The sequence below is a fragment of the Streptomyces sp. NPDC026246 genome (assembly GCF_055567995.1).
Window position 1 is genome coordinate 1 of sequence record NZ_JBVHPJ010000011.1, and the last position, 57,671, is coordinate 57,671.

At 69.3% G+C, this 57,671-nt stretch carries 50 protein-coding genes and 2 tRNA genes (1 of these 52 running past the window's edge); 18 read left to right on the forward strand and 34 right to left on the reverse strand.

The annotated features are described in order from the left end of the window. Positions 1–1,443: Stk1 family PASTA domain-containing Ser/Thr kinase (locus tag ACZ4M5_RS25435; RefSeq protein WP_467740137.1), on the forward strand; the 1,443-nt coding region annotated here is incomplete at its 5' end. A gap of 81 nt (positions 1,444–1,524) precedes the next feature. On the opposite strand, the gene ACZ4M5_RS25440 is transcribed toward ACZ4M5_RS25435, so the two are convergent. From ACZ4M5_RS25440 to ACZ4M5_RS25460, 5 genes are all read right to left on the reverse strand, one after another. Further along, entirely contained in the window at positions 1,525–2,274 is a 750-nt protein-coding gene (locus ACZ4M5_RS25440; protein WP_467740138.1) for a class E sortase, read from the reverse strand. Positions 2,275–2,287: 13 nt separating this feature from the next. Then, on the reverse strand, positions 2,288–3,484 hold the full coding sequence (locus tag ACZ4M5_RS25445) for a class E sortase (protein WP_467740139.1): 1,197 nt from the start codon (positions 3,482–3,484) through the stop codon (positions 2,288–2,290). Beyond that, positions 3,481–4,119 carry an aminodeoxychorismate/anthranilate synthase component II gene (locus ACZ4M5_RS25450; RefSeq protein WP_467740140.1) on the reverse strand — a complete coding sequence of 213 codons (639 nt, stop codon included), beginning with the start codon at positions 4,117–4,119 and terminating at the stop codon, positions 3,481–3,483. Before ACZ4M5_RS25450 ends, ACZ4M5_RS25445 begins: the two co-directional genes overlap by 4 nt. Beyond that, positions 4,116–4,313 carry a hypothetical protein gene (locus tag ACZ4M5_RS25455; protein WP_333931867.1) on the reverse strand — a complete coding sequence of 66 codons (198 nt, stop codon included), beginning with the start codon at positions 4,311–4,313 and terminating at the stop codon, positions 4,116–4,118. Before ACZ4M5_RS25455 ends, ACZ4M5_RS25450 begins: the two co-directional genes overlap by 4 nt. A gap of 190 nt (positions 4,314–4,503) precedes the next feature. Further along, complete coding sequence (locus ACZ4M5_RS25460; protein WP_467740141.1) at positions 4,504–5,286, reverse strand: DUF881 domain-containing protein; 783 nt, start codon at positions 5,284–5,286, stop codon at positions 4,504–4,506. 140 nt (positions 5,287–5,426) lie between these two features. On the opposite strand from ACZ4M5_RS25460, the gene crgA reads away from it, so the two are divergent. Continuing rightward, positions 5,427–5,681: a cell division protein CrgA gene (gene crgA / locus ACZ4M5_RS25465; protein ID WP_369196914.1), complete on the forward strand. Its 255-nt coding sequence runs from the start codon at positions 5,427–5,429 to the stop codon at positions 5,679–5,681. 255 nt (positions 5,682–5,936) lie between these two features. On the opposite strand, the gene ACZ4M5_RS25470 is transcribed toward crgA, so the two are convergent. After that, on the reverse strand, positions 5,937–6,827 hold the full coding sequence (locus ACZ4M5_RS25470; protein WP_467740142.1) for a rhomboid family intramembrane serine protease: 891 nt from the start codon (positions 6,825–6,827) through the stop codon (positions 5,937–5,939). 93 nt (positions 6,828–6,920) lie between these two features. Then, on the reverse strand, positions 6,921–7,448 hold the full coding sequence (locus ACZ4M5_RS25475) for a peptidylprolyl isomerase (RefSeq protein ID WP_369196912.1): 528 nt from the start codon (positions 7,446–7,448) through the stop codon (positions 6,921–6,923). Between the two features lie 339 nt (positions 7,449–7,787). Here ACZ4M5_RS25475 and ACZ4M5_RS25480 point away from each other — a divergent pair, with 339 nt between their 5' ends. Then, positions 7,788–8,489: a DUF5324 family protein gene (locus ACZ4M5_RS25480; RefSeq protein WP_467740143.1), complete on the forward strand. Its 702-nt coding sequence runs from the start codon at positions 7,788–7,790 to the stop codon at positions 8,487–8,489. 155 nt (positions 8,490–8,644) lie between these two features. On the opposite strand, the gene ACZ4M5_RS25485 is transcribed toward ACZ4M5_RS25480, so the two are convergent. Beyond that, positions 8,645–8,717 (reverse strand) — tRNA-Ala (locus ACZ4M5_RS25485). A 180-nt stretch (positions 8,718–8,897) separates the two neighbouring features. On the opposite strand from ACZ4M5_RS25485, the gene ACZ4M5_RS25490 reads away from it, so the two are divergent. Both ACZ4M5_RS25490 and ACZ4M5_RS25495 read left to right on the forward strand, forming a co-directional pair. Further along, a complete protein-coding gene (locus tag ACZ4M5_RS25490; protein ID WP_467740144.1) occupies positions 8,898–9,446 on the forward strand; it encodes a helix-turn-helix domain-containing protein in 549 nt (182 codons plus the stop codon). Positions 9,447–9,592: 146 nt separating this feature from the next. After that, entirely contained in the window at positions 9,593–11,212 is a 1,620-nt protein-coding gene (locus ACZ4M5_RS25495) for a serine/threonine-protein kinase (protein WP_467740145.1), read from the forward strand. A 22-nt stretch (positions 11,213–11,234) separates the two neighbouring features. Here ACZ4M5_RS25495 and ACZ4M5_RS25500 read toward each other — a convergent pair whose 3' ends face one another. Both ACZ4M5_RS25500 and ACZ4M5_RS25505 read right to left on the reverse strand, forming a co-directional pair. Further along, positions 11,235–12,479: a hypothetical protein gene (locus tag ACZ4M5_RS25500; protein WP_467740146.1), complete on the reverse strand. Its 1,245-nt coding sequence runs from the start codon at positions 12,477–12,479 to the stop codon at positions 11,235–11,237. 260 nt (positions 12,480–12,739) lie between these two features. Beyond that, positions 12,740–12,868, reverse strand: coding sequence for a DLW-39 family protein (locus ACZ4M5_RS25505; protein WP_003999697.1), 129 nt, complete (start codon positions 12,866–12,868; stop codon positions 12,740–12,742). A gap of 338 nt (positions 12,869–13,206) precedes the next feature. Here ACZ4M5_RS25505 and ACZ4M5_RS25510 point away from each other — a divergent pair, with 338 nt between their 5' ends. After that, entirely contained in the window at positions 13,207–13,572 is a 366-nt protein-coding gene (locus tag ACZ4M5_RS25510; protein ID WP_467740147.1) for a DUF6344 domain-containing protein, read from the forward strand. 137 nt (positions 13,573–13,709) lie between these two features. Here the strand turns inward: ACZ4M5_RS25510 and ACZ4M5_RS25515 are convergent, their stop codons facing one another. The 10 genes from ACZ4M5_RS25515 to dnaA form a co-directional block, all read right to left on the reverse strand. Next, positions 13,710–14,102: a hypothetical protein gene (locus ACZ4M5_RS25515; protein WP_467740148.1), complete on the reverse strand. Its 393-nt coding sequence runs from the start codon at positions 14,100–14,102 to the stop codon at positions 13,710–13,712. 86 nt (positions 14,103–14,188) lie between these two features. Continuing rightward, a tRNA-Ile gene (locus ACZ4M5_RS25520) sits at positions 14,189–14,265 on the reverse strand. A gap of 89 nt (positions 14,266–14,354) precedes the next feature. Continuing rightward, positions 14,355–15,113: a DUF3566 domain-containing protein gene (locus ACZ4M5_RS25525; protein WP_467740149.1), complete on the reverse strand. Its 759-nt coding sequence runs from the start codon at positions 15,111–15,113 to the stop codon at positions 14,355–14,357. A gap of 19 nt (positions 15,114–15,132) precedes the next feature. Beyond that, positions 15,133–17,727 carry a DNA gyrase subunit A gene (gene gyrA / locus ACZ4M5_RS25530; protein WP_467740150.1) on the reverse strand — a complete coding sequence of 865 codons (2,595 nt, stop codon included), beginning with the start codon at positions 17,725–17,727 and terminating at the stop codon, positions 15,133–15,135. 42 nt (positions 17,728–17,769) lie between these two features. After that, positions 17,770–19,830, reverse strand: coding sequence for a DNA topoisomerase (ATP-hydrolyzing) subunit B (gene gyrB, locus ACZ4M5_RS25535; protein ID WP_467740151.1), 2,061 nt, complete (start codon positions 19,828–19,830; stop codon positions 17,770–17,772). A 408-nt stretch (positions 19,831–20,238) separates the two neighbouring features. Beyond that, complete coding sequence (locus tag ACZ4M5_RS25540; protein WP_369196892.1) at positions 20,239–20,784, reverse strand: DciA family protein; 546 nt, start codon at positions 20,782–20,784, stop codon at positions 20,239–20,241. Continuing rightward, positions 20,781–21,902, reverse strand: a complete 1,122-nt coding sequence (recF, locus tag ACZ4M5_RS25545; RefSeq protein ID WP_467740152.1) for a DNA replication/repair protein RecF — start codon at positions 21,900–21,902, stop codon at positions 20,781–20,783. The genes ACZ4M5_RS25540 and recF overlap by 4 nt, the downstream gene beginning before the upstream one ends. Positions 21,903–21,933: 31 nt before the next feature. After that, complete coding sequence (gene gnd, locus ACZ4M5_RS25550) at positions 21,934–22,809, reverse strand: phosphogluconate dehydrogenase (NAD(+)-dependent, decarboxylating) (RefSeq protein WP_467740153.1); 876 nt, start codon at positions 22,807–22,809, stop codon at positions 21,934–21,936. Between the two features lie 183 nt (positions 22,810–22,992). Beyond that, positions 22,993–24,123: a DNA polymerase III subunit beta gene (gene dnaN / locus ACZ4M5_RS25555; protein ID WP_467740154.1), complete on the reverse strand. Its 1,131-nt coding sequence runs from the start codon at positions 24,121–24,123 to the stop codon at positions 22,993–22,995. A 1,099-nt stretch (positions 24,124–25,222) separates the two neighbouring features. Next, the gene (dnaA, locus tag ACZ4M5_RS25560) at positions 25,223–27,418 is read right to left on the reverse strand and encodes a chromosomal replication initiator protein DnaA (RefSeq protein WP_467740155.1); all 2,196 of its coding nucleotides are present in this window, start codon (positions 27,416–27,418) and stop codon (positions 25,223–25,225) included. Positions 27,419–27,816: 398 nt separating this feature from the next. On the opposite strand from dnaA, the gene rpmH reads away from it, so the two are divergent. From rpmH to ACZ4M5_RS25605, 9 genes are all read left to right on the forward strand, one after another. Next, entirely contained in the window at positions 27,817–27,954 is a 138-nt protein-coding gene (rpmH, locus tag ACZ4M5_RS25565; RefSeq protein WP_003949374.1) for a 50S ribosomal protein L34, read from the forward strand. Positions 27,955–27,975: 21 nt separating this feature from the next. Then, a complete protein-coding gene (gene rnpA, locus ACZ4M5_RS25570) occupies positions 27,976–28,347 on the forward strand; it encodes a ribonuclease P protein component (RefSeq protein ID WP_388166508.1) in 372 nt (123 codons plus the stop codon). Further along, positions 28,344–28,718 carry a membrane protein insertion efficiency factor YidD gene (gene yidD / locus ACZ4M5_RS25575; RefSeq protein WP_467740156.1) on the forward strand — a complete coding sequence of 125 codons (375 nt, stop codon included), beginning with the start codon at positions 28,344–28,346 and terminating at the stop codon, positions 28,716–28,718. The genes rnpA and yidD overlap by 4 nt, the downstream gene beginning before the upstream one ends. A gap of 3 nt (positions 28,719–28,721) precedes the next feature. Continuing rightward, positions 28,722–30,008: a membrane protein insertase YidC gene (yidC, locus tag ACZ4M5_RS25580; RefSeq protein ID WP_467740157.1), complete on the forward strand. Its 1,287-nt coding sequence runs from the start codon at positions 28,722–28,724 to the stop codon at positions 30,006–30,008. Positions 30,009–30,023: 15 nt separating this feature from the next. Continuing rightward, positions 30,024–30,536, forward strand: a complete 513-nt coding sequence (locus ACZ4M5_RS25585; RefSeq protein WP_398109170.1) for a Jag family protein — start codon at positions 30,024–30,026, stop codon at positions 30,534–30,536. 126 nt (positions 30,537–30,662) lie between these two features. Further along, positions 30,663–31,379 carry a 16S rRNA (guanine(527)-N(7))-methyltransferase RsmG gene (rsmG, locus tag ACZ4M5_RS25590; RefSeq protein WP_467740158.1) on the forward strand — a complete coding sequence of 239 codons (717 nt, stop codon included), beginning with the start codon at positions 30,663–30,665 and terminating at the stop codon, positions 31,377–31,379. Between the two features lie 327 nt (positions 31,380–31,706). Beyond that, on the forward strand, positions 31,707–32,783 hold the full coding sequence (locus tag ACZ4M5_RS25595; protein WP_467740319.1) for a ParA family protein: 1,077 nt from the start codon (positions 31,707–31,709) through the stop codon (positions 32,781–32,783). Beyond that, complete coding sequence (locus ACZ4M5_RS25600) at positions 32,780–33,877, forward strand: ParB/RepB/Spo0J family partition protein (RefSeq protein WP_467740159.1); 1,098 nt, start codon at positions 32,780–32,782, stop codon at positions 33,875–33,877. Before ACZ4M5_RS25595 ends, ACZ4M5_RS25600 begins: the two co-directional genes overlap by 4 nt. A 318-nt stretch (positions 33,878–34,195) precedes the next feature. Next, positions 34,196–34,813 carry a GNAT family N-acetyltransferase gene (locus tag ACZ4M5_RS25605; protein WP_369196882.1) on the forward strand — a complete coding sequence of 206 codons (618 nt, stop codon included), beginning with the start codon at positions 34,196–34,198 and terminating at the stop codon, positions 34,811–34,813. A 94-nt stretch (positions 34,814–34,907) separates the two neighbouring features. Here the strand turns inward: ACZ4M5_RS25605 and trxA are convergent, their stop codons facing one another. The 7 genes from trxA to ACZ4M5_RS25640 form a co-directional block, all read right to left on the reverse strand. Next, the gene (trxA, locus tag ACZ4M5_RS25610; RefSeq protein ID WP_103545205.1) at positions 34,908–35,240 is read right to left on the reverse strand and encodes a thioredoxin; all 333 of its coding nucleotides are present in this window, start codon (positions 35,238–35,240) and stop codon (positions 34,908–34,910) included. Between the two features lie 44 nt (positions 35,241–35,284). Continuing rightward, positions 35,285–36,253, reverse strand: coding sequence for a thioredoxin-disulfide reductase (gene trxB / locus ACZ4M5_RS25615; protein WP_467740160.1), 969 nt, complete (start codon positions 36,251–36,253; stop codon positions 35,285–35,287). A gap of 168 nt (positions 36,254–36,421) precedes the next feature. Continuing rightward, positions 36,422–37,363 carry an anti-sigma factor family protein gene (locus tag ACZ4M5_RS25620; protein ID WP_467740161.1) on the reverse strand — a complete coding sequence of 314 codons (942 nt, stop codon included), beginning with the start codon at positions 37,361–37,363 and terminating at the stop codon, positions 36,422–36,424. Then, positions 37,360–38,085, reverse strand: coding sequence for an RNA polymerase sigma factor SigM (sigM, locus tag ACZ4M5_RS25625; RefSeq protein ID WP_467740162.1), 726 nt, complete (start codon positions 38,083–38,085; stop codon positions 37,360–37,362). The genes ACZ4M5_RS25620 and sigM overlap by 4 nt, the downstream gene beginning before the upstream one ends. 27 nt (positions 38,086–38,112) lie before the next feature. Further along, positions 38,113–39,804: a protein kinase family protein gene (locus tag ACZ4M5_RS25630; RefSeq protein ID WP_467740163.1), complete on the reverse strand. Its 1,692-nt coding sequence runs from the start codon at positions 39,802–39,804 to the stop codon at positions 38,113–38,115. 140 nt (positions 39,805–39,944) lie between these two features. Continuing rightward, complete coding sequence (murJ, locus tag ACZ4M5_RS25635; RefSeq protein WP_467740164.1) at positions 39,945–42,230, reverse strand: murein biosynthesis integral membrane protein MurJ; 2,286 nt, start codon at positions 42,228–42,230, stop codon at positions 39,945–39,947. A gap of 43 nt (positions 42,231–42,273) precedes the next feature. Continuing rightward, entirely contained in the window at positions 42,274–44,664 is a 2,391-nt protein-coding gene (locus ACZ4M5_RS25640) for a DUF6049 family protein (RefSeq protein WP_467740165.1), read from the reverse strand. 253 nt (positions 44,665–44,917) lie between these two features. On the opposite strand from ACZ4M5_RS25640, the gene ACZ4M5_RS25645 reads away from it, so the two are divergent. Continuing rightward, entirely contained in the window at positions 44,918–46,363 is a 1,446-nt protein-coding gene (locus tag ACZ4M5_RS25645) for a CCA tRNA nucleotidyltransferase (protein WP_467740166.1), read from the forward strand. Between the two features lie 111 nt (positions 46,364–46,474). Here the strand turns inward: ACZ4M5_RS25645 and ACZ4M5_RS25650 are convergent, their stop codons facing one another. The 4 genes from ACZ4M5_RS25650 to ACZ4M5_RS25665 form a co-directional block, all read right to left on the reverse strand. Continuing rightward, positions 46,475–46,978, reverse strand: coding sequence for an LppU/SCO3897 family protein (locus ACZ4M5_RS25650; RefSeq protein WP_467740167.1), 504 nt, complete (start codon positions 46,976–46,978; stop codon positions 46,475–46,477). A gap of 124 nt (positions 46,979–47,102) precedes the next feature. Beyond that, entirely contained in the window at positions 47,103–48,368 is a 1,266-nt protein-coding gene (locus ACZ4M5_RS25655; protein WP_467740168.1) for an MFS transporter, read from the reverse strand. An 89-nt stretch (positions 48,369–48,457) separates the two neighbouring features. Then, a complete protein-coding gene (locus tag ACZ4M5_RS25660; RefSeq protein WP_467740169.1) occupies positions 48,458–49,540 on the reverse strand; it encodes an inositol-3-phosphate synthase in 1,083 nt (360 codons plus the stop codon). Between the two features lie 44 nt (positions 49,541–49,584). Then, a complete protein-coding gene (locus tag ACZ4M5_RS25665; protein WP_467740170.1) occupies positions 49,585–50,268 on the reverse strand; it encodes a PadR family transcriptional regulator in 684 nt (227 codons plus the stop codon). A 763-nt stretch (positions 50,269–51,031) separates the two neighbouring features. Between ACZ4M5_RS25665 and ACZ4M5_RS25670 the strand changes: the two genes are divergently transcribed. Together ACZ4M5_RS25670 and ACZ4M5_RS25675 are read left to right on the forward strand one after the other, a co-directional pair. Further along, positions 51,032–53,308 carry a transglycosylase domain-containing protein gene (locus ACZ4M5_RS25670; RefSeq protein ID WP_467740171.1) on the forward strand — a complete coding sequence of 759 codons (2,277 nt, stop codon included), beginning with the start codon at positions 51,032–51,034 and terminating at the stop codon, positions 53,306–53,308. Between the two features lie 122 nt (positions 53,309–53,430). Continuing rightward, complete coding sequence (locus tag ACZ4M5_RS25675; RefSeq protein WP_467740172.1) at positions 53,431–54,942, forward strand: glycosyltransferase family 87 protein; 1,512 nt, start codon at positions 53,431–53,433, stop codon at positions 54,940–54,942. Between the two features lie 81 nt (positions 54,943–55,023). Here the strand turns inward: ACZ4M5_RS25675 and ACZ4M5_RS25680 are convergent, their stop codons facing one another. The 3 genes from ACZ4M5_RS25680 to ACZ4M5_RS25690 form a co-directional block, all read right to left on the reverse strand. After that, a complete protein-coding gene (locus tag ACZ4M5_RS25680) occupies positions 55,024–56,055 on the reverse strand; it encodes an alanine racemase (protein WP_467740173.1) in 1,032 nt (343 codons plus the stop codon). Between the two features lie 155 nt (positions 56,056–56,210). Then, complete coding sequence (femX, locus tag ACZ4M5_RS25685) at positions 56,211–57,332, reverse strand: peptidoglycan bridge formation glycyltransferase FemX (RefSeq protein WP_398109188.1); 1,122 nt, start codon at positions 57,330–57,332, stop codon at positions 56,211–56,213. A 163-nt stretch (positions 57,333–57,495) separates the two neighbouring features. Then, on the reverse strand, positions 57,496–57,671 hold the 3' portion of the coding sequence (locus ACZ4M5_RS25690; protein WP_398109189.1) for a hypothetical protein. The gene runs 130 nt beyond the window's last position; 176 of the gene's 306 nt are visible here — the last part of the coding sequence; the start codon falls outside the window, past its right edge; its stop codon occupies positions 57,496–57,498.

The following is a 57,671-nucleotide window of genomic DNA, read 5'->3' on the forward strand; positions in this document are numbered from 1 at the left end:
GACGCCCGCTCGGACCTGTACTCCACGGGCTGCCTGCTGTACGAGCTGCTCACCGTCCGCCCGCCGTTCGTGGGCGACTCCCCGGTGGCCGTCGCCTACCAGCACGTGCGGGAGGAGGCCCAGGCCCCCTCGGTCTTCGACCCCGAGATCACGCCCGAGATGGACGCGATCGTCCTGAAGGCCCTGACGAAGGACCCCGACTACCGCTACCAGTCGGCCGACGAGATGCGCGCCGACATCGAGGCCTGCCTGGACGGCCAGCCCGTCGCCGCCGCGGCGGCCATGGGCTCGGTCGGCTACGGCGGTTACCCGGACGACCAGCCGACGACGGCCCTGCGCGCGGACTCCGGCGCGGGCGCCACCTCGATGCTGCCCCCGATGAACCCGGACGACGGCGGCTACGGCTACGACGACCGCCCCGACCGGCGCCGCGGCCAGCAGCGCAAGTCCAGCACCTCGACGATCCTGCTGGTCGTGGCCGGCATCCTCGTCCTGGTCGGCGCGATCCTCATCGGCCGCTGGGCGTTCGGCGGTGACGGCGTGTCCAACGACACGGTCCGCGTCCCCAGTCTGGTCGGGCAGAAGCTGGAGGACGCCAGGAGACTGGCGACCAACAGCGAGCTCGAACTCAGCACGACCAACAAGCCCTGCGAGGACCAGAGCAAGGGCAAGGTCTGCTCGCAGAACCCGACGGCTACCACCAAGGTCAAGAAGAACTCCACCATCGAGGTCGTCGTCTCCACCGGCGCCCCGAAGGTGACCGTCCCCAGTGTCACCGGCCTGAGCATCGACGAGGCCAAGGACAAGCTGGAGGGCGACAAGTACCAGTTCGACGTCAAGACGGAGACCCGGACGTCCCCCGAGGACCCGGGCAAGGTGCTGGAGCAGAACCCGACCACGGGCGAAGAGGTGGAGAAGGGTTCGACGATCACCCTGACCATCGCCAAGGCGGAGAAGAAGTCCACCGTCCCGGACGTGGTCGGCCAGAGCTGTGACGCGGCGAAGGCCCAGATGCAGGCCAACGACCTGGTCGGCAACTGCACCGAGCAGGAGACCGACGACCCCAACCAGGTCGGCAAGGTCATCTCCACCACCCCGCAGGCCAACCAGCAGGTCGACAAGAACTCGTCCGTGCAGATGGTGGTCGGCAAGGCCAAGGAGCAGAAGAAGGTCAAGGTGCCCGAGGTCCGGGTGCGGCCCCTGGGCCAGGCGAAGCAGATCCTGCAGCAGCAGGGCTTCACCAACATCCAGGTCTCCGGCCCGCAGGACGACAACGCCATCGTCACCCAGCAGGACCCGCAGCCCGGCACCGAGGTCGACAACCCGGGCGGCCAGACGATCACGCTGACGACGGCCGGCGGCGGGGGCAACAACAACGGCGGCGGTGACAACGGCGGAGGCGGCATCTTCGGCGGCATCACCGGCCGCAGCGAGGACGACTGACCGCCTCACGCAGGACGTACGGCAAGCGCCCCGGCACTCGACGAGTGCCGGGGCGCTTCGCTGTCGGGACCCGCCGTCACCTCACCGCAGTTCCTTCGGCAGGGTCCGCTGCTCGTCGACCTTCTCAACCCGCTCCAACTCGCCCCACACGACGTACCGGTAGGTGCTCGTGTACACCGGGGTGCAGGTCGTCAGCGTGATGTAGTGGCCCGGCTTCTTCCGGCCGGACTCCTTGGGGACGGGCGACAGGACCTGGACGTTGTACTTCGAGGTCTCGGGCAGGACGCCGTAGACCTTGTAGACGTACCACTTGTCCTTCGTCTCGAAGACGATCGGGTCACCCTTGGCGATCTTGTCGATGTTGTGGAACTTCGCGCCGTGGCCGTCCCGGTGGGCGGCGAGGGAGAAGTTGCCCTTCTTGCCGGACATCGGCAGGGCCGCCTTGACGGGGTCCGTGTAGTAGCCGGCGACACCGTCGTTGAGGATCTTGTTCGAGGTGCCCTTCTCGACCAGCACCTCGCCCTTGCTCATCGAGGGCACGTGCAGGAAGCCGATGCCGTTCTTCGTGTCGAGCGCACCGGGACCACCCCTGCCGTGGGCCCAGTCGTCACGGACCTTGTCGGCCTGCTTGCCGGCCGCGCGGTCGGCGACCACATTGGTCCACCACAGCGAGTAGACGACGAACAGGCCGAGGACCAGGCCCGCGGTGATGAGGAGTTCGCCGAAGAAGCTGACCGCCATCCCCATCGGACCGGGACGGCGCCGTGCCGCGGGCGGCCGGGACCCCCTGCCGGTGTGCTCTTCTGAACTCGTGTCGGTGGTCGCTGCCACTGGTCATCTGCCCTTAACTGACGAGCGCATCCGGCTTGCCCTTGCTGCGCGGCCGTTCCTCGACCATCTTGCCCCAGACGATCATCCGGTACTTGCTGGTGAACTCCGGGGTGCACGTGGTCAGCGTGATGTAGCGGCCGGGTTCGGTGAACCCCGACCCCTTGGGGATCGGGTTCAGGACGCTCGTGTTGCTGGGCGAGGTCACCGGCAGGATCGAGGCCATCTTGTAGACGTAGTAGTCGTCCTGCGTCTCGACGACGATCGGGTCGCCCGGAGAGAGCTTGTTGATGTAGCGGAACGGCTCCCCGTGCGTGTTGCGGTGGCCCGCGAGCCCGAAGTTCCCGGTCCTGTCGCCCGGCATCGCGGTCTTGAGCGCGCCCTGCGCGTAGTGGCCGACCATGCCCCGGTCCAGGACACCCTTGCTGCTGGTGCCCTCGGCGATCGGTACGACCACGTCCAGCTTCGGGATGTGCAGCAGGGCGAACCCCTGCCCCGGCTCGAAGGTGCCCGGGTTGCGCTTGCCGCTCGCCCAGTCGTTCTGGAGGCTGCTGGCCTCCTTGCCGGCCTGTGCGTGAGCCCGGACGTTGGTCCACCACAGCTGGTAGGTGACGAACAGCAGCATCAGCACACCGGCGGTGATGAACACCTCGCCGATCGCCCGGCTGGCCACGACCGCGGCACCGGGCTTGCGCGCCCGCGCCTGCCGCCGCGCCTCGACGCGGGACAGCGGCGCCCGCGCGCCCTCCCGGGCCGGCTGCCCGGCCCCTCGGGCGGCCCTCCGGCCCGACGGCGGGGCCTCGGCGGCGTCTCCATGGCGCCCGTGGCGGCCCTTGGCGGCCTTTCTGCGGGCCGCACGGCCGCCGGTGGCGGATCCGGGTCCTTGCGCCCCGCCGGCGCTCGCAGAGCCCGCTGTGAAGTCCTCGCTGGGCGGCGGATCCGGTATCCGCAGCGCGACGGTCTCCTCGTCGGTCACGGGCGGCGGCTGGTACTCCTGCGGCACCGGTTCGTACGACGCCGGATACGGCTGCCGCGCCCCGGGCGGGAACGGCCCGCGCCCCGGGCCTGGCCCCTGCGGGTACGGCTGCGGCCCCGCCTGCGGGCCACCCCCGTAGGCCGCCGGTCCCGACCACTCCTCGAACGCGCCCGGCGCCCCGTACGACTGCTGCCCGTACGAGGTGTCGGACTCGCGCTCGGGGCGCAGCGCGGTCACGCCGTGGCCCTGCCCACCACCGGGGCGAGCCCGGCCGACCTCGCCACCGCGCCCTCGTCGCCGCACTCCGCCAGCCAGTTGGCCAGCATCCGGTGCCCGTGCTCGGTCAGCACCGACTCGGGATGGAACTGCACTCCCTCGACCGGCAGTTCACGGTGCCTGAGGCCCATGACGATGCCGTCCTCCGTCCGCGCGGTGACCTCCAGCTCGGGCGGCACCGTGGCCGGCTCGGCGGCCAACGAGTGGTAGCGCGTCGCCGTGAAGGGCGACGGCAGACCCGCGAAGACGCCGCCACCGGCGTGCTCGACCAGGGACGTCTTGCCGTGCAGCAGTTCCGGCGCCCGGTCCACCACACCCCCGTACGCCACCTGCATCGACTGCATGCCGAGGCAGACGCCGAAGACCGGGACGCCCGTCTCGGCGCAGTGGCGGACCATGTCCACGCAGACGCCGGCCTGCTCCGGGGTGCCGGGCCCGGGGGAGAGCAGCACACCGTCGAAGCCGTCCTGGGCGTGTGCCGTGGAGACCTCGTCGTTGCGCAGGACCTCGCACTCGGCACCCAGCTGGTACAGGTACTGGACCAGGTTGAAGACGAAGCTGTCGTAGTTGTCCACGACCAGAATGCGCGCGCTCACTGGTTGTCCACCGTCACATCGTTGAAGGGAAGCAGCGGCTCCGCCCACGGGAAGACGTACTGGAAGAGGACGTAGACCACGGCCACGACCAGGACGAGTGAGATCAACGCCTTCACCCACGCGTTCCCCGGCAGATGCCGCCAGATCCAGCCGTACATGCCGTCCCTTCCGTCGTACCACGGCACCAGACCCACGCCGTACAGCCACCAGACTAACGGCGCGGCGCCTCTGGTTTCCCGGCCTCCGCTCCGGTTCGCAGGTGGTCGGCGTGAGCTGCCGGCCCGGACCCGTCCACCCGGAAGTACGTGGGACAGCGTCGATCGCCTCGAAGTCGGAGGGCACTGTTTTGTACGGGCCCATGGGATGTACGTGATCGCGAAAGGCCTACTGCTCCACGGGCTTCGCGTAGTGCAGGTCCACGGTGCCCGAGTAGCCGGGCAGCGTCACCGGGCCGTTCTCCTCGACCTTCCAGCCGAGCCCGTAGACGTTGACGTAGACCATGTAGTTCTGAATGGCGGGCGCCTCGGCCAGCGCCTTCTTCAGCCGCCCCGGATCCCCGACCGCCGTGATCGTGTACGGGGGCGAGTAGACGCGGCCCTGGAGGATCAGGGTGTTGCCGACGCAGCGCACGGCGCTGGTGGAGATCAGCCGCTGGTCCATGACCTTGATGCCCTTGGCGCCGCCCTGCCACAGCGCGTTCACCACGGCCTGGAGGTCCTGCTGGTGGATGACCAGGTAGTCGGGCTGCGGCTCGGGGTAGCCGGGGAGCTTGGCGGTGGCGTCCGGCGGGGCGTCGTCGAGGGTGACGGTGAGGCCTTCGCCCTTGAGCTTCTGCGTCCCCGCCCGCTTCTCCAGGGCCGCGAGCTTGGCATCCTCCGCGCGCGTGCTGCCGTCGTCCCGTTCGGCCAGGGCCTCTATGTCCTGGCGCAGGGCTCCGTTGCTCTCGTCCAGCTCGCCGTTCTCCCGGCTGCGCTCGTGGATGAGGTCGGACAGCTTCAGCAGCGAGGTGTCCGTGCGGATGTTGGTGCCCTTGGCGGTGTTGAAGCTGGTGAAGAAGATGAGTCCGGCGAGAGCGAAGACAGCCGCCGTGAGGATCCGCACCGGCCGGAAACGACGTTCGCGCTCGGGGGTGGATCCCGTCCCGGGGGAGTCGGCAGAATTGCTCAACGTACCCTTATCTCCTTCGGCGCGGCGGAAGCACTACGCTAACGGACGCCCCGGGGGAGCCATCGGAGTCCCCTCCCGCTGCCCCGAGACCGACTCAGTTACCTGCGCGGCCACGCAGCGCATCGACAGGAGAGACCCTCGTGCCGAAGTCACGTATCCGCAAGAAGGCCGACTACACGCCGCCGCCTGCGAAGCAGACGACCGCGATCAAGCTGACCAACCGTGCCTGGGTCGCGCCCGTCATGCTGGCCATGTTCCTCATCGGTCTGGCCTGGATCGTCATCTTCTACGTCACCGACGGCTCACTGCCCATCGACTCCCTGGGCAACTGGAACATCGTGGTGGGCTTCGGTTTCATCGCCGCCGGATTCGGCGTCTCGACCCAGTGGAAGTAGCGGTCACCAGCCGGTGAACGCAGCTCTGCCCAAGGTTGTTCACTGAGTTATCCACAGCAGTTTTCCACAGGTGGAAAAGAAACGACGATCTGTGGATAACTCGGTGAGTGTTGACGCCGGTATGACGGAAGTACCACGAGTCGAAAATACGTTCGCCCCCTGTCTGACCTGCGGTGACGCAGGTAGGTGACAGGGGGCACGTATGTTCCCGCACCGTATGCACAGGATCGGCCACCCGCTGTGGACAACGCCTGCTCAGGTGAGCTGTACGGTCCTCAGCACGGTCAGCAGGACGACCACGGCCAGCACCAGGGCGCACGTGCCGTACTGCACCAGGGCGCGGTGCTCACGCGGGGCGTGGACCATGCCGTATCCCACGATGACACCGGCGACGAGGCCTCCGATGTGGGCCTGCCAGGAGATGTTGAAGCCCGGGCTGAAGGTGAAGATCAGGTTGATCGCCAGCAGCGCGATGATGGGCCGCATGTCGTAGTTCAGCCGGCGCAGCAGCACGGCCGTGGCACCGAACAGCCCGAAGATCGCTCCGGAGGCGCCGAGCGTCGCGGTGTTGGGTGAAGCCAGGAGATAAGCCAGGGCGCTGCCCGCGAGTCCCGAGACGAAGTACAGGGCGAGATAGCGCACCCGCCCGAGGGCCGCTTCCAGCGGACCGCCGAGCCACCACAGGCTGAGCATGTTGAACGCGATGTGCCAGATCTCCTGGTGGGTGAACATCGAGGTCACCATGCGGTACCACTCGCCTCCCGCGACGCCCTGCGTGGGCGTGAAGGGAGCCGGGGGCCAGGCGCCGAGCAGGACGAGGTCGCTCAGCAGGGATTCGTGCACCGAGACGGCGATGAAGACGGCCAGGTTGATCCCGATGAGGAGCTTGGTGATCAGCCGGGGGTCGGCCATGACGGCACCGCCGGCGATCGTGCGGGGCACGGCGGCCGAGGGCGGGTGACCGGTGCCGGAGCCGGTCCGGACGCACTCGGGGCACTGGAAACCGACCGAGGCGTCGACCATGCACTCGGGGCAGATCGGACGCTCGCAGCGGGTGCAGCGGATGCCGGTCTCGCGGTCCGGGTGGCGGTAGCACAGGGGGACGCTGTGGGCGTCCTGCGGGCTGCCCGCAGCCTGGTCGTCCATGGAATCCCCTCGGTCGTGGTGAAAAGGCCCGCCCTGCCCATCCTTACGGACGAGCAGGGCGATTGGTTCCCCGTGGCGACCTCGGTACCCGGCTCAGCGGGTCTCGATGACGACCGACTCGATGATCACGTCGTTCAGCGGGCGGTCGGTGCGCGGGTTCGTCTGGGTCGTGGCGATGGTGTCCACGACCTTCTGGCTGGCCGCGTCCGTGACCTCACCGAAGATGGTGTGCTTGCGGTTCAGCCACGCCGTCGGGGAGACGGTGATGAAGAACTGCGAGCCGTTGGTGCCCGGGCCGGCGTTGGCCATCGCCAGCAGGTAGGGCTTGTCGAAGCGCAGGTCCGGGTGGAACTCGTCCTCGAACTGGTAGCCGGGACCGCCGGTGCCGTTGCCCAGCGGGTCACCGCCCTGGATCATGAAGCCGCTGATCACCCGGTGGAAGACCGTGCCGTCGTAGAGCTTGTCCGTGGTCTTCTGACCCGTCTCCGGGTTCGTCCACTCCCGCTCGCCCTGGGCGAGCTCGACGAAGTTCTTGACCGTCTTGGGGGCGTGGTTCGGCAGCAGCCGGACCTCGATGTCGCCGTGGTTGGTCTTCAGGGTGGCGTAGAGCTGCTCAGCCACGATCTGCCTTCCGTTGTCTTTCTGTGACTCTCTGATCCTCGCATGGACGGGCCTTCGCGTCGTCCGGCCTCGGTGCAACGGGGGGAAACCCTCGGCGGGCGGTCGCAGAAATCCGGTCGAGTCCCTCAGGGTCGGGGGCGGACGACGGCGATCCGTGGCATTGTCGACGACAAGCTCCTGTTGCCCCTTATTCATCCGCTATCGCACGTGATCGGCGCTCGGGCGCTCGTTCGCGTGACCCGGATGCCCGTCCGCGCATGCCCAGTCGTGCACCGAGAGGCATGATCCGTAAAAGGGTGGAAAGTCGAATTACCGTACGCCACCGAGGAGGAGGAACCCGTGACCCGCATCGACAGCGTGCGCGCCGCGACCGGTTCGGCGAAGGAGAGCGTGCTGCACGCCGCGGAAGTGGTGGCGCCCTACGCCGACACGGCCAAGGACAGGGCCGCGCACTACGCACACGAGGCACGCGTACGGCTAGCGCCCAAGGTGACGCAGGCCGCCGGGCAGGCTCGCGTTCAGTACGGCACGCACGTCCAGCCGTATCTGGAGCAGGCCCGCACGCACGTGCCACCGAAGGTCGACCAGGCCGCCCATGAGGCTGCCGTCCGCACCCGCAAGGCCGCCCGCCAGGCGGCGGAGTACTCCCGGCCGAGGATCGAGCAGGCCGTGGCCGCGGCCGGACCCGTCACCACCGAGGCCGCGGCACGGAGTGCGGCTGTCATGGCCGCCCTGCGTGGACAGGTCTCGTCGAAGGAGATCCAGAAGCTCGTCCGCAAGCAGCAGCGGCGGGCCAAGGCCGGCAAGGCCATGAAGACGCTGGTGATTCTGAGTGCCGTCGCGGGCGGTGCCTTCGCCGCGTGGAAGTGGTGGGACAAGCAGGCCAACCCGGACTGGCTGGTCGAGCCGCCCGCGGCGACGGAGGTCCCCGAGTCGGGGCGTCTGTCCTCCGTGGACGGCACGGGCGAGTCGGTCCTGGACCCGGAGGTCGAGGCCAAGCAGGCCGAGGATGAGGCCGCCCAGCGCGACGACCGTTCCTGACGAGCCGGATCCAACAGCGCGGCGGGGCAGAAGACTTGAAGTCTTCTGCCCCGCCGCGCTGTTTCACGTGAAACACCCGCCCGGGGAAGATCGCAGCACACACGAAAAAGACCCTCCGCATCTGCGTTTCCGCAGCTCGGAGGGTCTTTTCGCAGTGGAGCCTAGGGGAGTCGAACCCCTGACATCTGCCATGCAAAGACAGCGCTCTACCAACTGAGCTAAGGCCCCGGAAGGAGACGTCCGACCCGGAAACCGCGTCCCGGCGGGCGTCGGAGACCAGAGTACCGGGTCACCCCCGGGATTCCGCAAAAAGATTGGGGGTCCCCGTCGACGACCACTCTCCGTAAGATGCTCGGCGTGGTTCGCTACCGCGAACCGCCGTACTTGGGGAAGCGATGGGGAGACGCAATGGACGCCGCACAGCAGGAAGCCACCGCAAGAGCGCGGGAACTGCAGCGGAACTGGTACGGGGAGCCGCTGGGGGCGCTCTTCCGTAGGCTCATCGACGATCTTGGGCTCAACCAGGCTCGTCTCGCGGGGGTGCTGGGACTGTCCGCGCCGATGCTGTCCCAGCTGATGAGCGGTCAGCGGGCGAAGATCGGCAATCCCGCCGTGGTACAGCGGGTGCAGTTGCTGCAGGACCTGGCGGGACAGGTCGCCGACGGCAGCGTCAGCGCCGCCGAGGCCACCGAGCGCATGGAGGAGATCAAGAAGTCACAAGGAGGCTCGGTGCTCGGCAACACCACGCAGACGACGAGCAGTTCGGGAGCGCCCACGGTCAAGCGCGTCGTCCGCGAGATCCAGTCCCTGCTCCGCTCCGTCGCGGCCGCCGGCGACATCATCGACGCCGCCGAGACCCTCGCCCCCACGCATCCGGAGCTGGCAGAGTTCCTCCGGGTCTACGGCGCCGGCCGCACCTCGGACGCCGTCGCGCACTACCAGTCCCACCAGAACTGACCTCGGCCCGCTGCCGAAGGGGGTCGGCAGCAGGCAGTGAGCGAAGTGACGGGGGATGCGCGCGGTACGGGGGATGCGCACAGGCGGATGATGCGCCACGGCACGGGCAACGGGGGTAGCCACTGGGGGAGGAGCGACGTACAGCCATGGGTGAGGTCTTCGCCGGCCGGTACGAACTGGTCGACCCGATCGGACGCGGAGGAGTCGGCGCCGTCTGGCGCGCCTGGGACCACCGCCGTCGCCGCTACGTGGCCGCCAAGGTCCTGCTGCAGAGCGACGCGCACTCGCTCCTCCGGTTCGTCCGCGAACAGGCCCTGCGGATCGACCATCCCCATGTACTCGCCCCCACCAGCTGGGCGGCCGACGACGACAAGGTCCTGTTCACCATGGACCTGGTGGCGGGCGGCTCGCTGGTGCACCTGGTCGGCGACTACGGCCCGCTTCCGCCGGTGTTCGTCTGCACCCTGCTCGACCAGCTGCTGGCCGGACTGGCCGCCGTGCACGCGGAGGGCGTCGTGCACCGCGACGTCAAGCCCGCCAACGTACTCCTGGAAGCCACCGGAACGGCCCGGCCGCGCCTGCGCCTGTCCGACTTCGGCATCGCGATGCGGCTGGGCGAACCCCGTCTGACCGAGACCAACCTCGTGGTGGGCACGCCGGGTTACCTGGCGCCGGAGCAGTTGATGGGATCCGAGCCGGACTTCCCGGCCGACCTGTTCGCCGTGGGACTGGTCGCCCTGTACCTGCTGGAGGGCGCCAAGCCGGACAGCAAGGCACTGATCCACTACTTCGCCGAGCACGGGACGCCCGGCGCGCCCAAGGGCATCCCCGAACCGCTCTGGCAGGTGGTGGCCACCCTGCTCCAGCCGGACCCCGAGGCGCGGTTCCGGACGGCCACGGGTGCGCGCAAGGCCCTCGCGGCCGCGGCGGAGCTGCTCCCCGAGCCGGGCCCGGACGACGAACTGATCGAGATCTTCGACCAACTCGGCCCGCTTCCACAGGGGTTCGCCCCCGAGGGCCCCCTGCGGCGGGCGAAGGGGCTGGGGCCCGCCCAGGTACCGTCCGGACGGCAGCAGACCGGCGACGGCCCGGAACACGGCCCAGGCACCGGTACGGGCGGCGAAACCGGTCCGGGCACCGGGACGCCGGGTTCCGTGACCGGCTCGGGCATGACGGACAGTGAGCGTGCGGGACCGGCGACCGACGAGTCGGCAGGGCAGGAGAACCCCCGGTCACCCGGGGCGAACGAGCCTTCGCAGCCCGGCTCTCGCCCCACCGGCCCCACCCACCCCCCAGGCACCTCCCGGCCCGCACCGGCCGGGCACCAACCCTCGACCTCCGACCCCCGGGATGCGGCGGCCGCCCATGCCCGGCCCCCCTCCATGTCGGACACCGGCAGCTTCCACCTGCCGCCCCCACACGCCACCGGCACCTCTTCCCCCGCTCCGGTGCCGCCCGCCGAGGCACTCCCCCCGCAGCGCCCCGTCTCCCCCCACGACCCCACGCACCCGCTGCCCCCCGCGCAGCCGGCCCCGTCGACGTACACGGCCCAGCCGCTGCCGCCCGCGCAGCACTACCGTGTCGACACCGTCACGGCCTCGTACACCGCCCACAGTCCACAGAGCGCACCCGCCGGTCAGCAGCCCGCACGGCATCGCGCCCGGCGCCCGGTCCGTCCCGGGCCCCCGGCCAAGGCGGTCGTCCCGCTCCTGGTCCTGGCGCTCGCCTGCTACGTCGTGGGCTTCTGGGCCCTCGCCCAGATCTGACGCGGTCCAGCCCTTCCGGGCGTCAACCGGGCGCGGCGCTCCGCCGGCGAGCCAGCAGCGTCCAGACCCCGAGACCCACCAGCAGCGCGCTCCCGGTGCCGATGCCGCTCACGGCGACCACGCGCAACGCGGTGTCGTCACCCCCCGCAACCCCGTCCGCCGCGGCCTGCCGGTCCTCCTCGGAGACGTCGAAGACACCCTCGGGATCGGACGTCCCCGCGTAGTCGGGTCCGGCCTGTGCCGTTCCGCTCACCTCGACCCGCAAGGTCATCGGGAAGGGCCCGTCCCCGAAGCTGTCGGCGACTCCCTCCGACAGATGGGCGACCAGGTAGTAGGAGCCCGCGAAGCGCAGCGCGCCGGTCTGTGCCAGGGGGGAGTTGCGGTTGGCGTGGTCGACGGGCGGCAGGGGCGGCAGACTGCCTGACTGCTGGTCGCCGTCGAAGCCGACGCCGATGCGGGCGACATGGCCGCGCGCGGGGTTGTAGAGGGTCACTTCCAGGGCGTCCGAGGCGTATCCCGTGCCACCGGAGCCCGAACCGCCGAGGTCGGCGGTGACGGAGAGCTGCTGTCCCCAGTCGACCGGCACCGCGTAGAAGACCGTCTGCCCGGGACGCAGCTCGTCCCGCCAGACCCCCTGGTCCAGAGGGGTCGCCCCGGCGAACCCGGCACCGCCGTCGCGCTGCTCGGCGTCTCCTCGAAGCGGTTTCGGCGTGGCCGAGTCCCCTGCTTGGGGCGCCCCGGTGGCACCGGCCTTCACCGTCCGCGGCTCCGTCACGGCCAGCAGTTCCAGCTGCCAGGTGTCCGGTGAGGAGCCCTCGCCCTCCGGGTCGGCCCGCTCGACGGACACGTAGTACGCGCCGGCTGCGCGGCACAGGGGCTTGCCGGGCGAGATCTCGCGCATGCCCCAGGCCGCGATCGGGTGCGGGCTGCGGGCGGAGCCGAACGGCGTGGTGTCGACGGAGCAGGAGTTGCCCTCGGCGTCCTGCACGGACACCTTGAGGCCGTCGACGACGGAGACGGAACTGCCCGGGGGTGGCACGGCGGTGACCGAGACGTAGGCGTTCGTGGTGGCGTCGAGGTCGAGGCGGTAGCTGACCTTGGCGCTGCTCGGGAGCGAGCTCCGGTAGGACCGGCCGGGTACCAGCGGGTCGGCGTCGGCGGTGCTGCGGGCTCCCTCGATGCCGGTCGCGTCCCCGGCGAAGCCGTAGGGGCTCGGTGCCGCGACCGTCCCGGGCAGCGCCGGCAGGGCCATCGCCTGCCCCGGCACGCCGGCGATCGAGAGGCCGAGCGCCAGTGTCGCGGCCCCCCGGCGCACCGCCCGCGCGGGACGGCCGCGCCACGCCCTCGTACGCCGTCCCCGGGCCGTACGACACCGTCCCCTCACGTCCCACCCCTCACCGTCGCCGGACCACGAACCGTGAAACCGTGGCCCATCCTGCCCCGCCCCCGGGCTCCGCGGCCGCCCCTCGGCACACAGAACCCCGACCGCGACGCGGCCGGGGTGTGTTCGCTATGGGTGCTCGTGGCTCACGAACCCGTGGGCACGGAGTCGGTCGCCTCCGTCCACAGATCCTGCTCGGCGCGATCCGCCTGGATCTGGCGGTACACGAGGAGCCCGCCGATGGCGGCCAGTGCGACCAGGAGAAGCTTCTTCACCGCGCGACCTCGTCTTTCCTTGACGTAGGGGACCTCTGGCGCCCGACTATACACACCGACCGATACCGATCGGTGACCTGAGTCGGCCCTCAACTCGCCTCCCCCACAGCGGGATAGGAGCGAAGGCGGCCGATCCGATCGGAGGGTGATCACACCCCGACGGACGGTTACTTCTGTCCCTTCTTCAGCGCTCTGCGCACCATTTCGCCCCTCATGCGGCCATCCGGGTGGTGTTCATCTGAACATCGCGGCGCCACGGTCGGAGATCCACCACTTCCCGGCCCACATACACATCATGAGGAAAGTACGCAAATCGCCCGACCCGAAAGTGAGGGGCCATGGCCCGGAACAAGGTCATGAAGCTGTGGACCACCATCGTCACCGCCTTCCTCGCGCTGTGCACGGCGCTCGGACTCGTCACCACCACCGCCGCCGCGGCGGTACCGCAGACCGAGCAGGAGCGCAACAGCACGAGCACCGGCGGCGGCATCCCGCAGCAGCGGACGGCATCGGTCGCGCCCCCCTGGACCCAGGCCAGGGCCCTGCCCCCCACGATGAAGCAGCGCATCCGCGCCGAGGCCCACGGGAAGTCGCCCCGCTGCCGCCACCGCGCGGTCGCGGACACGGCGGCCCCGGCCACCACCGACTGCGCCGACGAGGACAGCGACTCCGAGAGCGAGCACCTCACACCGCTCCAGCGCTGATTCCCTGATCCCACCCCGGCGATCCTGCGTACAGAGCCCGGCAGCTCGACAGAGCCGCCGGGCTCACGCATGTCCGGCAGCTCGACAGAGCCGCCGGGCTCACGCATGTCCGGCGCCGGCCGGGCGCGGACGGCATGTCACCTCGCCGACGCGGCCGCACAGGTCTCCGAGACCCGCACCACCTCGAAGACCACCGGGTACTCGGTGATCTGCTGGTTCGGGCCGGGCCGGGAGCCGCAGATCCTCCACCCGGCCGGATCCTCCACGGAACGGCCCTTTCCGCTCGCGTCCTCGAAGGTCACGTCCCCTGCGGAACCCCACTGCTCGATCGCGCGCCCGGCGTTGCCGCCGACGACGTCGGGCATGACGGCGGCGACGGGCTCGGCATGTGCCGAAGGCGTCCGGGCGGTCCCCGAACCGGTCGCGGCACCCGCCGGGGCATCCGGCCCGGAGGACGACGCCCCGCAGGCGGTGACCGAGACCATGAGAAGGGCGGCGAGAGAGGGTCCCAGAAGCTTCGCGACGGTCATGTGTCCCCCATGTGCCGGTGGTTCCGCGCCCGCTGTTCCATGAACGCCGAAGACCCCCAGCCGGTGTCGACTGGGGGTCTTCGTGCTGGTGGGGCTAACAGGATTTGAACCTGTGGCCTCATCCTTATCAGGGATGCGCTCTAACCAACTGAGCTATAGCCCCGCCGCGCTCTGCGGTGTGTGTCCCGCGCGCTGACTCCTGAAGATTAGCGCACGACATGGGCAGTCCCAAAATCGGTTGTGGAGCGTTCCTCACTCGTCCTCGGCGAGGGTCAGCTCCACACCACCGACGAAGCCGGCGGAGAGGTTGTAGATGAACGCGCCGAGCGTCGCGAGGGCCGTCGCGAGGACGACGTCGATGACCGCGATGACCGAGGTGAACATCAGCACGTTGGGCAGCGACAGGAAGGCCTGCAGGTCGAAGCCGTTGGACTCGTTCGAGCCGGTGGCCTCGGAGATCGTGCCGCCGACCGTCGAGAAGACGCCCATCGCGTCCATGACCATCCACAGCACGGCGGCCGCGACGATCGTGCAGATGCCCAGGGCGATGGAGAGCAGGAAGCTCACCTTCATCACCGACCACGGGTCGGCCTTCGCCACCCGCAGCCGCGCCTTGCGCACCCGCGGCACGGTCCGCGCCCCCGTGCGGGGCCGCCGTACGGCCGCGTCGGCGGCGGCGCCCTGCTGCGCCGGGTAGGCCTGCGGCGGGTGGTACGGCCCGGCCTGCTGCTGCGTCTGGCGTTCGCCCGGCAGCGGGGAGGCGGTGCCCTGGTCCTGGGCGGCCGTGCCCGCGCCACCCTTCCCCCGGGCCTGCTTGCCCCGGGCGTCCGTCCCCGCCGCTCCCTTGGCGTCCCGCGCGCCGCGCGAGGGCGTCTCCGCGTCCGTGGACGTGATCGGCTTGAGGTTGGTCGTCTGCGGGTCCGCCGCACGCGCGGCGGAGCCACGGCCGCCGTCGCCCGTGTCCGTACCCGTCGAGGTACCGCTCGGTCCGGCGCCCGTGGCTCCGCTCACGCTGACTCACTCCTCGTGCCTACTCGGCCGAGGGCACCTCACCCTCGTCCGTGCCGGTGACAGCGGCGCCCTCGGCGGTTTCGTCGACGACCACGTCGCCGTCGACCTCTTCCGCCTCGCGCCCCGCCTCGGCGTTGCGAGCGATGCCCACGACGGCATCGCGCTTGCCCAGATTGATCAGTTGGACGCCCATGGTGTCACGGCCGGTTTCCCTGATCTCGTTGACTCGCGTACGAATCACACCGCCCGACAGCGTGATGGCGAGGATCTCGTCGGTCTCCTCGACCACCAGCGCGCCGACGAGGGAGCCGCGGTCCTCCACGATCTTGGCAGCCTTGATGCCGAGGCCGCCGCGACCCTGGACGCGGTACTCGTCGACGGCGGTCCGCTTCGCGTACCCGCCGTCTGTGGCAGTGAACACGAACGTACCGGGTCGAACAACATTCATCGAGAGGAGCTCGTCCCCTTCGCGGAAGCTCATGCCCTTGACACCCGAGGTGGCACGGCCCATGGGACGCAGGGTTTCGTCCGACGCGGTGAACCTGATCGACTGCGCCTTCTTGCTGATCAGCAGCAGATCGTCGTCGGACGAGACCAGCTCGGCACCGATCAGTTCGTCGTCGGAACCGTCCGCCATCGAGCGGAGGTTGATCGCGATGACACCGCCGGAACGCGGCGAATCGTAATCCTTCAGCGGCGTCTTCTTCACCAGGCCGGCCTTGGTGGCCAGGACGAGGTAGGGGACCGCCTCGTAGTCGCGGATCGCGAGGATCTCGGCGATCGCCTCGTCCGGCTGGAAGGCGAGCAGGTTCGCCACGTGCTGACCGCGCGCGTCCCGGCCCGCGTCGGGCAGCTCGTAGCCCTTGACGCGGTAGACCCGGCCCTTGTTCGTGAAGAACAGCAGCCAGTGGTGCGTGGTGGACACGAAGAAGTGGTCGACGATGTCGTCTTCCTTGAGCTTCGTGCCCCGCACGCCCTTGCCGCCGCGCTTCTGGGCGCGGTAGTCGTCGGTCTTGGTGCGCTTGATGTAGCCGCCCCGGGTGACCGTGACGACGATGTCCTCCTCGGCGATCAGGTCCTCGATGGACATGTCGCCCTCGTACGGGATCAGCTTCGTCTTGCGGTCGTCGCCGAACTTCTCGACGATCGCGGCCAGCTCGGCGCTGACGATGCCGCGCTGGCGGACCGGGGAAGCCAGGATCTCGTTGTACTCGTTGATCTTCGCCTGGAGCTCGTCGTGCTCCTGGACGATCTTCTGGCGCTCCAGGGCGGCCAGCCGGCGCAGCTGCATCTCGAGGATGGCGTTGGCCTGGATCTCGTCGATCTCCAGCAGGCTCATCAGGCCGCCGCGGGCGATCTCAACGGTGTCGCTGCGCCGGATCAGCGCGATGACCTCGTCGATGGCGTCCAGGGCCTTCAGCAGGCCGCGCAGGATGTGTGCCCGCTCCTCGGCCTTGCGCAGCCGGAAGCGCGTACGGCGGACGATGACCTCGATCTGGTGCGTCACCCAGTGGCGGATGAACGCGTCGAGGGAGAGCGTGCGCGGCACGCCGTCGACCAGCGCCAGCATGTTGGCGCCGAAGTTGGTCTGCAGGTCGGTGTGCTTGTAGAGGTTGTTCAGCACGACCTTCGCGACCGCGTCCCGCTTCAGCACGATGACCAGACGCTGGCCGGTGCGCGAGGAGGTCTCGTCGCGGACGTCCGCGATGCCGCCGATCTTGCCGTCCTTCACCAGGTCGGCGATCTTCTGCGCGAGGTTGTCCGGGTTGACCTGATAGGGCAGCTCGGTGACCACCAGGCACTGGCGGTTCTGGATCTCCTCGACCTCGACGACCGCGCGCATGGTGATGGAGCCGCGACCGGTGCGGTACGCCTCCTCGATGCCCCGGCGGCCGACGACGAGCGCGCCGGTCGGGAAGTCCGGGCCCTTGATGCGCTCGATCAGCGCGTCCAGCAGCTCCTCGTGGGAGGCCTCGGGGTTCTCCAGGTACCACTGGGCGCCGGCGGCGACCTCGCGCAGGTTGTGCGGCGGGATGTTGGTCGCCATGCCGACCGCGATACCGGCCGAGCCGTTGATCAGCAGGTTCGGGAAGCGGGCCGGCAGGACGGTCGGCTCCTGGGAGCGGCCGTCGTAGTTGTCCGTGAAGTCGACGGTCTCCTCGTCGATGTCACGGACCATCTCCATCGACAGCGGCGCCATCTTGCACTCGGTGTACCGCATGGCCGCGGCCGGGTCGTTGCCCGGGGAGCCGAAGTTGCCGTTGGAGTCGACGAGCGGCATGCGCATCGACCAGGGCTGGGCCAGGCGCACGAGCGCGTCGTAGATGGAGGAGTCGCCGTGCGGGTGGTAGTTGCCCATGACGTCGCCGACGACGCGGGCGCACTTGTAGAAGCCGCGCTCGGGGCGGTAGCCGCCGTCGTACATGGCGTACAGCACGCGGCGGTGGACGGGCTTGAGGCCGTCGCGGACGTCGGGCAGCGCACGCGAGACGATGACGGACATCGCGTAGTCGAGGTACGAGCGCTGCATCTCCGTCTCGAGCCCGACGGGCTCGACGCGCATGGCGAGGGCGTCGCCCTCGGGCGTCGTCACGGGAGTGTTCTCGTCGGTCATTGCTGGTGAAGGTCCTTCCTGGTGCGGTCAGCTGAGACCGACTCAGATGTCGAGGAAGCGGACGTCCTTGGCGTTGCGCTGGATGAACGCGCGGCGGGCCTCGACGTCCTCGCCCATGAGGACCGAGAAGAGGTCGTCGGCCTGGGCGGCGTCGTCGAGGGTGACCTGGCCGAGGACGCGGTGCTCCTGGTCCATGGTCGTGATGCGCAGCTCCTCGGCGTTCATCTCACCGAGACCCTTGAAGCGCTGGACGGAGTCGTCCTTGATGCGCTTGCCGGCGTTGCGGCCCATCTCGATCAGGGCGTCGCGCTCGCGGTCGGAGTACGCGTACTCGAAGTCGTCCTTGCCCCACTTGATCTTGTAGAGCGGGGGACGGGAGAGGTACACGTGACCGGCCTCGACCAGGGGCCGCATGAAGCGGAACAGGAAGGTCAGCAGCAGGGTGTTGATGTGCTGGCCGTCGACGTCGGCGTCCGCCATCAGGATGATCTTGTGGTAGCGGAGCTTCTCGATGTCGAAGTCCTCGTGGACTCCGGTGCCGAAGGCCGAGATCAGCGCCTGGATCTCCTGGTTCTGCAGGATCTTGTCGATCCGCGCCTTCTCGACGTTCAGGATCTTGCCGCGGATCGGCAGGATCGCCTGGTACTCCGGGTTGCGGCCGGACTTGGCCGAGCCGCCGGCGGAGTCGCCCTCGACGATGAAGATCTCGCACTTGGTGGGATCGTTCGACTGGCAGTCGGAGAGCTTGCCGGGCAGGGACGCGGTCTCCAGCAGGCCCTTGCGGCGGGTGAGGTCACGGGCCTTGCGGGCCGCCACGCGCGCGGTGGCCGCCTGGATGCCCTTGCGGATGATGTCCGCGGCCTCGTTCGGGTTCCGGTCCAGCCAGTCGGTGAGGTGCTCGTAGACGACCTTCTGCACGAAGGTCTTGACCTCGGTGTTGCCCAGCTTGGTCTTCGTCTGGCCCTCGAACTGGGGCTCGCTCAGCTTGACCGAGATGATCGCCGTCAGACCCTCGCGGATGTCGTCACCCGTGAGGTTGTCGTCCTTCTCCCGCAGCAGCCGCTTGTCGCGCGCGTACTTGTTGATCAGGGACGTCAGCGCCGCGCGGAAGCCCTCCTCGTGCGTGCCGCCCTCGTGCGTGTGGATGATGTTGGCGAACGAGTACACGCCCTCGGTGTAGCCGCCGTTCCACTGCATCGCGACCTCGAGGGACAGGTTCTTGTCCTTGTCCTCGGCCTCGAGGTCGATCACGGTGGGGTGCACCAGGTCTCCCTTGCGGGAGTTCAGGTACGTCACGAAGTCGACGATGCCGCCCTCGTAGTGGTACGAGACGCTCTTGACCTCGTGCTTCTCGTCCTCGCCCGCCTCGTCCGCACCGGCGGTGGCCTTCGCCGACTCGCGCTCGTCGGTGAGGTTGATCCGCAGGCCCTTGTTGAGGAAGGCCATCTCCTGGAAGCGCCGGGAGAGCGTCTCGAACGAGTAGTCCGTGGTCTCGAAGATGTCGCCGTCGGCCCAGAAGGTGACCGACGTGCCGGTCTCCTCGGTGGCCTCGTGCCGCGCGAGCGGTGCCGTGGGGACACCCAGCTTGTAGTCCTGCGTCCAGCGGTGGCCGTCCGTCTTGACCTCGACGGCGACCTTCGTGGAGAGGGCGTTGACGACGGAGACGCCCACGCCGTGCAGACCACCGGAGACCGCGTAACCGCCGCCGCCGAACTTGCCGCCCGCGTGCAGCACCGTCAGCACGACCTCGACGGCGGGCTTGCCCTCGGACGGGACGATGCCCACCGGGATGCCTCGGCCGTTGTCGACGACCCGGACGCCGCCGTCGGCGAGGATCGTCACGTCGATCGTGTCCGCGTAGCCGGCCAGGGCCTCGTCGACGGAGTTGTCGACGACCTCCTGCACCAGGTGGTGCAGACCGCGCTCACCGGTCGAGCCGATGTACATGCCGGGTCGCTTGCGGACCGCGTCCAGACCCTCGAGGACGGTGATGGCGCTGGCGTCGTACGAGGCGGTGACCTCGCCGCTGGAGGTGATCGCCTCGCCGGTCACGCCTGCGTCGGTGGACGGGTTGTTCTCGTTGGGGTTGCCGGAATCGGCCACGAAGCGCCCTTTCTGGCACAGCACGAGCCGGGCTCCTGGGGGTGCCCCCTCCGCGGGGAGGGATGCCGGAGCGGCTGCGGCATGTTGCGTTGGTAAGCCTTGAAATCAGCGTTGCTCAGCTTTTCCCGGACGGTCCCCACGCTGGGGGCGGGATTGCTCTCCATTCTACCGGTAGCACTGACACTGATGGGGGTTTGCGGGTACCTGAGTCCGCATGTGCCGCCCTCGACGGGTCTCGTCCGACTCCCGATATACGGATGGGGGCTCCAAGAGGCTCACAGCGGCACTCAGCGCTTTCAGCCGTCAACCCGTTGCTACTTAGGAGTCAGCTCCCGGTCCGCCACGTTGTGCGGCGCCATGCCGAGGGGACCGAACCCGTCGTTCCGGGCCGGTGAGGCGTGACGTAAGTCACCTGTAGGTATCGCCGGGACCGCTGCTGCCGGGGGCGCGGAGAGGGCCGTATCGGCGCGTGGGGGCGCTGGGGGCGAGCACCTTGATGTGCCGCACCCGGCCGTGCCCCAGATCCTCGTTGAGACGGGCGACCAGGGTCGGGGCCAGCAGCCTGAGGTTCGTCGCCCAGGCCGTGGAGTCGCAGCGCACGACCAGGACGCGCTCGTCCTCGTCGTACTTCTCGGGCACGCAGTGCTTGGCGACGTCCTCGCCGACGATCTGCGGCCAGCGGCCCATCACGCCGCCCACCGCGGCCGGAGCCTCCCAGCCCCGCTCGGTGATCAACCGGTTGATCGCGGCGCCGAGCGCCAGGGGGTCGCGGCCGTCGGCGTGCGCCCCGGAACGCAGGCCGCCGCCCCGGCGCGCCTGCTTCTTCTGCTGCGCCGCGTCCCCCCGCGCGCGGGCGGCGTCCTTGGCCGCGCGCAGCGCCACGCGCGCGAGGTCGACGCCGGAGGGCTCGGGCTGCCCGGACGGCTTCGGCGGCTGGGGTGTGTTCTCCGTCATACGCGCTCCACCGTTCCCTCGGACACGGCGAACCGGGTCCCGGACAGCACGTGGGGCACGTCGTCGTCGACCGCGGCGGTCACCAGGACCTGCTCGCCCGGCGCGACCAGTTCGGCGAGGCGCTCGCGCCGACGGGTGTCGAGCTCGGCGAAGACGTCGTCCAGCACCAGCACCGGCTCGTTGCCCTCGGCCCGGAGCAGGTCGTAGGAGGCCAGACGCAGGGCGAGCGCGTAGGACCAGGACTCGCCGTGGGAGGCGTAGCCCTTGGCGGGCAGCTGGCCCAGCTTGAGCTGGAGGTCGTCACGGTGCGGGCCGACCAGGGTGACGCCCCGTTCGATCTCCTGCTTGCGGGCCTCGCCGAGCGCGGCGATCAACTGCTCGAACAGGTCCTCGCGCGTGTGCGCCTCGCCCGGGGCCGACGGCTTGTACTCCAGCGCGATCGGCCCGCCGCCGGGAGCCAGCTGCTCGTACGCCTTGTCGGCCAGCGGCTGGAGCGTGGCGATCAGGTCCAGGCGCTGCGCGAGCAACTCGGCGCCGGCGCGCGCCAGGTGCTGGTCCCACACGTCCAGGGTGGACATGTCCATGGAGCGGCCACCGTGCCGGCGGGCCAGGGCGGCCGACTTCAGCAGGGTGTTGCGCTGCTTGAGCACCCGGTCGTAGTCGGAGCGGACCCCGGCCATGCGCGGGGACCGGGCCGTGATCAGCTCGTCGAGGAAGCGCCGCCGCTCCCCGGGGTCGCCCTTCACCAGGGCGAGATCCTCCGGCGCGAACAGCACGGTCCGTACGATCCCCAGCACGTCACGCGGCCTGACCTGCGAGGACCTGTTGATGCGGGCACGGTTGGCGCGCCCGGGGTTCAGCTCCAGCTCGACCAGCTGCTGCCGCTCGCCCTGCCGGACCTGCGCCCGGACGATCGCCCGCTCGGCGCCCATGCGGACCAGGGGGGCGTCGGAGGAGACCCGGTGGCTGCCGAGGGTGGCGAGATAGCCGACGGCCTCGACGAGGTTGGTCTTGCCCTGCCCGTTCGGCCCGACGAAGGCCGTGACCCCCGGGTCGAGCGGGACCTCGACCCGGGGATAGGAGCGGAAGTCGGCCAGCGACAGATGCGTGACGTGCATGGTCGTTCCGCCGACCTCCCTCGGTGCTCGGTTACTTCTTCTCGACCGCGTGGCCGCCGAACTGGTTGCGCAGCGCCGCGATCATCTTCATCTGGGGCGAGTCCTCCTGGCGCGAGGCGAACCGCGCGAACAGCGACGCGGTGATCGCCGGGAGCGGAACCGCGTTGTCGATCGCGGCCTCCACAGTCCAGCGTCCCTCGCCGGAGTCCTGTGCATAACCCCGGAGCCCGTCCAGGTGCTCGTCCTCGTCGAGCGCGTTCACCGCGAGGTCCAGCAGCCAGGAGCGGATGACCGTGCCCTCCTGCCAGGAGCGGAAGACCTCCCGGACGTCGGTCACGGACTCGATCTTCTCCAGCAGCTCCCAGCCCTCGGCGTAGGCCTGCATCATCGCGTACTCGATGCCGTTGTGGACCATCTTCGCGAAGTGGCCCGCACCGACCTTGCCGGCGTGCACGGAGCCGAAGTCGCCCTCCGGCTTGAGGGCGTCGAAGACGGGCTGCACCTTTGCGACGTGCTCGGCGTCGCCGCCGTACATCAGCGCGTAGCCGTTCTCCAGGCCCCAGACGCCGCCGGAGACGCCGCAGTCGACGAAGCCTATGCCCTTGGCCGCCAGCTGCTCGGCGTGCTTCTCGTCGTCCGTCCAGCGGGAGTTGCCGCCGTCCACGACGACGTCGCCGGGCTCCAGCAGCTCGCCAAGCTCGTCGATGGTCGACTGCGTGGCCTCGCCGGCCGGGACCATCACCCAGACCACGCGCGGGCCGCTGAGCTTGCCCACAAGCTCGCGCAGGCTGTGGACATCGGCAAGGTCCGCATTGCGGTCGTATCCGTAGACGGTGTGGCCGGCGCGGCGGATCCGCTCGCGCATGTTGCCGCCCATCTTGCCGAGGCCGACGAGACCGAGCTCCATCAGTTGTTTTCCTTTGGTTCGCAGGTGTCCGACTGGCGTTGCGGGACGTGAGTGCCCGCGTCCGAGCCTAGACCCGGACGCTCACGCACATCTGTGGGCATACGCGCTCAGTCGTACGTCCTCACCTGCGGGTTTATCCTCAGCCTGTGGACAGCGACCGCCGGATCCGGCCGCCTCAGCCGCTCAGCCGCTCAGCCGCACCGGCATGATCAGGTACTTGTAGGCGTCGTCCGCCTCGGCGTCCAGCGCGGGCCTGCCACTCAGCAGGGCGGGCTTGGTGGACGTCGTGAACGACAGCTGGGCCACCGGGGAGTCGATCGCGCTCAGGCCGTCCAGCAGGAACGTCGGGTTGAAGGCGATCGAGATGTCGTCACCCTCCAGCTGGGCGTCGACCCTTTCCACAGCCTGTGCGTCGTCGCTGGAGCCGGCCTCCAGGATGAGCACGCCCTGCTCGAAGCTCAGCCGCACCGGGGTGTTCCGCTCGGCGACCAGGGCGACGCGCTTGACGGCCTCCACGAAGGGGGCGGTCTCGATCACGGCGATGCTGTTGAACTCCGTCGGGAACAGCGTGCGGTACTTCGGGAGGTCGCCCTCCAGCAGGCGGGTCGTCGTGCGGCGGCCGGCGCCCTCGAAGCCGATCAGGCCCTCGCCGGAGCCCGAGCCGGACAGCGCCAGCGTCACCTGGTCGCCGCTGGTGAGGGCCTTGGCGGTGTCCAGGAGCGTCTTGGCGGGCACCAGGGCGACCGCGGAGGCGTCCGGGTTCTCCGGCTTCCACAGGAACTCGCGGACCGCGAAGCGGTAGCGGTCGGTGGACGCCAGCGTGACCGTGTCGCCCTCGATCTCGATGCGGACGCCGGTGAGGACGGGCAGCGTGTCGTCACGGCCGGCCGCGATGGCGACCTGGGCGGCCGCGGAGGCGAAGACCTCACCGGGGACGGTGCCCGTGGCGTTCGGCATCTGGGGCAGGGCCGGGTACTCCTCCACAGGCAGGGTGTGGAGTGTGAACCGCGAGGAGCCGCAGACCACCGTCGCCCGTACACCGTCTGTGGAGATCTCCACCGGACGGTTGGGCAGCGCGCGGCAGATGTCCGCGAGCAGGCGGCCGGAGACCAGGACCGTGCCCTCCTCCTCGACCTCGGCCTCGACGCCCACCCGGGCGGAGACCTCGTAGTCGAAGCCGGACAGGCTCAGCTGGCCCTCCTCGGCCTTCAGCAGCAGGCCGGCGAGGACAGGCGCCGGCGGACGGGCCGGGAGGCTGCGTGCCGCCCAGGCAACTGCCTCCGCGAGTACGTCGCGTTCCACCCGGATCTTCACTGTTGCCGCCTCCTGCTGTTGCCGGCGCTTCTCGCTCTGCCTGGCCCTCGTCGTCTGTCTCGGTGTCGACGGTCCCGGTGAGGGGGAGGACACCGGGGACCAGTCTGACGCACCCCACTGACAGTAGGTGCCTCTCGGGGTCAAGTCGTGACGAGGGGCAGCCGGGCACCGGAGAGCGAGTTGTGCACAGGACCCGCTTCGAAACGAATTCCCAGCTACCTCTAGTTGGGAGTAGTAGTAGGGCCTGTGGATACCGTGGATAACCGCGTTTGCCCTGCTCAGAGCCGGAATTTTGTCCACGGACCCTGTGGGTGACGGCGGTGGACAACCCGGGGTATCTGTGGAGAACGGAAAGTTCTGCACACCCCGTGCACAGGGAAGGGCGAGTTCTCCCCAGCGCCGTCCCCAGGTTTACCCGCCTTTCCCACAGCCCAACCCGGCACCTTCGTGTGACGCCTTTCACTCGACCCGGTGAGGAGGCGCGCCGGGTTGCCGAACAGTGGACAGCCGTGTGGAGAAGCGGCCTCACACTGGGGACAACCGCCCCCAGCCTGTGGGCGAGCAGTGGACAACTCGATGCACAGCCTGTGGATCAATCCGTCGTCCACAGTCTGTGGAGATCTTTCGTCCACGAATCCACAGGCTGCTGAGCTGGTCTGATGGTCCGTCCGCAGGGCGCGCTGTGGACACGATCTGGACAACTCCCCGGTCCCCAGGATGTGGACGGCAGAAAGTCACCGAATCTGTGGAGGGAAGCCGTAACCCGGCAGCTATTCGAACAGAGGGTTGCGATCGGGTAGCCGGGGACCGGGTCGGTGATCGGTGCCGGGACGCTGCGCCGCTCGCTCGGAACGCCTTTCGCCCGCTCCGGCCGGTGCCTTCGCTCGCCCCGGCCGGTGCCTTTCGCTCGCCCGGCCGGCGCGTTTCGCTCGATGTGCCGCACCGGCCGCCCGCTCCGGAGGCGCTGCCCCCGCCCGCTCCGGAGGCGCTGCCCCCGCCCGCTCGGGAGGCGCTGGCCCCCGCCCGCTCCGTCGCACATGAAGAAGGGCGTCCCCGGGGAAAGCCCCGAAGACGCCCTCAGCGGTTGCCGGCCGCCGCCTCAGCCGTTCTTGATGCGGTTGGTCAGCTCGGTGACCTGGTTGTAGATGGAGCGGCGCTCGGCCATCAGGTTGCGGATCTTCCGATCGGCGTGCATGACCGTCGTGTGGTCGCGGCCGCCGAACAGCGCGCCGATCTTCGGCAGGGACAGGTCCGTCAGCTCACGGCACAGGTACATGGCGATCTGCCGGGCCGTGACGAGCGCGCGCCCGCGGGAGGTGCCGCACAGGTCCTCGACCGTCAGCCCGAAGTAGTCCGCGGTCGCGCCCATGATCGCGGTCGAGGTGATCTCGGGGGCCGAGTCCTCACCGCCGGGGATCAGGTCCTTGAGGACGATCTCCGTCAGACCCAGGTCCACCGGCTGCCGGTTCAGCGAGGCGAACGCCGTGACGCGGATCAGCGCGCCCTCCAGCTCGCGGATGTTCCGGGAGATCCGGGACGCGATGAACTCCAGCACCTCGGGCGGCGCGTTCAGCTGCTCCTGCACCGCCTTCTTGCGCAGGATCGCGATCCGCGTCTCCAGCTCGGGCGGCTGGACGTCGGTGATCAGTCCCCACTCGAAGCGGTTCCGCAGCCGGTCCTCCAGCGTGACCAGCTGCTTCGGCGGCCGGTCGGAGGACAGCACGATCTGCTTGTTCGCGTTGTGCAGCGTGTTGAAGGTGTGGAAGAACTCCTCCTGCGTCGACTCCTTGTCCGCGAGGAACTGGATGTCGTCGACGAGCAGGATGTCCATCTCCCGGTACCGCTTGCGGAAGCTGTCGCCCTTGCCGTCGCGGATGGAGTTGATGAACTCGTTGGTGAACTCCTCGGAGCTCACGTACCGCACGCGCGTGCCCGGGTAGAGGCTGCGGGCGTAGTGCCCGATCGCGTGCAGCAGGTGGGTCTTGCCGAGCCCGGACTCGCCGTAGATGAACAGCGGGTTGTACGCCTTCGCCGGCGCCTCGGCGACGGCCACCGCGGCCGCGTGCGCGAAGCGGTTCGAGGCACCGATGACGAACGTGTCGAAGAGGTACTTCGGGTTCAGGCGCGCGGTGGGCTCGCCCGGACCGGTCGCCGGCGCCGGCTGCGCGGCCAGCGGGCCGGGCGCACCGGTCGTGGGCAGGTTCGGGCCGACGGGGCCGCCCCGGTGCACGTGCCCGGAGCCGGCCGGCGGCTCGGGCAGCTCCCGCCGGACCGCGTCGCGCTGGTCGTACTCGGGGCGCGGGGCGTGCGAGGTGTGGGGGTCGTCGTAGTCGGAGCGCGGCTGCTCGTAGGGCGGGCGGTCCACCGGCTGCGGCCGGTAGTCCTGCGAGGGGGAGCCGTAGGAACCCTTCGGGCCGTACGAGTCCTGCGCGCCGTAGGTCTCCTGAGCACCGGCTCCGGAACCGTAGGGGTCCTGCGAGCCGTAGCCGTCCTGGCCGGGTGACGCGTACGGGTCACGCTCGGGGAAGCCGAGGCGCTGCTGCTGCCAGCCGTAGTCGTCCTGCGAGGGCCGCGGCCAGGCACCCGGTTCGGGGCGCTGGTACTCGGAGGGGTAGGCGGGGCGGGCCTTGGGGATCTGGTCTCCGCGCGTAGGCGGGAGCTGGTCGGCGGCCGTTCCGGGCAACGGCTCGGCGCGGTGGCGGCCGTACCCGTCGTACCCGTCGCGCTCCTGCCGGTCCTGGCGCTCCTGCCGGTCCTGCCGGTCCTGCCGGTCCTGCCGGTCCTGCCGGTCTTGGCGGTCCTGGCGGGGGTCGTACCGGTCGCCGTCCGGCCGGGGGTCGTACCCGTCCCGGTCCCGGTCCCGGTCCTGGCGGTCGTACCCGTCCCGGTCCTGGCGGTCGTACCGATCGGCGTCCTGGCGGTCGTAGCGGTCGCTGTCCTGGCGCGCGGCCGGGAGCTCGGGCTCCTCGTAGCGCGGCTGGGGGCGCGCCGGGGGTGCCGCCGGGGCGGAGGGCTCGCCCGCGGAGTCGTCCACGGTGATCGCGATGCGGATCGGCCGGCCGCACTCACGGCTCAGCGTCTCGCTGACGACGGGCGCCAGCCGGCCCTCGAGCACGCCCTTCGCGAACTCGTTCGGTACGGCGAGCAGGGCCGTGTCCGCGACCAGCGCGAGCGGCTGGCAACGGCGGATCCAGTGCTCGTCCTTGGTCTCGACGCCCTGGCCCCGGCCCTCCCCGAGGAGCTGCTCCAGTACGCGTGGCCACACTGCGGCAAGATCGGCAGGTACGTCAGCCACAGGGCACGCTCTCTCGCAGGTCCCACGAACGTGTGGTTCTGGGACGGGTCGGGATTGTCATCCGGGTGGGTGCCACGGGGGCAAACCCACCGGGGCAGGGACAAGGGAACGAATCGGAGTCCGCCACGGTAGTCAGGGCGACCGGTACGGTTCAAGTTGTTGTCCCCAGGCTGTGGACAAGTGTCTCCCGGCGGCTCCCGGTTTGACCGGATGGCGTAGCCGCGCGTACCGTAACCAGGTCGAGTTGTCGATGGCTGCTGCCGCCTGCCTCCGATGGGCACAGGTCACTTGGGTGATCGGTCAGCGGTGCAATCGGGCGTAACTGCGAGCTACTCGTGGGCGCACGGTGACAGCCAGGACGGCACCCCGCAACTACCGAATCTTTCTGGAGCCCCCGAGTGAGCAAGCGCACCTTCCAGCCGAACAACCGTCGTCGCGCGAAGACCCACGGCTTCCGGCTGCGTATGCGCACCCGTGCCGGCCGCGCGATTCTCGCGTCCCGCCGTGGCAAGGGTCGCGCCCGTCTGTCCGCCTGATTCCGATCAGGTCATGACGTCGTGCTGCCCACCGAAAACCGGCTGAGGCGGCGCGAGGACTTCGCGACCGCGGTACGACGAGGCCGTCGGGCAGGACGCCCGCACCTCGTCGTCCACCTACGAAGCGGTGCTACGGACCCGCATGCGCCTGGGGAGAGCGCTCCCCCGACGCGTGCGGGTTTCGTCGTGAGCAAGGCGGTGGGCGGCGCGGTCGTCCGCAACAAAGTGAAGCGCAGACTTCGCCACCTGATGCGCGAGCGAGTCGCCCTGCTGCCCCCCGGTAGCCTGGTAGTCGTACGAGCGCTGCCCGGATCGGGCGACGCCGACCATGCACAGCTGGCCCGAGACCTGGACGCCGCTCTTCAACGGCTGCTGGGAGGGGGCGCGCGATGAAGTACCCGCTGCTGGCTCTGATCAAGCTGTACCAGTGGACGATCAGTCCGCTGCTCGGGCCGGTCTGCAAGTACTACCCGTCGTGCTCCCACTACGGCTACACGGCCATCGACCGGCATGGTGCCGTCAAGGGCACGGCGCTCACGGCCTGGCGCATCCTGCGGTGCAACCCGTGGTCGCTGGGCGGTGTGGACCATGTTCCCCCGCGCAAGCGTCCGCGGTGGCACGAAATGCTGCGTAACGCGTGGCGCGCACGCAAGGGCGGGCCCTCCGCCGCCGACCCGGCCACCGAGGGACAGACGTCACCCACACGTCCGTCGAGTCCTTCGAGCCCGGCCGCAGAGACACCGTCCCATGCCCAAGGAGCATGATTAGTGGACACGATTGCCAGCCTCTTCAGCTTCATCACCACACCCGTCTCCTGGGTCATCGTCCAGTTCCACTCGGTGTACGGCGCCCTCTTCGGGCCCGACACCGGGTGGGCCTGGGGCCTGTCGATCGTGTCCCTGGTGATCCTGATCCGTATCTGCCTGATCCCGCTCTTCGTGAAGCAGATCAAGGCGACCCGGGCGATGCAGACGCTCCAGCCCGAGATGAAGAAGATCCAGGAGCGCTACAAGAACGACAAGCAGCGTCAGTCCGAAGAGATGATGAAGCTGTACAAGGAGACGGGCACCAACCCGCTCTCCTCGTGCCTTCCCATCCTGGCGCAGTCCCCGTTCTTCTTCGCCCTGTACCACGTGCTCAACAGCATCGCGAACAACGACACCATCGGTGTCATCAACGACAGCCTGCTGAAGAGCGCGCAGCAGGCGCACATCTTCGGGGCCCCGCTGGCGGCGAAGTTCACCGACAGCTCCTCGGACGTCGCGGCCCTCGACGCCTCGCTGACCACGGTCCGCATCGTCACCGCGATCATGATCGTCCTGATGTCGGCGTCGCAGTTCTTCACCCAGCGCCAGCTGATGACGAAGAACGTCGACACCACGGTGAAGACGCCGTTCATGCAGCAGCAGAAGATGCTGATGTACGTCTTCCCCATCATGTTCGCCGTCTTCGGCATCAACTTCCCCGTCGGTGTCCTCGTCTACTGGCTGACCACCAACGTGTGGACCATGGGCCAGCAGATGTACGTGATCCGCAACAACCCGACGCCGGGTTCCAAGGCCCAGGCCGCATACCTGGAGCGCCTGCACAAGCACGTCACGCAGCGCGACAAGGTGACCCGTCGCCGCGACCGCGCCATCGTGAAGGCGATCGTCGCCAAGGGCCGGGACCGCAACGAGTTCGAGCGCAAGTTCATCAACGGCCTGAGCAAGGCCGGACTCGCCGCTCAGCCCGACGGCACGGTGATCAAGGGGGACACCGCCGTCGTCACCGTGGCCGAGGACGGTACGCCCGTGGCCACCGGTACGCCGAAGCGCCAGCAGCCCAAGCGCCAGAGCAAGGCCCAGCGCCAGTCCGGCACGGTCACCGGTGCGAAGGCGGCCGGTGAGCAGGAGCCGAAGACGTCGCTGACCAAGTCCGAGGCCCCGGAGGACGCCAAGCCCGCCGGTGCTGCCCAGAAGGGCGGCGCCAAGCCGGCCGGCGGTGCCCGGAGCAAGGCCCAGTCCGGCCAGCGCAAGGGCCCGCAGCGGCCCAAGTCCCCGTCCAAGAAGTAAGAAGGAGTCCATCCCGTGACGGAAGGCACCACCTCCGCCGCTGCCGAGGGCGCAGACACCGTGACTCGCCTGGAGCAGGAGGGCGACATCGCTGCGGACTACCTGGAGGGTCTGCTCGACATCGCCGACCTCGACGGCGACATCGACATGGACGTCGAGGCCGACCGCGCCTCCGTGTCGATCATCAGCGACACGGGCAGCCGCGACCTGCAGAAGCTGGTCGGCCGCGACGGCGAGGTGCTGGAGGCTCTCCAGGAGCTCACCCGTCTGGCCGTGCACCGGGAGACCGGTGACCGCAGCCGGCTGATGCTCGACATCGCGGGATACCGGGCCCAGAAGCGTTCCGAGCTGTCCGAGCTCGGTGCCAAGGCGGCTGCCGAGGCGAAGAGCAGCGGCGAGGCCGTGAAGCTCAAGCCGATGACGCCGTTCGAGCGCAAGGTCGTCCACGACGCGGTCAAGGCCGCCGGGCTGCGCAGCGAGTCCGAGGGCGAGGAGCCGCAGCGGTTCGTCGTCGTGCTGCCCGCCTGATCGGCCCTCTCCTGTTCACCGGCCCCGTCTGTTGCGCAGACGGGGCCGAACTTTGTCAGCCTGATAGTTCTGGTGGTTTCGGTGTCGGCGCCGGGTGCGTTGACGCGGTACGGAAGGACGGTCCCCGTGACGGAGGCAGCGGAGCTTCCCCCCGCGCCCGAGCAGGCGCGTGAGGTGTTCGGCGATCGCTTCGCGGATGCGGTGCGCTATGCCGAGCTGCTCGCCGAGGCGGGCGTGCAGCGCGGCCTGATCGGCCCGCGCGAGGTCCCTCGCCTGTGGGAGCGGCATCTGCTGAACTGCGCGGTGCTCTCGGAAGTCGTGCCGGAAGGCGTGATGGTGTGCGACGTGGGCTCGGGTGCCGGCCTGCCGGGCATCCCGCTGGCCCTGGTGAGGGAGGACCTGAAGATCACGCTGCTGGAGCCCCTGCTGCGGCGGACCAACTTCCTCACCGAGGTAGTGGAGCTGCTCGGCCTGGACCACGTGACCGTCATGCGCGGGCGGGCCGAGGAGGTCATGGGGAAGATCCAGCCGGTCCACGTGGTGACCGCCCGGGCTGTCGCACCGCTCGACCGTCTCGCCACCTGGGGGATCCCGCTCCTGCGGCCCTACGGCGAGATGCTGGCCCTGAAGGGCGACACGGCCGAGGAAGAGCTGAAGAGCGCGTCGACGGCTCTCAGCAAGCTGGGTGCGGTGGGGACGTCCATCCTGCAGGTGGGCGAGGGCGTGGTCGATCCCCTGTCCACGGTCGTCCGGGTCGAGGTCGGGGAGAGCCCTGGCGGTGTCCGCTTCGCTGCCAAGAGGGCCAAGGCGGCTCGCACGGGACGGACCCGCCGCAGGCGCTGACGCGACGTCGAGGGCCCGCTTCAGTTGAGTGATTGCGGTGACGTCGGTCACCGGCAGGGTGGATCATTTTGCGGGCGAGACGTACTCCACACAAGCTGCCAAACCTGCGCATGCCGGAGTGTCGCGGCAGAACGGCCTCGGCTGCTGTGCATCGTGTTTCACGTGAAACGTCGCTCACTGCTGCACGGCATCATCAGTCGTGGCCGCGCTGCGGCCGAACCCCGCGACCGCAAGCCCCTCGGTTCACTCGATGAGGGACCTGAGATGTCCACAGAGGTGGATTTCTCCACAGAACGCCAGGCCTCACTGGTTCATGACCCCGAAGACATGGGAGGCTCTGTTCATTGCGAGCCTGAAGTCGAGGAGAGTGAATCCTTGCGGTCCGACGCCAACATCGCGGGACCGATGACCGATCCGGTCCCCGGTCCCCGTACCGAGTCGATGGGGGCGGATGTTTCACGTGAAACACCGCCTCCGATGGACGACACTCCCATCGGTCGAGCTGCCCAACTGGCAGTGGAGGCTCTGGGCCGCGCCGGCGAGGGTCTGCCGCGGCCCGAGCAGACCCGGATCATCGTGGTCGCCAACCAGAAGGGTGGCGTGGGCAAGACGACGACGACCGTCAACCTTGCCGCATCCCTGGCTCTGCACGGCGGCCGCGTTCTCGTGGTCGACCTCGACCCTCAGGGCAACGCGTCCACTGCTCTGGGTATCGACCATCACGCCGAAGTCCCCTCGATTTACGACGTGTTGGTCGACAGCAGGCCGCTCTCCGAAGTGGTCCAGCCGGTCCCCGACATCGAGGGACTCTTCTGTGCCCCTGCCACCATCGATCTCGCCGGTGCGGAGATCGAGCTGGTGTCCCTGGTGGCGCGAGAGAGTCGGCTGCAGCGTGCCATCCAGGCATACGAGCAGCCGCTGGACTACATCCTCATCGACTGCCCGCCCTCTCTGGGGCTGCTGACGGTCAACGCGTTGGTGGCGGGGCAGGAGGTGCTGATCCCGATTCAGTGCGAGTACTACGCGCTGGAAGGCCTGGGGCAGCTCCTGCGCAATGTCGACCTGGTGCGAGGGCATCTCAATCCCGCCCTGCACGTGTCGACCATCCTGCTCACCATGTACGACGGCCGGACTCGACTCGCGTCCCAGGTCGCGGACGAGGTGCGTACGCACTTCGGCGACGAGGTGCTGCGGACGAGCATCCCCCGGTCCGTCCGTATCTCCGAGGCGCCGAGTTACGGACAGACGGTACTGACTTACGATCCTGGATCGAGCGGTGCTCTCTCCTACCTGGAGGCGGCGCGCGAGATCGCACTGAAGGGCGTCGGCATCAGTTATGACGCGACGCACGCCCACATCGGTGCACAGCAGAACGACCCGAGCATGGTGGAGGGCATCCAGTGAGCGAGCGACGGAGGGGGCTGGGCCGTGGTCTCGGCGCACTGATCCCTGCCGCCCCGACAGAGAAGTCGGTGGCCCAAGCCGCGGTGGGCAACACCGCTTCCGCATCCCCGACGGCAGTGCCCACGGTGCCGAACGATCGCGGCGTGGCCGCGGCCAAGGTGGCGACCTTGCCGCCTGTTTCACGTGAAACAGAGGAGCCGAAGCAGCCGAGCGGGCCCACTCATGCGGCGCCGATCGGGGCGCACTTCGCGGAGATCCCGCTCGACGCCATCACACCGAACCCGCGGCAGCCCCGTGAGGTCTTCGACGAGGACGCGCTCTCCGAGCTCATCACCTCCATCAAGGAGGTCGGGCTCCTCCAGCCCGTTGTCGTCCGACAGGTCGGTCCCGCGCGCTACGAGCTCATCATGGGCGAGCGTCGCTGGCGGGCCTGCCGTGAGGCGGGGCTGGAAGCGATCCCGGCCATCGTGCGGGCCACGGACGACGAGAAGCTCCTTCTCGACGCCCTGCTCGAGAACCTGCACCGAGCGCAGCTCAACCCGCTGGAAGAGGCCGCGGCCTACGACCAGTTGCTGCGGGACTTCAACTGCACGCACGACCAGCTGGCGGACCGCATCGGCCGGTCCCGGCCGCAGGTCTCCAACACCCTGCGGTTGCTGAAGCTCTCGCCGGCCGTGCAGCGCCGGGTCGCCGCCGGTGTGCTCTCGGCCGGGCATGCCCGGGCGTTGCTCTCCGTGGAGGACTCGGAGGAGCAGGACCGGCTTGCCCACCGCATCGTGGCTGAGGGCCTTTCGGTGCGCGCGGTCGAAGAGATCGTGACCCTGATGGGATCGCGGCCGCAGAAGGCCCAGAAGCCCAAGGGGCCGCGAGCCGGTGCACGGGTCTCTCCCGCGCTCTCCGATCTCGCCACGCGGCTCTCGGACCGCTTCGAGACCCGGGTGAAGGTCGACCTGGGGCAGAAGAAGGGCAAGATCACCGTGGAGTTCGCCTCCATGGAGGACCTTGAGCGGATCCTTGGTTCACTCGCCCCGGGCGAGGGGCCGGTCCTGCAGAGGAGCCTCCTCGAGGGCGACGCCGAGGACGGCGAGTCCTGACGTTCGGGGAACGTCTGCCACGTAGGTGACGGAGCGGGCCGTGTCCGGTGTGTGCCGGAAGGTGGCCCGCTCTTTCCTTTTTGGCGGTATCGACGGAATGGCATCGTGGATACGATGCGATCGAGTACGGCGCGACCACTCGGCAGCACCTCTGAAAGGGAGGCAGGGGCCCATGCGATCGATGAGCCGCACCGGACTGGTGGGCGCCGGTTTGGGGCTGGGGGCGGTCGGTGGGTTCATCGGCAGCCTTCTCAGGGAACGGAGCGCTCTGACAGCAGCCCGCGACGCCGCGGGCGAAGGAAGTGAGGATCAGCCTTCATGGGGCGCCGGCTCGCACCGCTCACGCTGGACAACCTTCAGGATCTCCCCCAGCGCTGTGGCTCGTGTGTCTTCTGGGAACTCGACCCGGTCAGTGGTGAGGCCGCGATAAAGGCGGGCACGGCGGCCCTGGAGAAGGAAGCCTGGATCTCGGCGGTCCTCCTGGACTGGGGTTCCTGTGGTCGCGTCGTCTATGTGGACGACGTCCCGGTCGGCTTCGTGCTCTACGCCCCGCCCGCATACGTCCCCCGTTCCACGGCGTTCCCCACGAGCCCTGTCTCACCTGACGCCGTGCAGTTGATGACGGCGTTCATCCTGCCGGGATACCAGGGGCAGGGTCTCGGACGGGTCATGGTCCAGACGGTCGCCAAAGATCTGCTCCGTCGCGGGTTCAAGGCCATCGAAGCGTTCGGTGACGCCCGCTGGAAGGAGCCCGCCTGTGTGCTGCCTGCCGAGCACCTCCTGGCGGTCGGCTTCAAGACCGTGCGGCAGCACCCCACGCATCCGCGTCTGCGGCTGGAACTGCGATCGACGCTCTCCTGGAAGGAGGACGTGGAGATGGCTCTGGATCGGTTGCTCGGCGCCGTGCAGAAGGAGCCGGCGCTGCGGCCGCTATAGGCGCTCCCGGGCAAACGAATGGGCCAGCCCTCTCGGGCTGGCCCATTCGTGTTTCACGTGAAACATGCACCACCGATGCGGCGGCACGATCGCCTTACTCGGCGATGAAGTCCTCCAGGTCACGCACGATCGCGGCCTTCGGCTTGGCACCCACGATGGTCTTGGCGACCTCGCCACCCTGGTAGACGTTCAGGGTCGGGATGGACATGACGCCGTACTTGGCGGCCGTGCCCGGGTTCTCGTCGATGTTGAGCTTGACGACCTCGATCTTGTCGCCGTACTCCGAGGCGATCGCCTCGAGGGACGGAGCGATCTGGCGGCACGGACCGCACCAGGCGGCCCAGAAGTCCACCAGGACGGGCTTGTCGCTCTTGAGGACGTCCTGCTCGAAGGAGTCGTCGGTCACGTTCTTCAGGGTGCCGGCCACGGCGGGCTCCTTAACTGTTGGTGCGTGGGGCGGGTAGGGGAAAGTCAGACGGCAGTCTTCTCGGGCTCGGGCTGCTCCTCGTCCGCCAGGGCGGCGAGGTAGCGCTCGGCGTCGAGAGCGGCGGCGCAGCCGGTGCCGGCTGCGGTGATGGCCTGCCGGTAGGTGTGGTCCACCACGTCGCCGGCGCCGAAGACACCGGTCACGTTCGTCCGCGTCGACGGGGCGTTCACCTTCAGGTAGCCCTCCTCGTCCAGGTCGAGCTGGCCCTTGAAGAGCTCGGTGCGCGGGTCGTGACCGATCGCGATGAACAGTCCGGTCACCGCCAGGTCCGACAGCTCCCCCGTCTTGAGGTTGCGCAGCTTCAGGCCGGACAGCTTCGGGTCGCCCTGGATCTCGGCGACCTCGCTGTCCCAGACGAACGAGATCTTCGGGTCGGCGAAGGCGCGCTCCTGCATGGCCTTGGAGGCACGCAGGGTGTCGCGACGGTGGACGATGGTCACGGACTTGGCGAACCGCGAGAGGAAGGTCGCCTCCTCCATCGCGGTGTCACCGCCACCGATCACGGCGATGTCCTGGTCCTTGAAGAAGAACCCGTCACAGGTGGCGCACCAGGACACGCCACGGCCGGAGAGCGCGTCCTCGTTCGGCAGGCCGAGCTTGCGGTGCTGCGAGCCGGTGGTCACGATGACGGCCTTCGCCCGGTGGACGGTGCCGGCCGTGTCGGTGACGGTCTTGATCTCGCCGCTGAGGTCGACAGCCACGACATCGTCCGGGACGAGCTCGGCGCCGAAGCGCTCCGCCTGAGCGCGCATGTTGTCCATGAGCTCCGGGCCCATGATGCCGTCCTGGAAGCCCGGGAAGTTCTCGACATCGGTGGTGTTCATGAGCGCGCCACCGGCGGTGACGGCACCCTCGAAGACCAGCGGCTTCAGCGACGCGCGCGCGGTGTAGAGCGCCGCCGTGTAGCCGGCGGGCCCGGAGCCGATGATGATCACGTTACGGACGTCGCTCACGGCTGGATTCCTCGTCTCTGGACTGCGTCGTTCGACCGGTGAAAGCTCGTCTCGGAACTCTCACCCCACCCAACGGATCCTAAGGGGCTGGCATTCCCGCTGTGCCCGGGCACACGGAGCCGCCCCCTCTGTGCCGGTTACCACACAGGGCGAAGGTGAAGCGCTCCGTCACACGGACGGGTACGAGCGCTCCAGAAGGATCTTGCCGGAGGTGGAGGAGGCTCGGTGATCCACACACGTGGCATCGACGATGTACGCGGTGACCCGGGTCGGATCCGAAGCTGCGGGCAGCAGGACGAGCAGAGCCTTCTTCCCCTGGTACCTGCCGTGCTCGACGGCCAGGGCGGCGTCGTCCCGGCCGATGCCGTCGCGTACGCAGCCCGGTACGACGGGCTCCTTGAAGACCTTGGGACGATTGCCGTCGGGTGCGGTCGCGGCGCCGAGCGGGGTGCGGGAGTTCCCGCCGCCCTCGGTCTTCTCCTCAGCCTTCCCCTCAGCAAGGAGACCGGCTACCTGCTTCTGCAGCTTCTCCGCGGAGAAGGTGTCCGCTGGGGCCGTTGTCCGTTCCCCTGCCGTGTCATGGCCCGGTTGGTCGTCGCCGAGCGATGCCAGCAGGACGGAGCCGAGACCGAGAGCGGCGACGGTGAAGACGGTGCCCAGGACTGCGATCCTGCGACGCCCGGGGCGTGTGCGGTCCTTGCGGCCCGGGCCGGTGGTGGAGGCGCGGGGACGGCCTGCGGGACGGCCGACGGGCGTCGATGTTTCACGTGAAACATGTGCGACGGTCGCGTCCTCGGCCGGGGCACCGGAGCTGTCGAGTGGCTTCTCCGTGGACTCCCGCCCCTCGGTGTCCCTGGTGTTCAGCAGGGCCTCGGCGGCCAGAGCGTCGTCGATGCGGTGCGCGACGTCATCCGGCATGCGCGGTGGACCCGGCAGGGTGCCGAGCAGTCCCCGGATTTCCTCCAAGGAGGCATGGACGTCCGCGCAGAGCTCGCACGCATCGAGATGACGGCGCACGGCGGAGCCGCGGGACGGTGGCAGAAGGCCTTCGGCGAGGTCGGAGATCTCTGTGACGTCCGGGTGCCCGGCCATGTCTGTCGTCGACGTCACGCTCGTCCACCTCCGCCCTTCACTGCAGCTGAGTCACTCGGTCCTGTGTCCGGCGGTTGCGCCGGAGGCGGTCCCGCTGCGGGTGGGACGGTCGGCTCCTGCGTCTGGTTCCGTTCCTCGCCAGGATTCTCGCTCCCGGCGCCGCCCTCCGGCCGGAGGTGGGTCAGCAGCGGCTGGAGTCTGGCCCGGCCGCGTGAGCAACGGCTCTTCACCGTGCCGGTCGGCACGTCGAGGATCCGGGCCGCTTCCGCGACGGGGTAGCCCTGCATGTCCACCAGGACGAGGGCGGCGCGCTGATCGGTCGGCAGGGTGCCGAGGGCCTGGACCAGCTGTCGGTGGAGATCGTTGCGCTCGGCCGGTGCCGAGGCGGACTCGTGCGGCTCCAGGAGCTGCTCCAGCCGCTCGGTGTCGTCGACGGGGGAGGTCTTGCGGGAGGCCACCTTGCGGGCGCGGTCCAGGCAAGCGTTGACCGTGATGCGGTGCAGCCACGTCGTGACGGCCGACTGGCCCCGGAAGGTGTGGGCGGCCCGGTAGGCGGAAACGAGGGCGTCCTGCACCGCGTCAGCGGCCTCCTCGCGATCCCCCAGGGTGCGCAGGGCGACGGCCCACAGCCGGTCCCGGTGCCGCCGCACGATCTCACCGAAGGCGTCGGGGTCGCCTTGGACGTGTTGGGAGAGGAGGTCCTGGTCGCTCACTCCGTCGTACCCGGTGCCGTCTGCCATCGGCCCCCTTCCTCGAGGCAGATGCCGTCAGCTGGTCACCTTGATGTCCACCACGCGTCCGCGGTAGTTGCCCTCGGCGGTCAGCGGCAACTTGGTCAGCCACACCAGGAGGTACCGGCTCTTGACCGACTCGTCGGGCTTGAGTGCCACGGTCGTACCGGATCCCTGGGCGACCTCGTCGTAGGCGTCGAGGGACGCGGGTTGCGTGGTGGCGTCGCCGGCGGCGCGCAGTTCCACGGAGGTGGCGCCCTGGAAGGACACCGTCACCTGTCCGACCTCCTGGACCTTGCCGAGGTCGAGGATGACGCCCACACCCGACTTCAGCCGCCCGAAGTCGGCGCTGGTGTAGAAGCTGGTCTCCCAGTACGTGCCCGGAGCGCTGTCGTGGACGCGGCTCGTCTCGTCCGGGTTCTCGGAGCCGTCGCTGCCCAACGGGTCGAAGTCCTTGGCGCCTTCGATGGCGAGAGGCTTGCTGAGCGGCTTCTTCGGGCTCTTGTCGTTCCCGTCGTTGGTCTGGCTCTGACCCGGGTCGTCGTCCTGACCGCCGTGGTCCATCAGGGCGTCCGCCAGCTGCCAGCTGCCGAGGCCCAAGGCCGCGATGAGCAGGGCGGACACGGCCCACTTCAGTGCCTTGCCCGTGCGGCTCTGCAGCGGGGGCGGCGGAGTGGTGACCGGCTGGGTCGCTCCGGGATGCCCGCTCTGACGGCCGTAGGAGCCCTGCTGATAGGTGGTGCGCTGGTACTCGGGCGGGGCGGTGAACGCCGGCTCCGGCGGGCGGATACGCGGCATGTCGCCGATCGCCTTCACCAGCTCCTCGGGCGTGGTGCAGGGCGATTCGTGCCGGGAGGCGGTGGCACCGTCGTTGGCCAGTGCGCGCATGGAGAGTTCGGACAGACCTCGGTGCACACCGGCGCGCACCTGGTCCGGCGCGATCAGGCCGATGTCCTTCGGCAGGCCGGACAGCCCGTAGGCGTCGCTCTCGTACGGCCAGCGCTGGGTCAGCGCCGCGTACAGGAGGGCGCCAATGGCCTCCGTGTCCGTGCGCTGCGGGGTGGCGGAGGAAATGCCGCGCAGGGCGGCGTTCACGGCGAGACCGCGGATGCGCCACTGGCCGGTCGAGGCACGCAGCACGGCGTTGGGGTTCAGCCGCAGATGGGCCAGGCCCTCCCGGTGGGCGGCGGCCATGGCGGAGGCGACCTGGCTCACCAGCTGGTAGGCGTCGTACGGCTCCAGCGGTCCGGAGGCCAGGAGGGTGGTCAGTTCCGTGGCGTCGGGGAGCCACTCGTGGACGACGTAGACGACGTCGTTCTCCTCGACCGCGTCCAGGACCTGTACGAACCGGGGGTCACCCAGGAGGGCGGAGGAGCGTGCGGCGGCCAGGACGGAGCGGGCGCGCGCGTGGTCGGCGGGCAGGATGTGGACTCCGACGGCGCGGCGGAGCTTCTCGTCCACCGCACGCCAGCTGCTGAAGCCGTCGAGGCGGGTGACGCACTCCTCGAGGCGGTAGCGTCTGGCGAGTTTGTGACCGCTGTGCAGTTCGGGCGGCGAGGTCTTTCCGGAACCGTCGGCCCGGGGGCTCTCCTGTACCTCGTCGCTGTCCGTGTCCCGCTCCCGCTTCTTGGCCACCCCGTCGGCCGTGGACTGGTCCGCCTGTGCGGTCAGCGACGTCTCGTCGCTGTTGTCTGCCACGTCGACGGCAGCCGTACTCCGTTCTGCCACCGTCGTTCCTGCCTCCCCATCCATTGCGCGCCGGCCGGCATCCGTTGCGTGCCGTCCGACGCCGAAACCAATTGTGCCCACAGTCCGCCGCTATGCACGACACGCGGTGCCCGACGATGGTTGTGCGCCCGCCTCCCGACTCAGCGTCCCAGGCGCCCGCGGACCATGCCCACCAGGGAGTTGAGCTCCTCGATGCGCATGCGGCGGGCGGCGACGAAGAAGACGGCGAGCAGCACGGCACCGCCCGCGAACACCGCGACGAGCGAGCCGGCGACTCCCTGGCCGAGCGTCTGGCCGATGCCGTAGCAGGCCGCGCCGCTGAGCAGGGCGGCGGGGATCGACGCGATGCACAGCCGGGCGTAAGTGCGCAGCACCCGGGCGCCGTCGAGGTCGCCGCCCAGCCGCTTGCGCAGTCGGCGCCAGGCGACGCCCACCCCGATCGCGTAGGCCAGGCCGTAGGAGGCGGCCATGCCGACGACGGCCCAGCGGGACGGGATGACGAAGTAACAGATCGCCGAGGCGCCCGCGTTGACGGCGGCCACGATGACCGTGTTGTAGAAGGGGGTCCTCGTGTCTTCGTAGGCGTAGAAGGCTCGCAGGACGACGTACTGGACCGAGTACGGGATCAGGCCGAGGCCGAACGCCATCAGCATGAAGCCCATGTTCGTGGCCGCGCCGGTGCCGGAGGAGCCGAACATCAGCGTGCACATCGGGATGCCGAGGGAGAGGAACCCGAAGGCGATCGGGACGATCGCGACGGCGGTGGTGCGCAGGCCCTGCGAGATGTCGTCGCGGACGGCGCCGCCGTCCCCCTCGGCTGCCGAGCGCGACAGGCGCGGCAGGAGCGCGGCCATCAGGGAGACGGTGATGATGGCCTGGGGCAGGCCCCAGATCAGCTGGGCGTTGGCGTAGGCGGCGAAACCGGTGCCGTCCTCGGGCGAGGCCTTGCCGGCCGCGGTGGACAGCTGGATGACGATCATGGCGCCGGCCTGGTTGGCGAGGACGAACAGGACCGTCCACTTGGCCAGTGTGATGGCCTTGCCCAGGCCTTGGCCCCGCCAGTCGAAGCGCAGTCGCAGCCGGAAGCCGGTCTCGCGCAGGTAGGGGATCATCGCCAGCGCCTGGACCACGAGGCCGAGCAGGACGCCGACGCCGAGCAGATGCTGGCCTTCCGGCGGGATGGTCCCGGCCTTCATCCCGGACTCTCCGGCGGTGCCGTAGACGTAGATGAACATGCCCAGCGTCACGATGATGACGATGTTGTTCAGGACCGGGGTCCACATCATCGCGCCGAACTTGCCGCGCGCGTTGAGGATCTGGCCCATCACCACGTGGACGCCCATGAAGAAGATCGTGGGCAGGAAGAACTGGGCGAAGGTGATGGCGACCTGGTTCGCCGCCGGGTCGCTGGCGACCCCGTTGGACAGCACGCGGATCAGCAGTGGTGCCCCGATGACCGAGAGCGCGGTGAGTCCGCCGAGCGTCACGATGACGAGGGTCAGCAGACGGTTGGCGTAGGCCTCGCCGCCGTCCTCGTCGTTCTTCATGGCGCGCACGAGCTGCGGCACGAACACGGAGTTGAGGCCGCCGCCGACGGTGAGAATGTAGATCATCGTCGGCAGCTGGTAGGCGACCTGGAAGGTGTCGCCGAGGAGGCCGACGCCCAGGGCCGACACGATCAGTGCGGAGCGGACGAAGCCGGTGAGGCGGGAGACCATCGTGCCCGCCGCCATCACGGCGCTGGACTTCAGCAGACCGGCGGCCCGCCCGCCCTTCTTCGCAGCGGGGGCGGAAGCGGGCTCCGGCTCGGGCGCCTCCTCCACCAGCGGGGCCGGTGCCGTCTGCCCGTACGCCGCGTAAGGGCTCTGCGGTGCCTGGCCTGGGGCCGGCGACGGGCCGGGGACCGAGGGCGACTCGTACGAGGGGTGCCCGCTGCCCTGCTGCTGGTCGCGGAAGAGGTGCGCGAAGGCGTCCGGCTCCTGGCGCGGCTCGCCGGCCTGGGAGACGAGGTCGTCCACACCCACGAACTGGGTGGTGCGCGGGTCGTCGCCGTAGGGCAGGTGCCGGGTCGGCCCGTCCGGCTCCGGTGCGGGCGTCCGGGCCCAGACCCGCGGGTCTGGCGCGTAGGGCGACTGCGGCGGCTGCGCGTACAGCTGCTGCTGTGCCTGATAGGTGCCCGGAGCGGGCGGCTGGTGCGCGGCGCGGTCGTGGAGCGCCTCGGCGACCGGGTCCTGGGCGGAGAGGTCCTGCGGCCGGTAGGCGTCCTGGGCGTAGGCGTCTTGGGCGTAGGCGTCCTGGAGGTAGGCGTCCGCCGGGTGGGGCGGCACCTGGCCGTGCTCGTCCGGCGCGCCTTCGGGCCCGCCCGCCTCGGGCTGGCCCGGGCTGCCCGCGGCACGGCCGCGGTCACCGTCGTACGGCGCGTTCATGGTTACCCCACCTCATCGTCCCGGGCCCACCGGCCACGACATTTCAACGGTCCACTCTCTCACCCGTGCCGGACGGGTCGGCGCTTTCCGCTGCGGTGTCCGGGGCCGGGTCACTCGGCTGCTCGGAGGTATCCGAGCGTGCGCCGGGCTCCTCTTCCTGACGGTGGCCGGGGGCCTGCGGGTTCCGCGGGGCGTCCGCCGGGCCGTCGGCCTCGCCGTCGGCTTCGGCCGCCTCGTCCTCGGCCGCCTCGCGGGCGGCGGCGCGCTTGCGCTGGGTGTACATCCGGAAGCCGGCCAGGACCAGCAGCAGCACGCCACCGCCGATGACCAGCATGACCGTGGGCGTGACCTCGGTGACGCGCACGTCGAAGGTCACCGGCTCGCCGTACTTCTGACCGTCCTGCGTGTACAGCTGGGCGACGACCTCGGCCCGGCCGTTGGCGTTGGCGGACGTGGTGAACTTCACCGACTGGGCGTGGCCGCCGTTCACGGTGACCGGTTGCTCGTCGTAGGCGTCGCCGCTGATCTTGAGTCGGGTCGGGTTCTTCGACGTGAGCCGCAGTTCCAGGTGCTCGACACCCTGGACCAGGTTGTTCTGGACGGTCACGGGGATGGTGGCGCTGCGGCCGGAGAGCTTGGTCTCCGACTTGTTGATCAGCTTGACCCCGTTGATGAGCCCGTCGAGGTAGCCCTCGATGCCGTCGCGGTATCCCACCGCCGCGACGCCGCGGCCGCGCCACGTCGTGGACATCTCGCGCTCCATGGCGCGTCCGAAGGGCGTCACCACGCGGTCCTGGCGGGTGAGGATCACCTTGAACTTGTCGAGCTTGGCCTGGGTCCGGGCGATCTGCTCGAACGCGGCCCGCGGCAGCTCCTGCTTGCGCAGCGAGGAGGGGTACGCCGACGCCGACGGCACTCTGGTGGTGGCCGCAGGGTCGGGCTTGGTCTTGGCGGCGGCCGTGAGGTCCTGGGACTCGGACCAGGTCCCGTCCTGCAGGGTGCCGAGGGCCTTGGCCATGGCCTGGGCCTGGCTGACGGACGGCATGCGCTGCGGGGCGACGACGACGCTGCGCTGCTTGCCCGTCTGGAGTCCGAAGGCCAGGCTCTGGGCCAGGAACCGCTGTACCGCCAGTGTGGAGGCCGAGGCGCGCGTCAGGTTGCCCTGGAAGGCCGTGGACATCCGGGCGTCGCTCACGACCGCCGTGGTGCCCCCACCGACGGGGCGGGCGGCGGAAGGGGTGTAGGAGAGGTTGTCCTGCAGGCTGTCGCTGCGGGCGATCACCTTGTCGGCGCCCGCGGAGGTCGCGACCTTCACGATCGACGGGTCGACGGCACCGTCCACGGGCCACGCGAAGTCCTTGGACGGTTTCACGTGGAGGATCGTCGGGATCGTGTAGTCGATGACGTCGGTGGCTTCCTTCAGGTGGTTCAGGGTGCCGGTGACGCTCGTGCCCTTGTGGGCGATGGACGCCAGGTCGGGATCGCCGTACGGCAGGGCGACGACCTCCTTGCCCGACACCGCCTCCTGGAGCTCCGCGAGCCAGCGGTTGGCGTCCGCCTGGTGGGTGCCGTCGGTGGTGTCGCCGTCCGGACCGCGCACCTCGTAGCTCTTGGTCATCGCGTCGACGGAGGCCAGCAGGTCCGGGTCGATCACCCAGGTGACGTCGAGCCCTTTGCCCAGCGACACCATCTGGTCGAGACGACCGCCCGGAGCGATCTCCTCGGCGAGCTCGTCGTCGCGGAAGACCGGCGTCTGCTGCTCGTTCGAGCCCGTCTCGGCGACCATGTGGGAGCTGGAGATGAGGGGCCACAGGAATGTGGTCTTGGTCTTGGTCCCGGCTTCCTCCGGCTGCCACGGCAGGAATGTGCGCTGGACGCCGAGGACCTGGTCCCAGGGCTGCGCGGCGGTCTCCCCGGACAGCGCGACGGCGAGCTGGTAGACGCCGTCCTCACCCAGGTCCAGCTCGTCGACCGGTACCGAGATGCTGAAGGGCTCCGACACCCCGGGCGTGAGCCGGGGGAACTTCTCCGTGTACTTGCCGCCGACCGTCTCACCGGTGGGGCCCTGGACGTCGGCGCTCTTCCTGGCGAGAGCGTCGATGGACGAGCGGGTGTCCAGCGGGGGCCCGACCTGGAGGTCGACGTGAGCGTCGGTGACGGCCTGCTTGCCCTTGTTGGTCACCGTGCCCGACACGGTCACCGTGTCACCGTCGGTGGGGGCGCTGGGTGTGAGCGAATCCACGGCGACGGCCACCGAACCCGAGCCGGCCACGGCCCGGGCGGACTCCTGTCCGGCCGCGTCCGCCGGGCTCGCGGCGGGCAGCTGGAGGAGGCCGGCCAGCAGGGGCGCACCAGCGAGCAGTGCCCCGGTGCGCCTCAGCCACCGGCGGGCAGGTGAGGCACTGGTCCCCTGGAAGTCTGCCGCCTCGGCCACGCGCTCGTCCGTCCCTCGTCGTCAGTGGTCGTCGGAATGTGCGTCCACGCATGGTAACGATGCGCGCGGAGGGGAAGTGCCGCGGTCCGCACCACAAGATCGCTCACGACGGTGCGCCTGCCCGGTATGCGATTTTCCGGGGAACGAACGGTCCCTTACCTGTCCGGGGCATGCCTTGTGCCGGTATGGCGGTACCTGTCCGCTCGGATATCCGGGGGAGCCCACGGCACCGGGGCACGTACCCTCTTCTGTTGTGCCGAACGCCAATGAAGACACGTCCAGTGCCCTGAGCCAGGTGCAGCAGCGAGCCGTGAGTGAACTGCTGCGGGTCGCTCCTGTCGCCGATGACCTCGCCCGCCGCTTCCAGGAGGCCGGGTTCTCGCTCGCCCTGGTCGGCGGCTCGGTACGCGACGCACTGCTGGGCAGGCTCGGCAATGATCTGGACTTCACGACCGACGCCCGCCCACAGGACGTGCTCAAGATCGTCCGTCCGTGGGCGGACGCCGTCTGGGAGGTCGGGATCGCCTTCGGCACGGTCGGCGCGCACAAGGGCGGCTATCAGATCGAGGTGACGACCTACCGGTCCGAGGCCTACGACCGGACCTCGCGCAAGCCGGAGGTTTCCTACGGCGACTCCATCGAGGAAGATCTCGTGCGCCGGGACTTCACCGTCAACGCGATGGCCGTCGCGCTGCCGGAGAAGGAGTTCGTCGACCCGCACGGCGGTCTGGAGGACCTGGCGGCGCGTGTCCTGCGCACTCCCGGTACCCCGGAGGCTTCCTTCTCGGACGATCCGCTGCGGATGATGCGGGCGGCGCGGTTCGCGGCCCAGCTGGACTTCGAAGTGGCCCCTGAGGTCGTCACGGCCATGACGGAGATGGCCGGGCGCATCGAGATCGTCTCGGCCGAGCGTGTGCGGGACGAACTGAACAAGCTCATCCTCTCCGCCCACCCGCGCAAGGGCCTCACCCTGCTCGTGGACACCGGTCTCGCCGATCGCGTGCTGCCCGAGCTCCCGGCCCTGCGGCTGGAGCGTGACGAGCACCACCGCCACAAGGACGTCTACGACCACACCCTGATCGTGCTCGAGCAGGCGATGGCTCTGGAGAGTGACGGCCCCGACCTGACCCTGCGTCTGGCCGCTCTGCTGCACGACATCGGCAAGCCGCGCACGCGCCGCTTCGAGAAGGACGGCCGGGTCTCGTTCCACCACCACGAGGTGGTCGGGGCGAAGATGACCAAGAAGCGCATGACCGCCCTGAAGTACTCCAACGAGCTGGTCCGGGACGTCTCACAGCTCGTCGAGCTGCACCTGCGCTTCCACGGCTACGGCACGGGTGAGTGGACGGACTCGGCGGTCCGCCGTTACGTCCGTGATGCCGGCCCGCTCCTCGACCGCCTCCACAAGCTGACCCGCTCGGACTGCACCACGCGGAACAAGCGCAAGGCGGCCGCTCTCTCCCGTGCCTACGACGGCTTGGAGGAGCGGATCGCGAAGCTGCAGGAGCAGGAGGAGCTGGACTCCATCCGCCCGGACCTCGACGGCAACCAGATCATGGAGATCCTCGGCGTGGGCCCGGGTCCGGTCATCGGCCGTGCCTACAAGCACATGCTGGAGCTGAGGCTGGAGAACGGACCGATGGAGGGCGACGCGGCGGTGACCGCGCTCAAGGAGTGGTGGGCGGAGCAGCAGGGCTGAGCCCGTTCAACGGGGAATGTTTCACGTGAAACACACCCTCGGAATTGAGGGTGCTTGAACGAACGGAGGGGCGGTGTTTCACGTGAAACACCGCCCCTCCGTGTGTCCGCCCTACTTCTTGTGGTCCTTCAGGCAGAGCAGGAAGTCCTTGCCGTCACCGCTCTGGGTGTAGACGTACTGGAAGTCCTTGGCCTCGGACTCGCACTTGCTGGACGCCAGGGAGTCCGTGAGGAACTTGCCCTCGATCTTGGCCAGCACCTCGTACTGAGCGGCCGAGTCCTTGCAGTCGACGACCTCGAGGTCCGGGTCGCTGTCGTTGGTGCTGCCGCGGTGCATGCAGTCGCCGACGGCGGCCGTGTTGGCGTCATCCCGGCTGGCTATGTAGCCGCCGATGGCCACGCCGGCGACGATGAGGACGATGACGATGTTCTTGATGGTCTTGAAGCTGAGCTTGCGGCCGGTCGGCTGCGGCGGAAGCGGGGTGCCGCCCGGGGGCGGGAAGCCGGGCTGGCCGGGCTGCTGAGGGACGCCGCCCTGCGGCGGGTACGGAGCCTGCGGCTGGCCGGCGGGCTGGCCCTGTGCGAACGGGTTGCCCTGGGGCGGCGGAGTGGACATACGGGGGTCCCCCTAGAAACACGATGAGTGACGCGAACATGTCGCGAGATAAGACGCACGTAAGCTACCGGCCCGCACTGACAACGCAGTAGCCGGTATAGGCTCTGTGGCATTGATGTGACACTTATCGACGGACAGATCGGGCCATAGCGGCAGCTACTGCCGCGTAGATAACGGCGATCGTGATCACCAGGGGGACGGACCGGCCGTCCGGTGGCAGCATCAGGGCGGCCACGGCGGCGGCCCCGACGAAGAAGACGTTGAACAGCACGTCGTAAACGGAGAAGATCCGGCCACGAAACTCGTCGTCGACGGACGACTGGACGATGGTGTCCGTGGCGATCTTCGCGCCCTGTGTCGTCAGCCCCAGCACGAAGGCGGCAGCCAGCAGCGGGACGGTGGCGAACGGCAGCCCAAGGGCGGGTTCCAGCAATGCCGCTGCGCCCGCGCACACCACGATCCAGCGGCCCGGGCCGAGCCGTCCCGCGCTCCAGGGTGTCACCACGGCCGCCGCGAAGAAGCCGGCACCGGAGACGCCCAACGCCAGCCCCAGCAGCGCGAGTCCGTCGTCGGTCGTCGTGGTGAGGGCGTACCGGCAGAGCATCAGCAGCATGACCAGCAGGGCGCCGTAGCAGAACCGCATGAGCGACATCGCCGCCAGCGCCCAGGCGGCCTCCCTGCGGTCCGGGGCAGCCAGATGGCGCACGCCGGCCGCCAGGTCGCGGGCGGTGCCGGTGAGGGCCGTCCTGATCCGCTGCGTCTGTCCGTTCCGCCGGTCGGGGCCGAGGAGGTCGCGCGCCATGCTCAACGACGCGACGGAGGCGCACAGATAGAGCCCCGCCGCCACGAGCACGACGACCGCGTCCGAGTCCACCGTCGCGAGGCGTACGACGAAGGCGATCCCGCCGCCGGCGGTCGCGGCAAGGGTTCCGGCCGTCGGGGACAAGGAGTTGGCGACGACGAGCCGGTCGGCGTCGACCACGCGCGGCAGGGCGGCGGACAGGCCGGACAAGACGAAGCGGTTGACGGCCGTGACGCACAGGGCCGAGACGTAGAAGAGCCAGTCCGGAGCGGGGCTGAGCATGAGCACGGCCGTCGCCATGGCCAGCAGGGCCCGCAACAGGCTGCCGAACAGCAGGACCTGACGGCGCCTCCACCGGTCCAGCAGCACACCGGCGAAGGGCCCGACGAGCGAGTACGGGAGCAGCAGCACCGCCATCGCGGAGGCGATGGCGGCCGCCGAGGTCTGCTTCTCGGGGGAGAAGACGACATAGGCGGCGAGCGCCACCTGGTAGACGCCGTCGGCTCCCTGGGACAGCAGGCGCACGGCGAGCAGGCGTCTGAACCCCTGGAAACGCAACAGGACCCGCAGGTCACGGACGACGGCCATGGGCCCCAGCCTCACATACGGGGAGGGGCCCCGGGTCATGCGACCCGGGGCCCCTCACAGCCCTGGCAGGAGCGATCAGTTGTGGCGCGTCAGCGCTCGACCTCGCCCTTGATGAACTTCTCGACGTTCTCGCGAGCCTCGTCGTCGAAGTACTGCACGGGCGGGGACTTCATGAAGTAGCTCGACGCCGACAGGATCGGACCGCCGATGCCGCGGTCCTTGGCGATCTTCGCGGCGCGCAGGGCGTCGATGATGACGCCGGCCGAGTTCGGGGAGTCCCAGACCTCGAGCTTGTACTCCAGGTTCAGCGGGACGTCACCGAAGGCACGGCCCTCGAGGCGGACGTAGGCCCACTTGCGGTCGTCCAGCCAGGCGACGTAGTCGGACGGGCCGATGTGGACGTTGCCCTCGCCCAGCTCGCGGTCGCGGATCTGGGAGGTGACGGCCTGCGTCTTGGAGATCTTCTTCGACTCGAGGCGGTCGCGCTCGAGCATGTTCTTGAAGTCCATGTTGCCGCCGACGTTCAGCTGCATCGTGCGGTCCAGGACCACGCCCCGGTCCTCGAACAGCTTCGCCATGACGCGGTGCGTGATGGTGGCGCCGACCTGCGACTTGATGTCGTCACCGACGATCGGGACGCCCGCCTCGGTGAACTTGTCGGCCCACTCCTTGGTGCCGGCGATGAAGACCGGAAGGGCGTTGACGAAGGCGACCTTGGCGTCGATGGCGCACTGGGCGTAGAACTTCGCCGCGTCCTCGGAGCCCACGGGCAGGTAGCAGACGAGGACGTCGACCTGCTTGTCCTTGAGGACCTGGACGACGTCGACCGGCTCCTCGGCGGACTCCTCGATGGTCTCCCGGTAGTACTTGCCGAGACCGTCGAGGGTGTGGCCGCGCTGGACCGTCACACCGGAGTGGGGCACGTCGCAGATCTTGATGGTGTTGTTCTCGGAGGCGCCGATGGCGTCCGCCAGGTCGAGTCCGACCTTCTTGGCGTCCACGTCGAACGCGGCGACGAACTCGACGTCGCTGACGTGGTAGTCGCCGAACTGGACGTGCATCAGGCCCGGCACCTTGGACGACGCGTCGGCGTCCTTGTAGTACTCGACTCCCTGCACCAGCGATGCGGCGCAGTTGCCCACACCGACGATGGCTACGCGGACCGAACCCATTCCGGTTGCTCCCTGTGTGTACGAGTGAGGCCCTCGGCGGGCTCTCACGTGGCGGTGTCGCCGGGCGTATCCGGCCGGGGGTCGTCCCCCGGCCGGGGCAGGTCGCCCGGCGCTCCAGATGTGGTGTCGCGCGAGGCGGGCTCCCCGGTGGCGGGACCCTTCAGGTCCCGTCCCGCCCGCTCGCTCTCGATGAGCTCGTTCAGCCAGCGCACCTCGCGTTCCACGGACTCCATCCCGTGGCGCTGGAGTTCGAGCGTGTAGTCGTCGAGACGCTCCCGGGTCCGGGCCAGGGAGGCGCTCATCTTCTCGAGGCGCTCCTCCAGCCGGCTGCGGCGTCCCTCCAGCACGCGCATGCGCACGTCGCGTGACGTCTGCCCGAAGAAGGCGAAACGGGCCGCGAAGGTCTCGTCCTCGTACGCGTCGGGCCCCGTCTGGGAGAGCAGCTGCTCGAAGTGCTCCTTGCCCTCCGCGGTCAGCCGGTAGACGATCTTGGCCCGGCGCCCTGCGAGGGGGGCGGCGAGGGCGTCCTCGGCTGTGCTGCCCGGCTCCTCGATCAACCAGCCGTTGGCGACCAGCGTCTTGAGGCAGGGGTAGAGCGTCCCGTAGCTGAAGGCCCGGAACACCCCCAGCGATGTGTTGAGGCGTTTGCGCAGCTCGTAGCCGTGCATCGGAGATTCGCGGAGCAGGCCGAGTACGGCGAACTCGAGGATCCCGGAGCGCCGGCTCATCGTCGCCTCCTCTCTGCCGCGGTGCGCATGTATCGGACCGATGCCTCGGGCCGATGTGTCGTGCCGATGTATCGACTCGATACATCAAGACGATAGAACGGCCTTCCGGATGCGACAAGAGGGGGTGTGGTGAACGGGATCACATCACCGATTCGTCGGACACTACTTGCCTGATTTGAGGTGAACTTGGGGGCTCGGCAGGTTTTGGCGGTGCGTAGTCTGTGCGCCATGCACATCACCGGGAACCGAGTGACGCCTGTGGGCGTCGTGGTCCTCGGTGGAGTACGGGTGCACGCGGGACCGATGAATACCGAGCCCACCGCATCCGTACTTCGGGGGGACCGGAAACAAGCCGCCGTTTCCAGGCGCGCAGGGGTGCGCCTGCCCGAGGAGTAGTCGTTCGATGAGCGAGCACCGTCGCAAACCGCCGCAGCCGCAGGGAGGCGGACGTGCCGCGGCCCGACGCGGCCAGTCCGGCTCGTCCTCCGGCCGCCGCGCGGCACCGCGAGGCGCCACCGGGTCTCCGTCCGACTCCTACGGGTCGGGTTCTCTCGGCTCGGGGGGTGAGGAGCGTCAGTACGGCGGCCGTGCAGAGGCCCGGCGTGCTGCGCAGAGAAGCACGGGCGGCGGCCGCCGCCGAGGGGCCGAGCCGACCCGTGGTGGTCGGCGTGCCGCCCCTGGCGGGGGCCGCGCCGCAGCCGTTCCTGACAGGAAGCGGCTGATCGACTACCCGCGGGCCGGCAAGTACGGCTGGCAGCGCTGGATGCCCTCCTGGAAGCTCGTCTCCGGTCTCTGCATCGGCTTCCTGGGCAGCCTGGTGGCCGTGGCGGGCATCGGGTACGCCATGGTGAGCGTCCCCAACGAGGAGAACGCGGCGGCCCTGTCGCAGAACAACGTCTACTACTGGGCCGACGGCAGTCGGATGGTCGCGGCCGGCAGTGGCACCAACCGGCAGAACGTCACAATCGAGCGCATTCCGAAGGCCATGCGGGATGCGGTGATCTCGGCTGAGAACAAGACCTTCTACGAGGACTCGGGCGTCGACCCCATGGGTATCGCCCGTGCCCTGGCGAACATGGCCCGCGGCGGTGACACGCAGGGTGGTTCGACGATCACCCAGCAGTTCGTCAAGAACACCTACCTGAGCCAGGACCAGACGCTCTCCCGCAAATTCAAGGAGATGTTCATCTCCGTCAAGGTGGGCAACAAGCTCAGCAAGGACCAGATCCTCCAGGGCTACCTGAACACCTCGTACTACGGCCGTGGTGCCTACGGCATCCAGGCGGCCGCGCAGACCTACTACGGCAAGGACGCGGACCGGCTCTCGGCGAGTGAGTGCGCCTTCCTCGCCGCCCTGCTGAAGGGGCCGACGTACTACGACCCCGCGGGCAATGATGGCCTCGACCCCAATGCGACCAAGGACGCCAACCGCAAGCGGTCGGAGGAGCGCTGGGGCTGGATCCTCGAGCAGATGCACAACGACGACAAGCTGACGGACGAGCAGTACCAGAAGGCGATCAGCAAGTACCCCGAGCCCCAGGGCCGCAAGGCGACCAAGGGCATGAACGGCCAGATCGGCTACCTGGTCGACACGGCGAAGAAGTACGTCCTGAACCACTCTGATCTCTCGGAGAAGCAGTTCGACCAGGGCGGCTACCAGATCAAGACGACCTTCGAGAAGGACAAGGTCGAGGCGATGGCCAAGGCCGTGAAGAAGGTCGAGAAGGAGAAGCTCGACCCGAAGCGGCGTGAGCTGGACAAGCATGTGCAGTTCGGTGCGGCGTCGGTGAAGCCGAACGACGGAGCGATCGTCGCGCTCTACGGCGGTGCGGGCTACGAGAACGGCCACTTCAACAACAACGCCGACACCTCGGGCGTACCCGTCGGCTCGACATGGAAGCCGTTCGTGCTCGCCGCCGCCATGCAGGACGGCACGTACAGAAGTGACGGTCCGCTTTCGCCGCTGAGCAAGTACAACGGCAATGACGACCTGAAGGTCCGGAAGCCGGACGGCACGTACTACCTGCGCAAGGACAACTCGGTGTTCCGGCAGCAGAACGAGAGCGACCACCCATGGGGCTATATCACCCTGCGCAAGGCGATGGAGCAGTCCGTCAACACGCCGTTCGTGCAGCTCGGTGTCGATGTGGGCATGGCGCGGGTACGTGATGTCGCCGAGCGGTCCGGAATCCTGGATCAGAGCATGGTGCAGGAACTCAACCCCTCGTTCGCCCTCGGTACGTCCACGCCCAGTGCGATCCGCATGGCAGACGCCTACGCGACATTCGCCGCCGCCGGCAAGCAGGCTGCGCCTTACTCGGTGACGAGCGTCAAGTTCAACGGCCAGGAGGTCAAGGGCTTCAGCAAGCCGAGGGTCACCCGGGCGATGCCGGAGAACGTGGCGAACAACATCACGGACGTGCTGGAGAACGTGATCCAGAACGGTACGGGTAAGAAGGCGCTGGCCCTGGGCCGTAAGGCGGCCGGTAAGACGGGTACGACCGACGAGAACAAGTCGGCGTGGTTCGTCGGCTACACCAAGCAGCTGGCGACCTCCGTGGCCATGTTCCGGGAGGACCCCAAGAGCGCCAAGCTGCTGTCGATGAACGGCACCGCCGGTGAGCAGTCCATCCACGGTGGTGATGTGCCGACGCAGGTATGGACCGAGTACATGAAGGCCGCACTCGACGGTGAGCCCGATCTGGGCTTCCCGCCGGCCGAGAAGATCGGCACCGTCCAGGACGCCCTCGGCGCCCCCACGCCCAAGCCGACTCCCAGCGAGCAGCCCAGCGAGACGCCGTCCGAGACGCCGAGCGCCACGCCCAGTGAGACGCCGACGTCTCCGTCGCCCACGCCGAGCGACACCTGCGGCTTCTTCGGTTGCGAGGACGACGGAGGCCAGGAGAACGGCGGTCAGGACAACGGCGGCACGGACGGAGGCATCACCGCTCCGCCGACAGGGCCCACCGAGACGAACGAGGACGGTGGCACCAACAGAGGAAACGGCAACGGAGGCATCTTCGGAGGCCCCAACGGATAGCCGGACAAACGCCCGGCTTGGGTGTTTCACGTGAAACGCGAAGGTGTTTCACGTGAAACGAGGGCCGCCCCACCCACTCGGGTGCGGCGGCCCTCGGCGTAGGGCCGGACTCGTACGGCAGGATGTGCGGCATGCCCAGTGCAGAATCGACGCGAGCAGGCGTCCACGAGCCGGAGCCGGTGCTGCCGACCAAGGAGGACGCGGTCGCCGCGGCCGGCAGTGAGCTGATCGGCGGCCCGCTCGGGCGCCGTGCCCTGCTCGGGACGTCGTGGTGGTCCCCGGTGCGAGTGATCGCGCTGGTGGCGATCGGCATGTTCGTCCTCGGCCTGGTCCAGAAGGCGCCTTGCTACAACGGCGCCTGGTTCTACGGTGCCAGCTCGCAGTACACGCACGCCTGCTACTCGGACATCCCACACCTCTTCCAGGGGCGTGGCTTCGCCGACGGACTCGTGCCGTACTTCGACCGGCTCCCCGGTGACATGCAGTACCTGGAGTACCCGGTGCTGACCGGTGTCTTCATGGAGGTCGCTTCCTGGCTCACGCCCGGCAGCGGCACCATCCAGGACCAGGAGCGGTGGTACTGGATGGTCAACGCCGGGATGCTAATGGTCTGCGCGGCGGTCATCGCCGTCTGCGTGACCCGTACGCACGCCCGGCGCCCCTGGGACGGACTACTGGTCGCCCTGGCGCCCGCGTTCGCGTTGACGGCGACCATCAACTGGGACCTGCTGGCGGTCGCTCTGACGGCCGCGGCGATGCTGATGTGGTCGCGAGGCCGGGCCCTCGCGTTCGGCGTCCTGCTGGGACTGGCGACGGCCGCCAAGCTCTATCCGTTCCTGCTCCTCGGGCCGCTGCTGGTGCTGTGCTGGCGCGCGGGGAGATGGCGGGAGTTCGGGACGGCCCTGGGCGGCGCGGTCGTCGCGTGGGTCGTGGTGAACGGTCCGGTGATGCTGTTCGCCTTCGAGGGCTGGTCGAAGTTCTACACCTTCAGCCAGGAGCGGGGCGTCGACTTCGGATCCTTCTGGCTGATCATGGCTCAGAACTCGGACGACCCGCTCAGCACCGACACTGTGAACACGCTCGCCACACTGCTGATGCTGGTGTGCTGCGCGGCCGTCGCGGTGCTGGGCCTGACGGCCCGGCGCCGCCCGCGGTTCGCCCAGCTCGCGTTCCTGATCGTCGCGGCGTTCATCCTCACCAACAAGGTCTACTCGCCGCAGTACGTCCTGTGGCTGGTGCCGTTGGCCGCTCTCGCCCGGCCGAAGTGGCGGGACTTCCTCATCTGGCAGGCCTGCGAGGTGGCGTACTTCCTGGGCATCTGGCTGTACCTCGCGTACACGACCAGCGGAGAGGCCCACAAAGGGCTGCCCACCGACGGCTACCACTGGGCCATCGGCCTGCATCTGCTCGGGACGCTCTACCTCTGCGTCATGGTGGTGCGTGACATCCTCCGGCCGGACCGGGACCCGGTACGCAGGTCCGGGGACGACGATCCCTCGGGCGGTGTGCTGGACGGAGCCGAGGACGTCTTCGTTCTCGGCCCGGCGGCCCGACGGACGCGGCACGAGGTGGCCCGGTCCACAGAGCCTGCGGTCGACTGGGGACGACAGGGAGCCACCGGCGGTTCGCTCTGAGCGAACGCCCTCGGAGGGCTTGGCGGGAAAGCGAGAAGGCCGGCACGGGAAACCGTGCCGGCCTTCTCGCCGAGTGTCCCGTCAGCGGTCCACGAGCCGGTCGAACTGGGTGGTGGTGTGCCGCAGGTGGGCCACCAGTTCCTCGCCGACCTTCGGCTCCGGCGCGTCCGCCGGCACGAAGAGGATCGAGACCTGCATGTGCGGCGGTTCGGCGAACCAGCGCTGCTTGCCGCCCCACACGAACGGGGAGAGGTTCCGGTTCACCGTCGCCAGACCGGCCCGGGCGACGCCCTTGGCGCGCGGCATGACGCCGTGCAGCGCCTTGGGGGCCTCCAGACCCACACCATGCGACGTTCCGCCCGCCACGACCACCAGGAAGCCGTCCGAGGCCGCCTTCTGCTGCCGGTAGCCGAAGCGGTCGCCCTTGGCGACGCGGGTGACGTCCAGGACCGCGCCGCGGTACTCGGTGGCGTCGTGGTCCCCGAGCCACAGCCGCGTGCCGATGCGCGCCCGGAAACGGGTCTGGGGGAACTGCTGCTGCAGCCGGGCGAGATCCTCGGCCTTGAGGTGGCTGACGAACATCGTGTGCAGCGGCAGGCGCGCGGCCCGGAGCCGGTCCATCCAGCCGATGACCTCCTCGACGGCGTCCGAGCCGTCGGTGCGGTCCAGCGGCAGGTGGATGGCGAAGCCTTCCAGCCGAACGTTCTCGATGGCGGAGTGCAGCTGGGCGAGGTCCTGCTCGCTGATGCCGTGCCGCTTCATCGAGGACATCACCTCGATCACCACACGGGCGCCGACGAGGCCGTACACACCGTCTATCGAGGAGACGGAGCGGATCACGCGGTCCGGCAGCGGTACGGGCTCCTCACCGCGCCGGTACGGCGTCAGCACCAGCAGGTCGCCGCCGAACCAGTCCTTGATCCGGGCGGCCTCGTAGGTCGTGCCGACGGCCAGGACGTCCGAGCCCAGACGGGTGGCCTCCTCCGCCAGCCGTTCGTGCCCGAAGCCGTAGCCGTTGCCCTTGCAGACCGGCACCAGGCCGGGGAACTGCTCCTGCACGTGCTTGTGGTGCGCCCGCCAGCGCGCGGTGTCGACGTAGAGCGTGAGCGCCATGGCCGGACCTGGAACCTTTCTCGTGGTTGCCGTGAATCGGCGATGCGGTGATTCGGTGAATCGGTGATGCGGTGGATCAACGATTGCGGGGGATCAGCGGTGTCGCGGGACGGCGGTCGCCGCGGGCCGGGAGTGGGGAAGCACCGAAGGGCGCGTCACCGGCGCGACATATACATGTCGAGCGCCTTGTGCAGCAGCTTGTTCAGCGGGAAGTCCCATTCGCCGAGGTACTCGGCGGCCTGGCCGCCCGTGCCCACCTTGAACTGGATGAGCCCGAAGAGGTGGTCGGTCTCGTCCAGCGAGTCGGAGATGCCCCGCAGGTCGTAGACCGTGGCGCCGAGCGCGTAGGCGTCGCGCAGCATCCGCCACTGCATGGCGTTCGAGGGACGGACCTCGCGGCCGATGTTGTCGGAGGCACCGTAGGAGTACCAGACGTGCCCGCCGACGATCAGCATGGTCGCCGCCGACAGGTTCACACCGTTGTGCCGGGCGAAGTACAGGCGCATGCGGTTGGGGTCCTCGGTGTTGAGGGCCGTCCACATGCGCTGGAAGTACGACAGGGGGCGCGGCCGGAAGTGGTCGCGCACAGCCGTGATCTCGTAGAGACGCTGCCACTCTTCGAGGTCCTGGTAGCCGCCCTGGACGACCTCGACGCCGGCCTTCTCGGCCTTCTTGATGTTGCGGCGCCACAGCTGGTTGAAGTTCTTGTGCACCTCTTCCAGGGACCGGTTCGCCAGCGGCACCTGGTAGACGTAGCGCGGCTGGACGTCGCCGAAGCCGGCGCCGCCGTCCTCCCCCTGCTGCCAGCCCATGCGACGCAGCTTGTCGGCCACCTCGAAGGCGCGCGGCTCGATGTGGTCGGCCTCGATGTCGCGCAGGCGCTTGACGTCGGGGTTCTGGATGCCCTGCTTGATGGACGCCGCCTCCCAGCGCCGGATGATCACCGGCGGGCCCATCTTCACCGAGAAGGCGCCCTGCTGCTTCAGGTGAGCCAGCATCGGCTCGATCCATTCCTGCAGGTTGGGCGCGTACCAGTTGATGACCGGGCCCTCGGGCAGGTAGGCGAGGTAGCGCTTGATCTTGGGCAGCTGCCGGTAGAGAACCAGGCCCACACCGACCAGTTCGCCGGTGCGGTCGTCGAACCAGCCGAGGTTCTCCGAGCGCCACTCGGCCTTGACGTCAGCCCAGGCCGGGACCTGCATGTGGCTCGCCGACGGCAGGCTCTGGATGTACGCCAGATGCTGCTCTCGACTGATGGTCCTCAGGGTCAGGCTCATTCGGGGCGCTCCTCGGGCTGGTGTGTCCCCATGGGTTCAGGGGCTCCGGCTCTCGCGCGAAGCCTACTGCGCCGTGGGAGCGCGTCGTCTGGGCGTACGAATCTCCGCCCCGGCGCGAGGCCGGCCGGGGCGGAGTCCGGTGTGCGGAAAGGGGTGCCCGGCGTCAGCCGATGAGGCCGCCGTGCGCCATGCCCAGGAAGAACCCGACGCCCGATGCGCCGAGGCCCAGGATGAGGCCGAAGCGTTCCCGGGTCGTCTCCGAGATCCACTGGCCGTACGCACCCGTGAGGATGCCCACCAGACCGGCCCAGGAACTGAGAATGTGCAGGTCGTCTTCGA

Excerpts from the sequence above, each read along its gene's own strand:
- ACZ4M5_RS25660 (WP_467740169.1), bottom strand. The coding sequence starts at position 49,540 with ATGGGTTCGGTCCGCGTAGCCATCGTCGGTGTGGGCAACTGCGCCGCA.
- yidD (WP_467740156.1), top strand. The coding sequence starts at position 28,344 with ATGAAGTACCCGCTGCTGGCTCTGATCAAGCTGTACCAGTGGACGATC.
- ACZ4M5_RS25670 (WP_467740171.1), top strand. The coding sequence starts at position 51,032 with ATGCCCTCCTGGAAGCTCGTCTCCGGTCTCTGCATCGGCTTCCTGGGC.
- femX (WP_398109188.1), bottom strand. The coding sequence starts at position 57,332 with ATGAGCCTGACCCTGAGGACCATCAGTCGAGAGCAGCATCTGGCGTAC.
- ACZ4M5_RS25540 (WP_369196892.1), bottom strand. The coding sequence starts at position 20,784 with ATGACGGAGAACACACCCCAGCCGCCGAAGCCGTCCGGGCAGCCCGAG.
- gyrA (WP_467740150.1), bottom strand. The coding sequence starts at position 17,727 with ATGACCGACGAGAACACTCCCGTGACGACGCCCGAGGGCGACGCCCTC.
- ACZ4M5_RS25495 (WP_467740145.1), top strand. The coding sequence starts at position 9,593 with ATGGGTGAGGTCTTCGCCGGCCGGTACGAACTGGTCGACCCGATCGGA.
- ACZ4M5_RS25650 (WP_467740167.1), bottom strand. The coding sequence starts at position 46,978 with ATGTCCACTCCGCCGCCCCAGGGCAACCCGTTCGCACAGGGCCAGCCC.
- ACZ4M5_RS25470 (WP_467740142.1), bottom strand. The coding sequence starts at position 6,827 with ATGGACGACCAGGCTGCGGGCAGCCCGCAGGACGCCCACAGCGTCCCC.
- sigM (WP_467740162.1), bottom strand. The coding sequence starts at position 38,085 with ATGGCAGACGGCACCGGGTACGACGGAGTGAGCGACCAGGACCTCCTC.
- ACZ4M5_RS25675 (WP_467740172.1), top strand. The coding sequence starts at position 53,431 with ATGTGCGGCATGCCCAGTGCAGAATCGACGCGAGCAGGCGTCCACGAG.
- ACZ4M5_RS25510 (WP_467740147.1), top strand. The coding sequence starts at position 13,207 with ATGGCCCGGAACAAGGTCATGAAGCTGTGGACCACCATCGTCACCGCC.
- gnd (WP_467740153.1), bottom strand. The coding sequence starts at position 22,809 with ATGGAGCTCGGTCTCGTCGGCCTCGGCAAGATGGGCGGCAACATGCGC.
- ACZ4M5_RS25655 (WP_467740168.1), bottom strand. The coding sequence starts at position 48,368 with ATGGCCGTCGTCCGTGACCTGCGGGTCCTGTTGCGTTTCCAGGGGTTC.
- ACZ4M5_RS25665 (WP_467740170.1), bottom strand. The coding sequence starts at position 50,268 with ATGAGCCGGCGCTCCGGGATCCTCGAGTTCGCCGTACTCGGCCTGCTC.
- ACZ4M5_RS25490 (WP_467740144.1), top strand. The coding sequence starts at position 8,898 with ATGGACGCCGCACAGCAGGAAGCCACCGCAAGAGCGCGGGAACTGCAG.
- ACZ4M5_RS25680 (WP_467740173.1), bottom strand. The coding sequence starts at position 56,055 with ATGGCGCTCACGCTCTACGTCGACACCGCGCGCTGGCGGGCGCACCAC.
- ACZ4M5_RS25595 (WP_467740319.1), top strand. The coding sequence starts at position 31,707 with ATGGGAGGCTCTGTTCATTGCGAGCCTGAAGTCGAGGAGAGTGAATCC.
- murJ (WP_467740164.1), bottom strand. The coding sequence starts at position 42,230 with ATGAACGCGCCGTACGACGGTGACCGCGGCCGTGCCGCGGGCAGCCCG.
- recF (WP_467740152.1), bottom strand. The coding sequence starts at position 21,902 with ATGCACGTCACGCATCTGTCGCTGGCCGACTTCCGCTCCTATCCCCGG.
- ACZ4M5_RS25605 (WP_369196882.1), top strand. The coding sequence starts at position 34,196 with ATGGGGCGCCGGCTCGCACCGCTCACGCTGGACAACCTTCAGGATCTC.
- ACZ4M5_RS25515 (WP_467740148.1), bottom strand. The coding sequence starts at position 14,102 with ATGACCGTCGCGAAGCTTCTGGGACCCTCTCTCGCCGCCCTTCTCATG.